Annotated in this window: 57 protein-coding genes and 1 riboswitch (2 of these 58 cut by a window edge); of the genes, 20 read left to right on the plus strand and 37 right to left on the minus strand. The window is 59.6% G+C overall.

Features of this window, described 5'->3' with window-relative positions; translation table 11 throughout:
• Positions 1-1,180 carry the 5' portion of an inorganic phosphate transporter PitA gene (pitA, locus tag LGM20_RS01290; protein ID WP_004204940.1) on the minus strand. It extends 317 nt beyond the left edge of the window, so only the first 1,180 of its 1,497 coding nucleotides appear in the window; the start codon lies at positions 1,178-1,180; the stop codon falls past the left edge of the window.
• 229 nt (positions 1,181-1,409) lie between these two features.
• Here pitA and LGM20_RS01295 point away from each other — a divergent pair, with 229 nt between their 5' ends.
• A complete protein-coding gene (locus tag LGM20_RS01295) occupies positions 1,410-2,603 on the plus strand; it encodes a BaiN/RdsA family NAD(P)/FAD-dependent oxidoreductase (RefSeq protein ID WP_044524997.1) in 1,194 nt (397 codons plus the stop codon).
• A gap of 37 nt (positions 2,604-2,640) precedes the next feature.
• Here the strand turns inward: LGM20_RS01295 and LGM20_RS01300 are convergent, their stop codons facing one another.
• The 8 genes from LGM20_RS01300 to LGM20_RS01335 all read right to left on the minus strand — a co-directional run bounded on the left by LGM20_RS01300 (position 2,641) and on the right by LGM20_RS01335 (position 10,269).
• Positions 2,641-3,654 (minus strand): magnesium transporter, encoded by a 1,014-nt coding sequence (locus LGM20_RS01300; protein WP_023291272.1) that lies wholly within the window; start codon positions 3,652-3,654, stop codon positions 2,641-2,643.
• A gap of 56 nt (positions 3,655-3,710) precedes the next feature.
• A riboswitch (M-box (ykoK) riboswitch) is annotated at positions 3,711-3,892 on the minus strand.
• Between the two features lie 98 nt (positions 3,893-3,990).
• Positions 3,991-4,389, minus strand: a complete 399-nt coding sequence (nikR, locus tag LGM20_RS01305) for a nickel-responsive transcriptional regulator NikR (protein WP_044524996.1) — start codon at positions 4,387-4,389, stop codon at positions 3,991-3,993.
• A complete protein-coding gene (gene nikE / locus LGM20_RS01310; RefSeq protein ID WP_044524995.1) occupies positions 4,377-5,168 on the minus strand; it encodes a nickel import ATP-binding protein NikE in 792 nt (263 codons plus the stop codon). Before nikE ends, nikR begins: the two co-directional genes overlap by 13 nt.
• Entirely contained in the window at positions 5,165-5,929 is a 765-nt protein-coding gene (gene nikD, locus LGM20_RS01315; protein ID WP_044524994.1) for a nickel import ATP-binding protein NikD, read from the minus strand. The genes nikE and nikD overlap by 4 nt, the downstream gene beginning before the upstream one ends.
• Positions 5,929-6,762 carry a nickel ABC transporter permease subunit NikC gene (gene nikC, locus LGM20_RS01320; RefSeq protein WP_044524993.1) on the minus strand — a complete coding sequence of 278 codons (834 nt, stop codon included), beginning with the start codon at positions 6,760-6,762 and terminating at the stop codon, positions 5,929-5,931. Before nikC ends, nikD begins: the two co-directional genes overlap by 1 nt.
• Positions 6,759-7,703 (minus strand): nickel ABC transporter permease subunit NikB, encoded by a 945-nt coding sequence (gene nikB, locus LGM20_RS01325; RefSeq protein ID WP_044524992.1) that lies wholly within the window; start codon positions 7,701-7,703, stop codon positions 6,759-6,761. Before nikB ends, nikC begins: the two co-directional genes overlap by 4 nt.
• Entirely contained in the window at positions 7,703-9,271 is a 1,569-nt protein-coding gene (gene nikA / locus LGM20_RS01330) for a nickel ABC transporter substrate-binding protein (RefSeq protein WP_044524991.1), read from the minus strand. The genes nikB and nikA overlap by 1 nt, the downstream gene beginning before the upstream one ends.
• A gap of 137 nt (positions 9,272-9,408) precedes the next feature.
• Positions 9,409-10,269: a LysR family transcriptional regulator gene (locus LGM20_RS01335; protein WP_044524990.1), complete on the minus strand. Its 861-nt coding sequence runs from the start codon at positions 10,267-10,269 to the stop codon at positions 9,409-9,411.
• A 97-nt stretch (positions 10,270-10,366) separates the two neighbouring features.
• Between LGM20_RS01335 and LGM20_RS01340 the strand changes: the two genes are divergently transcribed.
• The 8 genes from LGM20_RS01340 to arnF all read left to right on the plus strand — a co-directional run bounded on the left by LGM20_RS01340 (position 10,367) and on the right by arnF (position 18,645).
• A complete protein-coding gene (locus LGM20_RS01340; RefSeq protein WP_012540376.1) occupies positions 10,367-10,873 on the plus strand; it encodes a phenolic acid decarboxylase in 507 nt (168 codons plus the stop codon).
• Between the two features lie 396 nt (positions 10,874-11,269).
• Entirely contained in the window at positions 11,270-12,409 is a 1,140-nt protein-coding gene (gene arnB, locus LGM20_RS01345; RefSeq protein ID WP_044524989.1) for a UDP-4-amino-4-deoxy-L-arabinose aminotransferase, read from the plus strand.
• A 1-nt stretch (position 12,410) separates the two neighbouring features.
• On the plus strand, positions 12,411-13,394 hold the full coding sequence (gene arnC / locus LGM20_RS01350) for an undecaprenyl-phosphate 4-deoxy-4-formamido-L-arabinose transferase (RefSeq protein ID WP_044524988.1): 984 nt from the start codon (positions 12,411-12,413) through the stop codon (positions 13,392-13,394).
• A complete protein-coding gene (gene arnA / locus LGM20_RS01355) occupies positions 13,391-15,376 on the plus strand; it encodes a bifunctional UDP-4-amino-4-deoxy-L-arabinose formyltransferase/UDP-glucuronic acid oxidase ArnA (RefSeq protein ID WP_044524987.1) in 1,986 nt (661 codons plus the stop codon). The genes arnC and arnA overlap by 4 nt, the downstream gene beginning before the upstream one ends.
• On the plus strand, positions 15,373-16,275 hold the full coding sequence (gene arnD, locus LGM20_RS01360) for a 4-deoxy-4-formamido-L-arabinose-phosphoundecaprenol deformylase (protein WP_044524986.1): 903 nt from the start codon (positions 15,373-15,375) through the stop codon (positions 16,273-16,275). The genes arnA and arnD overlap by 4 nt, the downstream gene beginning before the upstream one ends.
• Complete coding sequence (gene arnT / locus LGM20_RS01365; protein ID WP_023291260.1) at positions 16,275-17,930, plus strand: lipid IV(A) 4-amino-4-deoxy-L-arabinosyltransferase; 1,656 nt, start codon at positions 16,275-16,277, stop codon at positions 17,928-17,930. The genes arnD and arnT overlap by 1 nt, the downstream gene beginning before the upstream one ends.
• A complete protein-coding gene (gene arnE / locus LGM20_RS01370; RefSeq protein WP_023291259.1) occupies positions 17,927-18,265 on the plus strand; it encodes a 4-amino-4-deoxy-L-arabinose-phosphoundecaprenol flippase subunit ArnE in 339 nt (112 codons plus the stop codon). The genes arnT and arnE overlap by 4 nt, the downstream gene beginning before the upstream one ends.
• On the plus strand, positions 18,265-18,645 hold the full coding sequence (gene arnF / locus LGM20_RS01375) for a 4-amino-4-deoxy-L-arabinose-phosphoundecaprenol flippase subunit ArnF (protein WP_032454284.1): 381 nt from the start codon (positions 18,265-18,267) through the stop codon (positions 18,643-18,645). The genes arnE and arnF overlap by 1 nt, the downstream gene beginning before the upstream one ends.
• Here the strand turns inward: arnF and LGM20_RS01380 are convergent.
• From LGM20_RS01380 to LGM20_RS01475, 20 genes are all read right to left on the minus strand, one after another.
• The gene (locus LGM20_RS01380) at positions 18,642-19,691 is read right to left on the minus strand and encodes an AI-2E family transporter (protein ID WP_004202085.1); all 1,050 of its coding nucleotides are present in this window, start codon (positions 19,689-19,691) and stop codon (positions 18,642-18,644) included. The genes arnF and LGM20_RS01380 overlap by 4 nt on opposite strands.
• A 100-nt stretch (positions 19,692-19,791) precedes the next feature.
• A complete protein-coding gene (gene acpT, locus LGM20_RS01385) occupies positions 19,792-20,379 on the minus strand; it encodes a 4'-phosphopantetheinyl transferase AcpT (protein WP_044524985.1) in 588 nt (195 codons plus the stop codon).
• Between the two features lies 1 nt (position 20,380).
• Positions 20,381-21,610, minus strand: coding sequence for a beta-ketoacyl-ACP synthase (locus LGM20_RS01390; RefSeq protein WP_023291256.1), 1,230 nt, complete (start codon positions 21,608-21,610; stop codon positions 20,381-20,383).
• Positions 21,607-22,338, minus strand: coding sequence for a 3-ketoacyl-ACP reductase FabG2 (locus LGM20_RS01395; RefSeq protein WP_032454950.1), 732 nt, complete (start codon positions 22,336-22,338; stop codon positions 21,607-21,609). Before LGM20_RS01395 ends, LGM20_RS01390 begins: the two co-directional genes overlap by 4 nt.
• Positions 22,335-22,811: a hotdog family protein gene (locus tag LGM20_RS01400; RefSeq protein WP_032454951.1), complete on the minus strand. Its 477-nt coding sequence runs from the start codon at positions 22,809-22,811 to the stop codon at positions 22,335-22,337. The genes LGM20_RS01395 and LGM20_RS01400 overlap by 4 nt, the downstream gene beginning before the upstream one ends.
• Positions 22,808-23,977 carry a beta-ketoacyl-[acyl-carrier-protein] synthase family protein gene (locus LGM20_RS01405; protein WP_044524984.1) on the minus strand — a complete coding sequence of 390 codons (1,170 nt, stop codon included), beginning with the start codon at positions 23,975-23,977 and terminating at the stop codon, positions 22,808-22,810. Before LGM20_RS01405 ends, LGM20_RS01400 begins: the two co-directional genes overlap by 4 nt.
• Position 23,978: 1 nt before the next feature.
• On the minus strand, positions 23,979-24,563 hold the full coding sequence (locus LGM20_RS01410) for a DUF3261 domain-containing protein (protein ID WP_023291252.1): 585 nt from the start codon (positions 24,561-24,563) through the stop codon (positions 23,979-23,981).
• A complete protein-coding gene (locus LGM20_RS01415) occupies positions 24,560-26,878 on the minus strand; it encodes an MMPL family transporter (RefSeq protein WP_044524983.1) in 2,319 nt (772 codons plus the stop codon). The genes LGM20_RS01410 and LGM20_RS01415 overlap by 4 nt, the downstream gene beginning before the upstream one ends.
• Positions 26,847-27,452 carry a LolA family protein gene (locus tag LGM20_RS01420; protein WP_023291250.1) on the minus strand — a complete coding sequence of 202 codons (606 nt, stop codon included), beginning with the start codon at positions 27,450-27,452 and terminating at the stop codon, positions 26,847-26,849. Before LGM20_RS01420 ends, LGM20_RS01415 begins: the two co-directional genes overlap by 32 nt.
• Positions 27,449-27,871, minus strand: coding sequence for an acyl-CoA thioesterase (locus tag LGM20_RS01425; RefSeq protein WP_032454265.1), 423 nt, complete (start codon positions 27,869-27,871; stop codon positions 27,449-27,451). The genes LGM20_RS01420 and LGM20_RS01425 overlap by 4 nt, the downstream gene beginning before the upstream one ends.
• Before the next feature lie 3 nt (positions 27,872-27,874).
• Positions 27,875-29,566 (minus strand): glycosyltransferase family 2 protein, encoded by a 1,692-nt coding sequence (locus tag LGM20_RS01430; RefSeq protein ID WP_044524982.1) that lies wholly within the window; start codon positions 29,564-29,566, stop codon positions 27,875-27,877.
• A complete protein-coding gene (locus LGM20_RS01435) occupies positions 29,557-29,910 on the minus strand; it encodes an ApeI family dehydratase (RefSeq protein WP_023291247.1) in 354 nt (117 codons plus the stop codon). The genes LGM20_RS01430 and LGM20_RS01435 overlap by 10 nt, the downstream gene beginning before the upstream one ends.
• Positions 29,897-31,246 (minus strand): AMP-binding protein, encoded by a 1,350-nt coding sequence (locus LGM20_RS01440; RefSeq protein WP_044524981.1) that lies wholly within the window; start codon positions 31,244-31,246, stop codon positions 29,897-29,899. The genes LGM20_RS01435 and LGM20_RS01440 overlap by 14 nt, the downstream gene beginning before the upstream one ends.
• Positions 31,243-31,824, minus strand: coding sequence for a COG4648 family protein (locus tag LGM20_RS01445; protein WP_032454262.1), 582 nt, complete (start codon positions 31,822-31,824; stop codon positions 31,243-31,245). Before LGM20_RS01445 ends, LGM20_RS01440 begins: the two co-directional genes overlap by 4 nt.
• A gap of 6 nt (positions 31,825-31,830) precedes the next feature.
• The gene (locus tag LGM20_RS01450) at positions 31,831-32,082 is read right to left on the minus strand and encodes an acyl carrier protein (protein ID WP_023291244.1); all 252 of its coding nucleotides are present in this window, start codon (positions 32,080-32,082) and stop codon (positions 31,831-31,833) included.
• Positions 32,083-32,093: 11 nt separating this feature from the next.
• Entirely contained in the window at positions 32,094-32,351 is a 258-nt protein-coding gene (locus LGM20_RS01455) for a phosphopantetheine-binding protein (RefSeq protein ID WP_023291243.1), read from the minus strand.
• Complete coding sequence (locus LGM20_RS01460) at positions 32,332-33,165, minus strand: lysophospholipid acyltransferase family protein (protein WP_171879206.1); 834 nt, start codon at positions 33,163-33,165, stop codon at positions 32,332-32,334. The genes LGM20_RS01455 and LGM20_RS01460 overlap by 20 nt, the downstream gene beginning before the upstream one ends.
• A complete protein-coding gene (locus LGM20_RS01465; protein ID WP_023291241.1) occupies positions 33,144-33,866 on the minus strand; it encodes a beta-ketoacyl synthase chain length factor in 723 nt (240 codons plus the stop codon). Before LGM20_RS01465 ends, LGM20_RS01460 begins: the two co-directional genes overlap by 22 nt.
• A gap of 20 nt (positions 33,867-33,886) precedes the next feature.
• Complete coding sequence (locus LGM20_RS01470; protein WP_032454260.1) at positions 33,887-34,948, minus strand: methyltransferase; 1,062 nt, start codon at positions 34,946-34,948, stop codon at positions 33,887-33,889.
• Positions 34,949-35,010: 62 nt separating this feature from the next.
• Positions 35,011-35,406, minus strand: coding sequence for an LptM family lipoprotein (locus LGM20_RS01475; protein ID WP_023291239.1), 396 nt, complete (start codon positions 35,404-35,406; stop codon positions 35,011-35,013).
• Positions 35,407-35,811: 405 nt separating this feature from the next.
• Between LGM20_RS01475 and LGM20_RS01480 the strand changes: the two genes are divergently transcribed.
• Positions 35,812-37,032 (plus strand): MFS transporter, encoded by a 1,221-nt coding sequence (locus tag LGM20_RS01480; protein ID WP_032454259.1) that lies wholly within the window; start codon positions 35,812-35,814, stop codon positions 37,030-37,032.
• Here the strand turns inward: LGM20_RS01480 and LGM20_RS01485 are convergent, their stop codons facing one another.
• The gene (locus LGM20_RS01485) at positions 37,033-37,590 is read right to left on the minus strand and encodes a DcrB family lipoprotein (protein WP_023291237.1); all 558 of its coding nucleotides are present in this window, start codon (positions 37,588-37,590) and stop codon (positions 37,033-37,035) included.
• A 73-nt stretch (positions 37,591-37,663) separates the two neighbouring features.
• Entirely contained in the window at positions 37,664-38,329 is a 666-nt protein-coding gene (locus LGM20_RS01490; protein ID WP_023291236.1) for a 7-cyano-7-deazaguanine/7-aminomethyl-7-deazaguanine transporter, read from the minus strand.
• Between the two features lie 206 nt (positions 38,330-38,535).
• On the opposite strand from LGM20_RS01490, the gene tusA reads away from it, so the two are divergent.
• Positions 38,536-38,781: a sulfurtransferase TusA gene (gene tusA / locus LGM20_RS01495; RefSeq protein ID WP_044524980.1), complete on the plus strand. Its 246-nt coding sequence runs from the start codon at positions 38,536-38,538 to the stop codon at positions 38,779-38,781.
• 451 nt (positions 38,782-39,232) lie between these two features.
• Here the strand turns inward: tusA and zntA are convergent, their stop codons facing one another.
• Positions 39,233-41,443, minus strand: coding sequence for a Zn(II)/Cd(II)/Pb(II) translocating P-type ATPase ZntA (gene zntA, locus LGM20_RS01500; protein WP_044524979.1), 2,211 nt, complete (start codon positions 41,441-41,443; stop codon positions 39,233-39,235).
• A gap of 78 nt (positions 41,444-41,521) precedes the next feature.
• On the minus strand, positions 41,522-42,148 hold the full coding sequence (locus LGM20_RS01505) for a lysoplasmalogenase (protein ID WP_004173987.1): 627 nt from the start codon (positions 42,146-42,148) through the stop codon (positions 41,522-41,524).
• Between the two features lie 150 nt (positions 42,149-42,298).
• On the opposite strand from LGM20_RS01505, the gene LGM20_RS01510 reads away from it, so the two are divergent.
• Positions 42,299-42,649, plus strand: a complete 351-nt coding sequence (locus LGM20_RS01510; protein ID WP_023291234.1) for a DUF2500 domain-containing protein — start codon at positions 42,299-42,301, stop codon at positions 42,647-42,649.
• 13 nt (positions 42,650-42,662) lie between these two features.
• Here LGM20_RS01510 and LGM20_RS01515 read toward each other — a convergent pair whose 3' ends face one another.
• Together LGM20_RS01515 and rsmD are read right to left on the minus strand one after the other, a co-directional pair.
• Positions 42,663-42,938, minus strand: coding sequence for a DUF1145 family protein (locus LGM20_RS01515; protein WP_004202092.1), 276 nt, complete (start codon positions 42,936-42,938; stop codon positions 42,663-42,665).
• On the minus strand, positions 42,928-43,524 hold the full coding sequence (gene rsmD, locus LGM20_RS01520) for a 16S rRNA (guanine(966)-N(2))-methyltransferase (RefSeq protein ID WP_023291233.1): 597 nt from the start codon (positions 43,522-43,524) through the stop codon (positions 42,928-42,930). Before rsmD ends, LGM20_RS01515 begins: the two co-directional genes overlap by 11 nt.
• A 182-nt stretch (positions 43,525-43,706) precedes the next feature.
• Here rsmD and ftsY point away from each other — a divergent pair, with 182 nt between their 5' ends.
• From ftsY to rpoH, 4 genes are all read left to right on the plus strand, one after another.
• Positions 43,707-45,260, plus strand: a complete 1,554-nt coding sequence (gene ftsY / locus LGM20_RS01525; protein WP_044524978.1) for a signal recognition particle-docking protein FtsY — start codon at positions 43,707-43,709, stop codon at positions 45,258-45,260.
• Positions 45,261-45,262: 2 nt separating this feature from the next.
• Entirely contained in the window at positions 45,263-45,931 is a 669-nt protein-coding gene (ftsE, locus tag LGM20_RS01530) for a cell division ATP-binding protein FtsE (protein WP_004202097.1), read from the plus strand.
• Entirely contained in the window at positions 45,924-46,979 is a 1,056-nt protein-coding gene (ftsX, locus tag LGM20_RS01535) for a permease-like cell division protein FtsX (protein WP_044524977.1), read from the plus strand. Before ftsE ends, ftsX begins: the two co-directional genes overlap by 8 nt.
• 269 nt (positions 46,980-47,248) lie before the next feature.
• A complete protein-coding gene (gene rpoH, locus LGM20_RS01540; protein ID WP_002920815.1) occupies positions 47,249-48,103 on the plus strand; it encodes an RNA polymerase sigma factor RpoH in 855 nt (284 codons plus the stop codon).
• A 45-nt stretch (positions 48,104-48,148) separates the two neighbouring features.
• Here the strand turns inward: rpoH and pdxR are convergent, their stop codons facing one another.
• On the minus strand, positions 48,149-49,672 hold the full coding sequence (gene pdxR / locus LGM20_RS01545; RefSeq protein WP_044524976.1) for a MocR-like pyridoxine biosynthesis transcription factor PdxR: 1,524 nt from the start codon (positions 49,670-49,672) through the stop codon (positions 48,149-48,151).
• 118 nt (positions 49,673-49,790) lie between these two features.
• On the opposite strand from pdxR, the gene LGM20_RS01550 reads away from it, so the two are divergent.
• The 3 genes from LGM20_RS01550 to livJ all read left to right on the plus strand — a co-directional run bounded on the left by LGM20_RS01550 (position 49,791) and on the right by livJ (position 53,808).
• On the plus strand, positions 49,791-51,056 hold the full coding sequence (locus tag LGM20_RS01550) for a 4-aminobutyrate--2-oxoglutarate transaminase (protein WP_044524975.1): 1,266 nt from the start codon (positions 49,791-49,793) through the stop codon (positions 51,054-51,056).
• A 146-nt stretch (positions 51,057-51,202) separates the two neighbouring features.
• A complete protein-coding gene (locus tag LGM20_RS01555; protein ID WP_023291229.1) occupies positions 51,203-52,447 on the plus strand; it encodes an aromatic amino acid transport family protein in 1,245 nt (414 codons plus the stop codon).
• A gap of 257 nt (positions 52,448-52,704) precedes the next feature.
• Positions 52,705-53,808 carry a branched chain amino acid ABC transporter substrate-binding protein LivJ gene (gene livJ / locus LGM20_RS01560; protein ID WP_002920812.1) on the plus strand — a complete coding sequence of 368 codons (1,104 nt, stop codon included), beginning with the start codon at positions 52,705-52,707 and terminating at the stop codon, positions 53,806-53,808.
• Positions 53,809-54,456: 648 nt separating this feature from the next.
• Here livJ and panM read toward each other — a convergent pair.
• On the minus strand, positions 54,457-54,840 hold the full coding sequence (panM, locus tag LGM20_RS01565) for an aspartate 1-decarboxylase autocleavage activator PanM (protein WP_023291228.1): 384 nt from the start codon (positions 54,838-54,840) through the stop codon (positions 54,457-54,459).
• A gap of 423 nt (positions 54,841-55,263) precedes the next feature.
• Between panM and livK the strand changes: the two genes are divergently transcribed.
• Positions 55,264-55,847: the 5' portion of a high-affinity branched-chain amino acid ABC transporter substrate-binding protein LivK gene (gene livK / locus LGM20_RS01570; RefSeq protein ID WP_002920808.1), read on the plus strand. It continues 526 nt past the right edge of the window; only the first 584 of its 1,110 coding nucleotides appear in the window; its start codon is at positions 55,264-55,266; its stop codon lies off the right edge, out of view.

Consider the following 55,847-nt stretch of genomic DNA (forward strand, 5'->3'; position numbering starts at 1 on the left):
CCAGCGCCAGCGCGACCGCCATGATAATCCAGATTGGCGCGTACTCGATGGTGCTCAGCATATCGGTTTTCAGTTTCTTCAGCAGACGCTGGTCGTCAGCGCTCACGTCCGGCAGTTTCGCCACTTTGTCGGTGGTGTCGGAGATGCAGAGCATGATGCGACGCAGCTGGCCGCGCTGTTCCGGTTTTAGCGACTCGTAGTTCTCAACGCCGGTCAGCATGGTCTTCACGCGGTCAAGGGCGTTGATGGTGTTCGCCGGATGACAATGAAACTCGCCGTTGGCCGCGGTATTGGTGTCCGGAGAGGGAACCAGCTGGTCAACGCCGGTGGCTTTCTTCAGCAGGTCAGGGCGCTGCTGGAAGAAGGTTTCCACGTTGTTGACCGCATCGCGGGTACGGGTGATTTCGTAACCGGAGGCGTTCATATTCACCACGAAGCCCGCCGGGGCGACGCCGATCAGGACCAGCATCACCAGACCAATGCCTTTCTGTCCATCGTTAGCGCCGTGAGAGAACGACACGCCGATAGCGGACAGGATCAGGGCGATACGGGTCCAGAACGGCGGCTTTTTCTTGCCGTCTTTCTTTTCACGCTCCGCTGGGGTCAGGTGGATACGCGCCCGTTTCTTGGTGCCGCTCCAGTAGCGACGCAGCAGGAAAATCAGGCCGCCCGCGATCACCAGGCCGACGATAGGCGAGATAATCAGCGATCCAAAAATGCCGATGACTTTCGGGATATTCAGCGCGTCAACGACCGACGTACCGGTCATTAAGGCATTGGTGAGACCGATCCCGATGATAGCGCCGATCAGCGTATGGGAACTGGATGCCGGCAGGCCGAAGTACCAGGTGCCGAGGTTCCAGATGATCGCCGCCAGCAGCATAGAGAACACCATGGCGAGGCCATGTGCGGAACCCATGTTAAGCAGCAGATCGGTCGGCAGCATATGCACGATGGCATAGGCTACGCTGAGACCCCCCAGCAGAACGCCGAAGAAGTTGAAGAGCGCCGCCATCGCCACAGCGAGCTGTGAGCGCATAGCGCGAGTGTAGATAACCGTAGCCACCGCGTTTGCGGTATCATGGAAACCGTTAATCGCTTCGTAAAACAGTACAAAAGCTAAAGCAAGCAATAATAATAGTCCGGTATGTAAATCCAGACCGGCAAATAAATGTAGCATAGGACGTTACGCCATTTTGAGGACATGAACGCGGCGCATTATCAGTGACTTTAGCGGCGCGGGCAAAGTGAAATATAGACTTTTTTTGATTTTCTTCCTGTTTAGGTTTTACCCTGTTGGGAGTAATCCTATATCTTTCAATGATGTATCTAATGCGGGATTTTTCCCGCTGGTGTGACCAGAGTGAAATATTTACAAAACCCGACAATTGGGGAACGAGGAATGCGCTGTGGAAAGGTTTGATGCCATTGTCGTTGGCGCCGGAGCGGCGGGAATGTTTTGCGCAGCGCAGGCGGGGCAGCTCGGCTGTCGCGTTCTGCTGCTCGACAACGGCAAAAAGCCGGGGCGAAAAATTCTGATGTCCGGCGGCGGTCGCTGCAACTTTACCAATATGTATGTTGAGCCGGCGGCCTATTTGAGCCAAAACCCGCATTTTTGCAAATCTGCCCTGGCGCGCTACACCCAGTGGGACTTTATCGAGCTGGTCGGCAAATATGGCATCGCCTGGCATGAGAAAACCCTCGGTCAGCTGTTTTGCGATGATTCGGCGGAACAGATCGTCAATCTGTTGCTGGCGGAATGCGAAAAGGGCGGTGTGCAGATCCGCCTGCGCAGCGAAATCCTCAGCGTCGAGCACGACGAGCAAGGCTACCGGCTCCAGGTGAACGGCGAAACGCTGGCGACCAAAAAGCTGGTGATCGCCTCCGGCGGCTTGTCGATGCCGGGCCTTGGCGCCTCGCCGTTCGGCTATAAAATCGCCGAACAGTTCGGCCTGAAGGTGCTGCCGACCCGTGCGGGTCTGGTGCCGTTTACCCTGCACAAGCCGCTGCTTGAGCAGCTGCAGGTTCTCTCCGGCGTCTCGGTGCCGTCGACCATCACCGCCGAGAACGGCACCCTGTTCCGCGAAAATCTGTTGTTCACCCATCGCGGCCTTTCCGGACCTGCGGTGCTGCAAATTTCCAGCTACTGGCAGCCCGGCGAGTTCGTCACCGTGAATCTGCTGCCGGACTGCAATCTTGAAGACTTCCTTAACGAGCAGCGCGGCGCGCATCCCAACCAGAGCCTGAAAAACACCCTCGCGATGCAGTTGCCGAAGCGGCTGGTGGAGTGCCTGCAGCAGCTGGGGCAAATTCCTGATGTCACGCTGAAGCAGCTGAACGTTCGCGACCAGCAGGCGCTGGTGGAGACGCTGACCGCCTGGCGCGTGCAGCCGAACGGCACCGAAGGCTACCGGACGGCGGAGGTGACCCTCGGCGGCGTGGACACCAATGAGCTCTCGTCGCGTACTATGGAGGCGCGCAAGGCGCCGGGCCTCTACTTTATCGGCGAAGTGATGGACGTCACCGGCTGGCTCGGCGGGTATAACTTCCAGTGGGCGTGGTCAAGCGCCTGGGCCTGCGCGCAGGCGCTGGTGGACGCTTAAACTAAGGGCCCGGGCATTCGGCGCCCGGGCGTGTAGGTTAGTTCAACCCAAGAAAATACTGGGCGATTTTGAAATAGATGATCAGTCCGGTGCCATCGATCAGCGTGGCGATAAACGGCGCGGAAACCACCGCCGGGTCGATGCCGATCCGTTTAAGCACCATCGGGATGACCGACGAGACAATCGCGCTCCACAGGGTAATGCATACCAGCGTCAGGCTGACGATCAGCGTGATTTCCATGCCGATGCCCATCATCCAGGCGCGCAGGCAGCCCGCCAGCCCCAGCGTTAAGGCAATCAGAAACGAGGTCGATACCTCTTTGCGGATCACCCGCCCCATATCTCGCAGCCGTACTTCTCCCAGCGCCATCGAGCGCACCAGCGTCGAGGTGATCTGCGTTCCGCTGTTGCCGCCGGTACCGATGAGCAGCGGAATAAAGAAGGCCAGCGCGATGGCCGATTCCAGCGCCTCTTCAAAATGCTGCAGCACGCTGCTGGTGTAGGCTTCGGCCACGAACAGCAGCAGCAGCCACACCGAGCGTTTCTTCCACAGCGTCCAGGGGCTGATGTCCAGATACGGTTTTTCCAGCGGCAGGGTCGCCCCCTGCAGCTGGGCGTCCTCGGTGACGTCATCCTCCAGCAGATGGGCGATCTCCTTTTCCATCAGGCAGCCGACCAGCTCGCCTTTATCGACGACGGGAACCAGGTCGAGGCCGCGCTCGTTGAGCTCGGCTATCACCTGCGGGCGTTCATCGTCAGGTTTGACGCGGAACAGGCAGCTGTCCATCAGGTAGCGGATAGACTGCCCGACATCCCCTTCCTGCAGTAGCTTTTTGACCGACAGGCTGCCGCGCAGCTTCTTGCCGGCGACCACAAACACCTGGCCGGGAATATCATCGCTGGTGAGCTGTGAGATAAAGTGCTCCCGCGCCTCATGGACGCTGAGATGTTCCTGCAGCGTAATAAAGTCGGTACGCATGTACTGGGCGATGGCATCGCCGTCGAAGCCAGAGGTCGCCTGATGGGCGGCGCAGAGTTGAATGGAAGACATGATTAAAATCCCTATAAAAAATCACTCATAGGGGCGAACAAGACAGGGTTAGCGCAGGCAGATCCCTACGTCCTGGTTTTAGCACTGCATAACGTATCTGTACGGTCATGACCGCCAGAAGTTACCTTGGCAACACCTTGATTCGATGGAAGCCTGTATTTCCCTGAGTGGTCTCTCTCGATACCAACAGGGCGGTAACTTGTATTTATGCAGGAGCCTCGCCATAACGAGATCGTTAAATGAGGCGCCATTATTGGCGAAGAGGGATAATTCACAAAGCGTATAGTTTAGGTGGTTTATCAACTGTTGATAAACCACCCACTCATTTTCAAATAGTTAATCATCCGCTAAACACTGCAAATGCCCATGGCGCACACCGCGCTGGGCAATCACGTCGTCGGCAAAATGCTGCACCTCGGCCATGTCTCCCTTCAGCACCGCAATCTCCAGGCAGTCGTCATGGCTGATATGCACATGCAGCGTGGCGACGGAGAGATCGTGATGATGATGCTGGGTGGCCACCAGCCGGCTCGCCAGTTCGCGTTTTTCATGCTCGTAGACATATGACAGGACGGCATAACCGCGCCGCGGCTCCGACGGCGCGGGATCCTGGTTGAGGGCGTCGCGCAGAATATCGCGTACCGCCTCCGAACGGTTGTGGTAGCCGCGGCGGGTGCTGAGCGCATCGAGAGCGGCCAGCAGGTCATCATCAAGGGTCAGGGTTACGCGCTGCATGGCATGGCCTCGTTGAGCAGAGTGGCAGGAAAAGGTGGCAGCACCGCCTGCTGGAGCGTCTGTCCGGCAGGGGAGCGCAGGCGCAGCGGTAGACTGACCGTTGCGGTTTCGACGATGCGTCCGTGCTCCATCACCAGCACCCGCTGGCAAAAGCGCTCCACCAGCCGCAGGTCGTGGGTAATGAACAGGCAGGCGGTGCCAAACCGGGCCTGCAGGCGCTTCAGCAGGGCGATAATCTCCGCCTGCAGCAGCAGATCGAGATTCGAGACCGCTTCATCCAGGATCAACAGCTGCGGCCGCACCGCCAGGGCGCGAGCCAGGCAGACGCGCTGCAGCTGTCCGCCGCTGAGCTGTGCCGGGCGTTTATCGAGCAGCGTCGTGGAAAGGTCGACCGCGTGCAGCATCTCTTCCACCCGCCATGCGCGTTCCTCGCGCGACAAGCGGAACAGATGGCGCAGCGGCTCGCTGACGATCTCGCGCACCGTTTTGCGCGGATTCACCGCGCTGAAGGCGTCCTGAAACACCAGCTGAATATCACGGCGGAAGGCGCCGACGGCCTCGCCCTTCAGGGCGGTCAGCGGTGTGCCGCGCCAGACAATATCGCCGTGCTGCGGCGTTTCCAGGCCCACCAGCATCCGCGCCAGGGTGCTCTTGCCGCAGCCGCTGCGCCCGAGCAGGGCCACCGTTTCGCCGGGGGCGATGGCGAGTTGGATCTCGTGCAGGACCCTGCCGTGGTGGGGGTAATTGTGGCTCACCCCGTTGACGCTGAGTAAATTCATGCTGTTTTCTCCAGTCCGTACAGCGCCAGATGCGCCGCCAGCAGGCGCTGGCTCAGCGGGTGCTGTGGGGCGCTGAACAGCGTGTTTACATCGCACTGTTCAACGAGGCGACCGTTCTCCATGACCATCACGTCATCCGCCAGCCGCGCCACAACGCCCATGTCATGCGTTACCAGCAGCAGCCCCAGACCGCGGCTGGCGACGATATCCGCCAGCAGATCGAGGATCCGCGCCTGGGCGATGGCATCGAGGTCGGTGGTCGGCTCGTCGGCGATGATAAAGGGCGCGCGGCTGAGCAGGGCGAGGGCGATCATCATCCGCTGCAGCATGCCGCCGCTCATCTCGAAGGGATAGCGGCTGAGCAGCGAGCGCGGATTATCCAGACCCACCTCTTCCATCACCGCCAGCAGGGCGGCGTCATTCGCTTCGCGGCCCGCCGCCCGGCAAGTTTCCCGGGCGTGGGCGGCCATGGTATGCAGCGGATTAAAGGCGCTGCGTGGGTTCTGCATGATGGTGGCGATAGTCGCGCCGCGCAGCTGTTCGCCGTGCACCGGCATGCCGTCAAGCAACACCCGGCCGGCGGTCTGGCTGACGCCGGGCGGCAGCAGGCCCAGCGCGGCGGCGCAGGTAAGCGATTTCCCGCTGCCGCTGCTGCCGAGCAGCGCCAGCACCTTGCCGCGGCGCAGGGTAAGAGAGACGTCGCTGACCAGCGGGCGGTCGGCGGCAAGGGCGATCTGTTGCAGTTGGATCTTTTGCGGCATCAGTGGCTATGCTCCGCGATCAGGTGAGGATCGAGGCGATCGCGCAGCGCGTCGCCCAGCAGGTTAAAGGCCATCACGCTGATGAACAGCGCCAGCCCCGGCCAGACCATCTGCAGCGGCTGGGTCCAGATATACTGCCGGGCGTCGTTGATCATCACCCCCCATTCCGCCGTCGGCGCGCTGACGCCGAGGCCAAGGAACGACATACCGGCCACGTGAAGCATCATATGGCCGATATCCAGTGAGGCGAGCACCAGCAGCGAGGGGATCACCGCCCCTGCCAGATGGTCGCTGAACAGCCGCCACTGGCTGGCGCCGCTCAGGCGGGCGGCGAGGATAAATTCGCGCTGGCGCAGGGAGACCACCAGATTACGCACCATTCTGGCGTACCAGGCCCAGTGCGATAGCGCAATGGCGAGGATCACGTTGGTCAGCCCGGTGCCGAGCACCCCCACCATAAAGAACGACAGGATCGAGGTTGGAAAGGTCATAAACAGTTCGGCGAGGCGCATCAGGCCGCGGTCAGCGCGGCCGCCCAGCAGCCCGGCGCTGCCGCCAACCGCCAGACCGATCAGCAGCACCAGCAGCAGGCAGGCCATTACCGCCCCCAGCGAGACGCGGGTGGCGGCCAGCAGGCGCGAGAAAATATCCCGTCCTAGATGATCGGTCCCCAGCCAGTGCGCTGCCCCTGGCGGCAGCAGCCGCTGCTGCAGGTTAATCGCCGCCGGATCCCAGGGTAGCCACCAGCCGCTGCCGATGGCGATGACCGCCAGCAGCGCAATAACCAGCAGGGCCAGTTTCACCGGCCAGCGGAAGTTTCGCAGCCATCTCATACGCTTACCTCCTCATGGCGGCGCAGGCGCGGGTCGAGCGCCGCGTTGAGCACATCCACCGCCAGGTTAGCCAGCACGAACACCGTGACCATCATCAGCGTAAAGCACTGAATCACCGGGTAATCGCGATTGAAGATCGCGGAAACCGCGTAGCGGCCGACCCCCGGCCAGGCAAAGATATTTTCAATAATCATGGTGCCGCCGATCAACTCGCCAATGTGCATGCCCATGGCGGTCACCACCGGCAGGGTGGCGTTGCGCAGGATATGCCGCCGCTCCACCTGGCGCGCGCTCAAGCCGCGCAGCCGCGCCCACACCACGTGACGCTGGCTGGAGACCTCCAGCATGCTGGTGCGCAGCAGGCGGGCGTTGATCGCCAGCGACATAAAGGCGATGGAGACGGCGGGCAATATCAGGTGCTGCCAGTCGCCGTACCCCATCGCCGGAAGCCACTGCAGATGCACGGAAAAAAGCATCACCAGCAGAAAGGCCAGCCAGAAGTTCGGCATCGACACGCCGAGGAAGGCAATCAGCCGCACAGCAAAGTCAGGCAGGCGATCGCGATGGCGCGCCGCCCAGATCCCCAGCGGCAGCGAGGTGACGAGGATCAGCGCCAGCGCCGCGCCGGTGAGCAGCAGGGTGGCCGGCAGGAAGTGCAGCAGGTCATCCAGCACCGGTCGCCGGGTGGCATAGGAGAGGCCAAAGTCCAGGTGCAGCGCCCGCCACAGCCAGTGCAGATACTGCATCGCCAGCGGCTGGTTGAGCCCCAGCAGTTCGCGGGTCGAGGCGACCATCTCTTCAGTGGGCGGCAGGTTCGACAGGCGTAAATAATTCAGCGCCGGGTCGCCGGTGCCGAGCCGCAGCAGCAGAAAGATGATGGCGGAGGCGGCGAGCAGCAGCGGGATCAGCAGCAGCAGGCGGCGTAAAATATAGCGTAGCATTATGGCGTTACCGGTTTAATCTGGTCGAAAGGGATCTCGGTGCTCACCGGCGCGAACGGGATCTCCCCGACCTCCTGGCGCGCAACCGACATCAGCGAGACATAGCTGATGGGCAGGTACACCGCGTCCTGGTGCAGGCGGCTCAGCACATCGTGGTACAGCCGTTTCCGCTGCGCCTCGTCGCTGGTGGTCAGCACCTCGCTAATCTCTTTATCAATCAGCCCTTTGTCGGGCAGGCCGCGCTGGGCCTGATAATCGGCATGGGAGGGCACGCGCATCGAGCTTAAAAAGGCATGCGGATCGTAGGGGGCGCCCCAGGTGCGATTGAAGATCATGCCGAACCGCCCTTCGCGCTGGCGCGCATAGATGCTGCTCTCCTCCTCGCCCACCAGGGTGACGCGGACGCCGACCTCCCGCAGATTGGCCTGAATAATTTCGGCCATCGATTTAGCCAGCGCGTCGGTGCCGATAAACGCCAGCTCAATCGCCAGCGGTTGCCCGGCCTTTTGTCGCCAGGGCTGGCCTTCCGGCTGCTGCCAGCCGGCCTGCGCCAGCAGGGCGCGGGCTTTTGCCGGGTCGTAACGGCGCGGCGTCAGATCCTGCGGGGCGTAGGGGACCGAGGGCGCAAACAGGGTGTCGGCAACCTGCTGGGTGCCGTAGAGCACGCTATCGACGAGGGTCTGCTTGTCGACGGCGTAGTTGAGCGCCTCGCGCACCGCCTGCTCGCGGGTCGGGCCCTGGCTGGCGTTCAGCGCCAGCATCACCGTCTCCGCCGGGGCGGAGAGACGAGCCGCGTAGCCGGGGTGATGACGAAAGCGTTCGAAGGTATCCAGCGACAGCAGCCCCTCGTCGCCGTAGAGCATGTCGATTTCCCCGGTTTCGAACGCCACCGCGCGGCTGGTGGCGTCGGGGATCACTTTGATGGTGATTTGCTGTAGCGCGGGTTTATTACCCCAGTAGCGTTCGTTGCGTACCAGCACGTCGCGCTGATTGAGCTGCGAGCTCGCCAGTCGCCACGGCCCGGTGCCGATCGGGGCTTTGATGCCGTTGGCGGTGCCGCCATCGATAAACTGCGAGGGGGCGATAAAGCGGAACGGGCGCGGCAGGGCCAGCTCTTGGAGTAAGGGGGCGTAGGCGCTTTTCAGGGTGAGCTGCAGCTCGCTGGCGCTGAGCGCCCGCACGTCGGTTATCTGATTGGCGAGCTCAAGCCAGGCGTGGCGTTGGCGGTTGGCGAGCACCGCCTGGAAATTAGCCGCCGCGGCCTGGGCGTTAAAGGGTTCGCCGTTGGAGAAGGTCACATCCTCGCGCAAGGTAAACCACCAGGTTTTACCATCGGCGGAGTGGCGCCAGCGGGTCGCCAGCCAGGGCTGCACGCTGCCGTCAGCCTGATACTTCACCAGCGGTTCATAGACCATGCTTTGGGCAAACATCTGGTTGGGCGTATAGAGATGCGGATTCAGCGGGCCGACGTTCACCGGCCAGGCGGTAGTAAGCGAGTGCTGCGCGGCCTGAGCCAGCAGAGGGGCGCAGGCGACCAGCGCCAGCAGAGTGAGGCGGAAAATAGACAAGACGGCGTTCTCAGCGACAGGAAAGTATGACGATTTTAGTGATTCATCATACTTTCGGAGTAACCTGGATCAATATTGCGCCGGAAAGTATAAGTAATCCGTATGATTATGCGCAGGGGCAGGCGCCGCCTTACCCCTCAGGGCGTCCGGAACAACCCCAGCAGCGTGGCCACCTGTTCGTCGATCGGCGCCAGATCCCGCTTGACGATCAGATGCAGCGGCGTCGCGCGGCGCGCGCCGTGGCTGAGGGGCAGCCGCTTCAGCACGCCCTGATCGAGATGGGAACGAATGCGCTCTTCCGGCAGCCAGCCGAAGCCGACCTGATACATCACCGCATCAATGGCCGCGTCAATGGTGGAGAAGGTCCAGGCGTCACGCGTCGCCTGGCCATCGCCGGTCTGGTCGGCAATGCGCACCAGCGGCCATGGCGCCAGCGCGCTATCCTCCAGCGGACCGTCGAGGGCGGCGAGAGGATGGTCGCGGTGGGCGACGGCGATAAAATCAATATTCATCAGCCACTCTCCGCGGCCGGTAATATCCTGGCGGCGGGTCAGAACCATGACATCGGCTTCCGTTCGCGCCGCGCCCTCGTCATCAATATTTTCCAGCACTTCGGTGAGTCTGACCTGAGTCTGCGGATAACGCTGCTGAAACTGGCGCAAAATGGCGAACAGCCGCTGGCGCGGGAAAATGCTGTCGACCACCAGGTCCAGACGGGTGCGCGCCCCGTTGCGCAGAGTGGCAGCATGCGTCTCAACGTAGGCGAAGGCCTGCAGCAACGGTTTGACCTGATTCAGCAGCAGTTCGCCGGCCGGGGTCAGCACCGCCCGCCGACCGGACGGCGCCAGCAGCGCCACCCCTAAGCGCTCCTGCAGCAGCGCGAGGTTATAGCTCACCGAAGACTGACTGCGGTTGGTCTCCTCCGCCGCTCTGGCAAAGCTCCCGAGTTCCACTACCTTTTCCAGTAATGCCCACTGCTCCAGGGTTGTCTTGTGCATAATCAATCTAAAATTTGGATGTATTTAATCCAAACATAGCGTTATTCATTCAATTTTTAAAGACGTATGCTGTCCTCAACAACACAGAGGAGAATAAATGATGAGCACTTTCGACAAACATGACCTCAGCGGCTTTATCGGTAAACATCTGGTCTACACCTACGACAACGGCTGGAACTACGAAATTTACGTCAAAAACGGCCACACCCTCGACTACCGTATTCACAGCGGCATCGTCGGCAATCGCTGGGTGAAAGATCAGGAAGCGTACATCGTGCGGGTAGGGGAAAGTATCTACAAAATCTCCTGGACCGAACCGACCGGTACCGACGTGAGCCTGATCGTCAACCTGGGCGATAAACTGTTCCACGGCACCATCTTCTTCCCGCGCTGGATCATGAATAACCCGGAAAAAACCGTCTGCTTCCAGAACGATCACATTCCGCTGATGAATTCTTACCGCGATGCCGGCCCGGCCTACCCGACAGAAGTGATTGACGAGTTCGCCACCATCACCTTCATTCGCGACTGTGGCGCAGATAATGATGAGGTAATTAATTGCCCGGCGAGTGAATTGCCTGCGGATTTTCCTGCAAATTTGTAATTATGCAGAAATAACTTTGTGATCTGCGCTAACTTTTTGTCATCAAGCGTGACAAAGACAGCGTCATTAATTGTTATCTGGTTTAACCCCCGTTTACTTTCCGCGATAGCGTTCCTGTTTGCTTTTCCAGACAGGAACGTTTTTTTGTCAAAATTCTGCCATAAATAAAACCTATCATTCTGTTTATTAATGATTTATTTGGCTATGCTGAGAAAAGATTAATTTCTTAATATTATCCTAAGCAAGGTCAACTACATTAATAGTGGTCGAAATACCCTGAAATGGAATGCCGCGCTGAACTCACTTCATTTTAATTTCGTTTAAGTCCACAGGCGCAGGATATTTTATTCTAACGACCCTGATTTGTGCGTGGGTCATCTACAGAACAGGATGATGATGAGCGATTTTTTGCCTTTTTCGCGCCCGTCGATGGGCGACGCAGAGCTGGCAGCGCTGCGTGAAGTTTTAGCGTCGGGCTGGATCACCACCGGGCCGAAGAATCAGGCACTTGAAGCGGCATTCTGCCAGTTGACCGGCAACCGCCACGCGATTGCCGTCAGTTCAGCGACCGGCGGGATGCACGTGACCCTGATGGCGCTGGGTATTGGCCCCGGCGATGAAGTCATTACGCCGTCCCAGACCTGGGTCTCCACCCTCAATATGATCTGCCTGCTGGGCGCCACGCCGGTGATGATCGATGTCGATAACGACAATCTGATGATCACCCCTGAGGCGGTGGCAGCGGCGATCACCTCGCGGACCAAAGCGATTATTCCTGTGCACTACGCGGGGGCGCCAGCCGATATCGACGCCATTCGCGCGGTGGGCGAGCGCCATGGCATCCCGGTGATCGAAGACGCCGCCCATGCGGCGGGGACCCACTATAAAGGCCGCCACGTAGGCTGGCAGGGGACCGCGATTTTCTCGTTCCACGCGATCAAAAATATGACCTGCGCTGAAGGCGGGCTGGTTGTCACCGACGACGACGAGCTGGCCTCCCGCATCCGTAGCCTGAAATTCCATGGCCTCGGCGTGGACGCCTATGACCGCCAGACCCACGGCCGCGCGCCGCAGGCGGAGGTGATCGCTCCGGGCTTTAAATACAACCTTGCCGACATCAACGCCGCGCTGGCGCTGGTCCAGCTGGAAAAACTGCCTCACGCCAACCAGCGCCGGGCGGAAATTGCCCAGCGCTATCTGTGCGAACTGGCGGACACGCCGTTTACGCCCCTGACCGTCCCGGCCTGGGATCACCAGCACGCCTGGCATCTGTTTATCATCCGCGTCGATGAGGCTGCGTGCGGCATCAGCCGCGACGCGTTGATGGAAAAGCTGAAGGCGATGGGTATCGGCACCGGTCTGCACTTCCGTGCGGCCCATACGCAAAAATATTACCGCGAGCGCTTCCCTGAGGTTTCCCTGCCGAATACCGAATGGAACAGCGCCCGCATCTGTTCTCTCCCGTTGTTCCCGGACATGACCGATGACGATGTCACTCGCGTCATTTTCGCACTGCGCCAGCTGTCAGGACGTTGATATGCTTACTTACCCTCCCGTGAAGAAGGTCTCGGTGGTTATCCCGGTTTATAACGAACAGGATAGCCTGCCGGAGCTGCTTCGTCGTACGGAAACCGCCTGCGCCGCGCTGGGGCGGCAATATGAAATTCTGCTGATCGACGATGGCAGCAGCGATGACTCGGCGCGCATGCTCACCGAAGCCGCCGAGGCGGAAGGCAGTCACGTTGTCGCCGTGCTGTTAAACCGTAACTACGGCCAGCACTCGGCGATCATGGCCGGCTTCAGCCATGTGACGGGCGATTTGATTATTACCCTTGATGCCGACCTGCAAAACCCGCCGGAAGAGATCCCGCGGCTGGTGGCGAAGGCGGATGAAGGTTACGACGTGGTGGGCACCGTCCGTCAGAACCGTCAGGACAGCATCTTCCGCAAAACCGCCTCGAAGATGATCAACCGCCTGATCCAGCGCACCACCGGCAAAGCGATGGGCGACTACGGCTGCATGCTGCGCGCCTACCGTCGCCACATTATCGACGCGATGCTCAACTGCCACGAGCGCAGCACCTTTATCCCGATTCTGGCGAATACCTTCGCCCGTCGCGCGGTGGAGATCCCGGTGATGCACGCCGAGCGTGAATTCGGCGACTCCAAATACAGCTTTATGCGCCTGATCAACCTGATGTACGACCTGGTGACCTGTCTGACCACCACGCCGCTGCGTCTGCTCAGCATTTTCGGCAGCGTGATAGCCCTGCTGGGCTTCGCCTTCGGCCTGCTGCTGGTGGTGCTGCGTCTGGCCTTCGGCCCGCAGTGGGCGGCGGAAGGGGTGTTTATGCTCTTCGCCGTGCTGTTTATGTTCATCGGCGCCCAGTTTATCGGTATGGGCCTGCTCGGGGAGTATATCGGACGCATCTATAACGACGTGCGCGCGCGTCCCCGCTACTTTATTCAACGTGTTGTTCGCCAGCCGGAAACGGCATCTAAAGAGGAAGATCGTTCATGAAAGCCGTAGTCTTCGCTTATCACGATATGGGCTGCACCGGTATCCAGGCTCTGCTGGACGCCGGGTATGATATCGCTGCTATTTTCACCCACCCGGATAACCCTGGCGAAAACCATTTCTTTGGCTCCGTGGCACGCCTTGCTGCCGAGCAGGGCATTCCGGTTTGGGCGCCGGAAGACGTGAACCATCCGCTGTGGATTGAGCGTATCCGCGAGATGAAGCCGGACGTGCTGTTCTCCTTCTACTACCGCAATCTGCTGGGCGATGAGATCCTCCGTCTCGCGCCGAAAGGGGCGTTTAACCTGCACGGTTCGCTGCTGCCGAAATATCGCGGCCGCGCGCCGCTGAACTGGGTGCTGGTCAATGGCGAAAGCGAAACCGGCGTCACCCTGCACCGGATGATGAACCGCGCCGACGCGGGGGATATCGTCGCCCAGCAGGCCGTGGCGATTGGCCCGGATGACGCCGCCCTGACGCTGCACCGCAAGCTGTGCGCCGCCGCCACCGGGCTGCTGGGCCAGGCGCTGCCGGCGATCTTCGCCGGAACCACCGATGAACGTCCGCAGGATCACAGCCAGGCGACCTATGTGGGGCGTCGTACCCCGGAAGATGGCCGCCTCGACTGGGAGCAGTCGGCGCAGACCCTGCACAATCTGGTGCGCGCGGTCTCCGATCCGTGGCCGGGCGCCTTCGGCTACGCCGGCGCGAACAAGTTTATCGTCTGGAAATCCCGCGTCCGTCATGATCTGCCGGCAGCTAAGCCGGGTACCGTTATCTCCGTTGCGCCGCTGATCGTGGCGTGCCAGGAGGGGGCGCTGGAGATTGTCACCGGCCAGACCGAACGCGGGGTGTACATGCAGGGCGCCCAGCTGGCGCAGGGGCTGGGCCTGGTGTCCGGGGCGGTGATCAGCAGCAAACCGGTGGTGGCGGTTAAGCGTCGCACCCGGGTGCTGATCCTCGGCGTCAATGGCTTTATCGGTAACCATCTGACCGAACGCCTGCTGCAGGACGACAACTATGAGATTTACGGCCTGGATATCGGCTCCGACGCCATCAGCCGTTTCCTCGACTGCCCGCGCTTCCACTTTGTGGAAGGCGATATCAGCATTCACTCCGAGTGGATCGAATATCACATTAAGAAATGCGACGTGGTGCTGCCGCTGGTGGCCATCGCCACCCCTATCGAGTACACCCGCAACCCGCTGCGCGTCTTCGAGCTGGATTTCGAAGAGAACCTGAAGATCATCCGCGACTGCGTGAAATATAATAAGCGCATCATCTTCCCGTCGACCTCGGAAGTGTACGGCATGTGCACAGATAAAAACTTCGACGAAGACACTTCCAATCTGGTGGTCGGGCCGATCAACAAACAGCGCTGGATCTACTCGGTCTCCAAGCAGCTGCTGGACCGCGTGATCTGGGCCTACGGCGATAAGAATGGCCTGAAGTTCACTCTGTTCCGTCCGTTCAACTGGATGGGGCCGCGTCTGGATAACCTCAACGCCGCGCGTATCGGCAGCTCCCGCGCCATCACCCAGCTGATCCTCAACCTGGTGGAAGGGTCGCCGATCAAGCTCATCGAAGGCGGTAAGCAGAAGCGCTGCTTCACCGACATCAGCGATGGTATCGAAGCGCTGTTCCGCATCATCGAGAACAAAGACGGCCGCTGCGACGGGCAGATCATCAACATCGGTAACCCGGATAACGAAGCGAGCATCAAAGAGCTGGCGGAGATGCTGCTGGCCTGCTTCGAACGCCATCCGCTGCGCGATCGCTTCCCGCCGTTTGCCGGCTTCCGCGAAGTGGAAAGCAGCGACTACTACGGCAAGGGCTATCAGGACGTTGAGCATCGCAAACCGAGCATCCGCAACGCCAAACGCTGCCTGAACTGGGAGCCGAAGGTGGAGATGGAAGAGACCGTTGAGCATACGCTGGACTTCTTCCTGCGCACGGTTGAACTGGTGGACGCTAAAAATCCATGAAACAGGTCGGCTTACGCATAGATGTCGATACCTTTCGCGGCACGCGGGACGGCGTTCCGCGGCTGCTGGACCTGCTGGGTCAGCACGGGATCCGGGCAAGCTTCTTCTTCAGCGTCGGGCCGGACAATATGGGGCGCCACCTGTGGCGCCTGGTAAAACCGAAGTTTCTGTGGAAGATGCTGCGCTCCAGAGCGGCCTCGCTGTACGGCTGGGATATTCTGCTGGCCGGCACCGCGTGGCCGGGACGCCGCATCGGCGCGGGGAACGAGGCGGTGATCCGCGCCGCCGCCGAGTCTCATGAAGTGGGCCTGCACGCCTGGGACCACTACAGCTGGCAGGCGTGGAGCGGCGTCTGGCCGCAGGAACGGCTGACGCTGGAGGTTGAGCGCGGCCTGCTGGAGCTCGAACGCATCATCGGCCGGCCGGTCACCTGCTCGGCTGTCGCCGGCTGGCGCGCCGATCAGCGAGTGGTGAAAGCCAAAGAATCCTTCGATTTCCTCTACAACAGCGACTGTCGCGGCACGCGGCCGTTTCTGCCCCAGCTCGGCAGCGGTATCTCCGGTACGGTGCAGATCCCGGTCACGCTGCCGACCTGGGACGAGGCGGTGGGCACGGCGGTGGATATCGCCGGCTTTAACCGCTATCTCCTCGACTGCATCCATCGCGACCCGGGCGTGCCGGTCTATACCATTCACGCCGAAGTGGAAGGCATTGCCTACGCGGATCAGTTCAATGAACTGCTGACCATGGCGGCGGAAGAAGAAATTCAGTTTTGCCCACTGAGCCAGCTGTTGCCCGCTGACTTTAGCGAGCTGCCGTCTGGCAAAGTGGTTCGGGGTGAACTGGCTGGCCGGGAAGGCTGGCTCGGACGTGAACAATTACTGACTTCGGGTGTTTGATGAAAAGCATTCGCTATGGCGTCTCTCTGATTGCGCTGTTTGCGCTGTATTACCTGCTGCCGCTTAATTTCCGTTTGCTCTGGCAACCCGATGAAACCCGCTACGCGGAGATCAGCCGTGAAATGCTGGCCACCGGCGACTGGGTGGTGCCGCATTTTCTCGGATTGCGCTATTTCGAAAAGCCGATTGCCGGTTACTGGATCAACAGTATCGGTCAATGGCTGTTTGGCCATAATAACTTCGGCGTACGCTTTGGGTCGGTCTTCGCCATCACCATGACCGCCGTGCTGGTGGCCTGGCTGGCGTGGCGCGTCTTTCGCGACAAAAAGGTAGCTGTCCTGTCGCCGGTGATTTTTCTCACCGCGATGCTGGTGTATGCGATTGGCACCTATGCGGTGCTGGACCCGATGATCACCCTGTGGCTGGCGCTGGCGATGTGCAGTTTCTGGGGCGCGACGCAGGCGCAGAGCCGCAGCGGCAAAATACTGGGTTACGCGCTGCTGGGCGTCGCCTGCGGTATGGGGGTGATGACCAAAGGCTTCCTTGCGCTGGCGGTGCCGGTAGTGGGCGTTCTGCCGTGGGTGATCGCCCGTCGACGCTGGCGTGAAGTGCTGACCTACGGTTGGCTGGCGGTGGTCGTCTGTACGCTGGTGGTGCTGCCCTGGGGGCTGGCTATTGCCCAGCGCGAGCCGGACTTCTGGCGCTACTTCTTCTGGGTCGAGCATATTCAGCGTTTCGCCGAAAAAGACGCCCAGCACAAAGCGCCGTTCTGGTACTACATCCCGTTCCTGATCGCCGGCAGCCTGCCGTGGCTGGCCCTGCTGCCGGGGGCGCTGAAGCGCGGTTGGCTTGAGCGCGATGAGGCCCGCGGCGCGCTGTATCTGTTAGGCTGGGTGGCGATGCCGCTCCTGTTCTTCAGTATCGCCAAAGGCAAACTGCCGACCTATATCCTGCCGTGCTTTGCGCCGCTGTCGATCCTGATGGCGCGCTACGCGCTGGAGGCGGCGAAGACCGGCGCGAAAGCGTTACGGGTCAATGGGATGATCAACCTGGGCGTCGGCCTGCTGGGGCTGATCGCCGTGCTGGTGGTCTCGCCCTGGGGCGTGATGCATAAGCCGGTGTGGACCAAGATTGAGCTGTATAAATGTCTGCTGGCGGCGATCGCCTTCGCCGTCTGGGCGCTGATGGGCTGGCTGGCGATGAAAGACGCTGGCCGCCGCTGGAGCCTGGCGGCGCTTTGCCCGCTCGGCCTGGCGCTGCTGGTGGGCTTCGCCATCCCGGACCGGGTTATCGACAGCAAACAGCCGCAGTTCCTCGTGGATATCGTCAGCGAATCCCTGCAGCCCAGCCGCTACGTCCTGACCAACAACGTCGGGATCGCCGGCGGCCTGGCCTGGGAGCTGAAGCGAAGCGATATTATTATGTTCGACAAACAGGGTGAGCTGAAGTACGGTCTCGACTGGCCGGACGCTCAGGGAAGCTTTGTCAGCCAGGCCGGGTTTGCCGACTGGCTGGCCGCGCATCGTCAGCAGGGGCCGGTCTCGCTGGTGCTGTTGATGGATAAAGGAGAGAGTATGCTCGACTTACCGTTACCGAAACCCGATAACGCTTACGAGCTGGGGCGGGTCGTTTTCCTTCAGTATCTGCCGCAATGAGCGTCTGGATCTGTCTGGTGTTCGCCAGCCTGCTGAGCTGCGCCGGACAGCTGTGCCAGAAACAGGCGACCCGCCCGTCCCGTCGCGGACGGCGGAGTCGTCATATACTTTTCTGGCTGGGGATGGCGCTGTTATGCCTCGGCTGCGGCATGCTGCTGTGGCTGAGCGTCCTGCAGTCAATTCCGGTGAGCATCGCCTATCCGATGCTGAGTCTGAACTTCGTCTGGGTCACCCTCGCGGGCTGGGGCATCTGGCATGAGCCGGTCGCTCCCCGCCACTGGTTTGGCGTCGGGTTGATCGTCGTGGGCATTGTCATTCTGGGGACCAGCGTCTGATGGGCTTTCTCTGGGCATTATTCAGCGTCGGCCTCGTCAGCGGCGCGCAGCTGCTGCTGCGCAGCGCCATGGTGGTGTTGCCGCCGCTGACCGATATTCTGGCGTTTCTCCAGCATCTGTTGCATCTCCAGCCCGGCACCTTCGGCCTGTTTTTCGGCCTGCTGGGCTACCTGCTGTCGATGGTCTGCTGGTACTTTGCCCTCCACCGTCTGCCGCTGTCGAAAGCGTATGCGCTGCTGAGCCTGAGCTATATCCTCGTTTGGGCCGCCGCCATCTGGCTGCCCGGCTGGCATGAGCCGTTCCACTGGCAATCGCTGCTGGGCGTGGCGATTATCGTCGCCGGCGTATTGACCATCTTCTGGCCGGTGAAACGCCGCTAGCCGGGGAGCCGGCTTTTGGGGCGCCCCGGGCCGAGCAGGATCGCCAGCTTGCTGCCCCCGACGGTGGTCTCCATCCAGATTTTACAGACGCTGGTTAACGGCACCGAGAGCAGCATTCCCACCGGCCCCAGCAGCCAGCCCCAGACCAGCAGCGACAGGAACACCACCAGGGTCGACATCCCCAGCCGGTGGCCCATCATGCGCGGCTCCACCATGTTGCCCAACACCATATGCACCACCAGAAACAGCGCCCCGACCAGCAGGCACTCATAGATGCCGCTGAACAGCAGCGCCTGCAGCATAGGCGGGATGGCGGAGATGGCGGATCCGATATTCGGCACATAGTTCAGCAGGAACGCCAGCACTCCCCACATCAGCGCGAACTGCACCCCCATCGCCAGCAGCCCCAGCCAGACAATCAGGCCGGTCCACAAGCTGATCAGCGTTTTCAGCGCCAGATAGTGGGTGACGCCTTTCAGCGCCCGGTGCAGCCCGGCGATATGCAGGCGAGGGTTATTGAGGGCAAAACGCAGTTTGTAGGGCAGGTGGCGAACCTCAAACAGCATAAAGATCACCGTCATCACCAGCAGCACAATGCTGGCCATCGCCCCGGAAAGCTGGGTCATCAGCGTCGTGGCCCAGGTCATCAGCCGTTCTGAATCCATACGTCGCAGCATGCGCTCCGGATTGATATGCAGGTTGAGAAAGGGGAGATACTCCTGGAGCTGGACGATCTTACGCGTCAGGGCGCGGTTGAAATCGGGCAGCATGGCGACAAAGTCATTGAGCGACGCCGCCAGCACGCCAAGCAGCGCGGTCAGCATGACCAGCATTGCCGTCACCACCAGCGTAATGGCGAACGGGCGCCGCACCCCGCGGCGAATGAACCAGGTGACCAGCGGGTTGAGGACGATAGCGAAAAACAGCGCCAGCAGGAGCTGCACCAGAATATCGGCGGCGGCGTGGATCCCGGCGAGGATAATCACCAGCGCCGCCAGCTTAAGTAAAATATGGAGCCCGGCTTTATCAGCCTGCGGAGGGGACATAGGTATTCCTTTTGTGAGTCGCGCCTGATAAGTGTAGCGGTTCGCTGGCTGCCAATATTCCGAAAGGCGAGCGGCTTTTCCGCCATCATCTTTTGATCGCTTAAACCACGCCGCTGAAATGTTGAATGCGCGCGTCCGTCAGCGTGAACGGCGTCGGCGTACAGACCGCAATACTTAACCCATCGTGCAGAATCTGGCTGAGCGACAGCGGGCCGTGACAGGCGCTGTCAACGGAGGCCATTTGCCAGGCGCTGCCGCCGCGCTGTTTCACCAGCGCCTCTTTGCGCGTCCAGATACGCCAGAAGACCGTGAGCTGCTGCGCCGGCGAAGCCTGCGCCAGTTCCTGGTGCTCGCTTTCGCTGAACAGGGCGTTAGCCAGGCGGCGCCAGCCTTCGCGCGGGCGAATCACTTCGATGTCGCAACCCACCTCGCCTTTATCGCTGAGCAGCAGGGCAATATCGTCGCCGCTGTGGCTAAGGTTAAACCACAGCCTGCGCGCGACGGGGAAGGCAGGCTTGCCCTGTTCGCCAAGCTGAATGTCCGTCAGCGGGGCAGCCGCCTGCGCCAGCAGCGCGCGGCCGGCAAGCCAGCTGGCTCGTCGCGGTCCGTCCGGCGCCTGTGCCATCAACGCAGGCGGTAACGGCAGGGCGCTAAGGGCGGAGATCTTACCCAGAAAAAGCTGATACATTTCAAGGCCAGCGTCGAATAATGATTGAGGTGTTAATGCCGCCGAAGGCGAAGTTGTTGCTCTGCAGGAATTCACACTCCAGTTTGCGCTTTTCCCCCATGATGTAATCCAGTTCGCCACAGTTGGCGTCCGGTTTATGGAGATTCAGCGTTGGCGCAAACCAGCCTTCGCGCATCATCTGCAGGCTCATCCACGCTTCTAACGCCCCGCAAGCGCCAAGCGTATGGCCGAAATAGCTTTTCAGCGAAGAGATCGGCACGCTGTCGCCGTAAACGGCCGCCGTTGCCTGGCTTTCCGCGATATCGCCGCGATCGGTGGCGGTGCCGTGGGCCGAAATATAGCCGATATCCCGGGGGCTTAAGCCCGCCATGTTTAGCGATTGTTCCATGCAGATCTGCATGGTTTCGCGCTGCGGCTGGGTAATATGGGCCGCATCGCAGTTAGTGGCGAACCCGACGATTTCACCGTAGATGGTTGCGCCGCGCGCTTTGGCATGCTCGAGATCTTCAAGGATCAGCGTGCCGGCGCCTTCGCCAATCACCAGACCATCTCGCTGTTCATCGAACGGAGAGGGGGTGAGGGCCGGTTCGTCATTGCGTTGGCTGGTGGCGAAGAGGGTATCGAATACCGCGGCTTCCGAAGGGCAGAGCTCCTCGGCCCCGCCGGCCACCATCACCGTTTGGTAACCATGGCGAATGGCTTCCCAGGCGTAGCCAATCGCCTGGCTGCCGGAGGTGCAGGCGCTGGAGGTGGGGATCACGCGCCCCCGCAGACCGAAGAATAATCCGGTATTCACCGCGGTGGTATGCGGCATCATCTGCACATAGGTAGTGCCGGTGATATTGTTGGTATGTTTCTCCGTCAACATGGTGGCGAACTCGCTCACCGGACCGGTACTACCGGTTGACGAGCCGTAAGCGATGCCGGTTTGGCCGTTGGTCAGCACGGTGTCGCCGATAAGCCCGGCCTGCTCCAGCGCGAGCTCAGTGGCGCGGGTGGAGAGCCGCGATACCCGCCCCATCGCGCGGATACGCTTGCGGGTATAATGCTCCGGCAGGGTGAAATCGTCGATTGGCGCCCCCAGCAGCGTATGCAGTCCGTCATACGCCAGCCATTCAGGCATCTTACGCACCGCATTTTTATATTCCCGCAGCCTGGTGGCGACATCCTGCCAGTTTTCGCCAAACGCGGTCACCCCGCCCATCCCTGTAATGACCACCCGGCGTATCATAGCATCCCCCCGTTGATGGAAATGACCTGGCGGGTGACGTAGCCCGCGATATCCGACATTAAATAGCTGGCAAGCCCGGCCACCTCGTCGGCCTGACCCATGCGTTTCATCGGGATCATGGTCATCGCCTCTTGCAGCGCGCGCTCTTCCATGTCAATCATCCCGGTGTCGATAAGACCCGGCGCAATACAGTTAACGGTGATTTTGCGTTTTGCCAGTTCTATCGCCAGCGCTTTGGTGGCGCCGATAATGCCCGCCTTGGCGGCGCTATAGTTGACCTGGCCGCGGTTGCCCATGACGCCGGAAACCGAGGAGAGGGTGATGATACGTCCGCCCTGGCGCGCGCTAATCATCGGCATGATGCAGGGATGAATGACGTTATAAAAACTGTCGAGGTTGGTGTGGATCACGGCGTCCCAGTCGTCATCGCCAAGCGCCGGGAAGGCGCCGTCGCGGGCGATGCCGGCGTTGCTGACAATGCCATACCACGCGCCATGGTCGGCCATATCCTGCTCCAGTACCTCGCGGCATTGCTGACGATCGGCGACGTCAAAACTCAGCAGCCGGCCGTCGCCGCCGGCGGCGGTTATCGCCTCCAGCGTCTGTTGCGCCCCCGCGCGGTCGCGATGATAGTGGACGCCCACCACAAAACCGTCCGCTGCCAGCTGGCAGGCGATAGCGCGACCGATGCCTTTGCTGGCGCCGGTAACCAAAACTGAACGACTCATTCTGACGCTCCTTGTTGAAATAAAGTGCTAAGTTCTTCTGTTGTGGGCTGGAAGGTGTTGACCCGCCCGCTGGCCAGGACGTCATCGTCCACCATAATGGTGCCTTCGAAGCTGCCGAAACGTTCATCCTGCATCAAGAGCTTCACGCTGATGGACAGCGTCTTTCCGCCCGGCAGGCTCCCGGCCGCGCAAACCAGTTCGCGCGCGCCCAGCACCATGCCTAAAGCGAGCGATGTTTGTCCTTGCTGCTGGCGGTGCCAGCCGGACCAGACGCCGACGGTCTGCGCCATTAATTCAAGGGCGAACCAGCCGGGAAGATCGCCGTTGGTATCGAGAAATGGCGCCAGAACGCTGCCGGGTGAGACCGCGACGCGGCAGGTGGCGGTGTCGGCAGTCACCGCCTCGACCTCTTCCAGCAGCAGCATCGGCGCGTCGTGCGGCAGGTAACTGCCGGGTGATAAAAAGTGGCTCATGACATTCTCCCGAGCAGGATGCTGGTGTTATTGCCGCCAAAGGCAAAAGAGTTCGACAGGATAACTGGCCGCAACAGCGGCTGCGGATGTTCAATGAGCCCGCACGGCGGTAGCGTGTCATCCTGCGGAGACTGACTGAAATCCTGTGCCGGTAACAACAGATTGCGCTGCAGGATCAGCATGCCGATGGCGGCCTCGGTGATCCCCGCCGCACCCAGCGTATGTCCGGTCAGATGTTTGGTGGAACTACAGGGCACCCTTTCGCCAAACAGCGCGTTGATCACCCGGGCTTCTATCTGGTCGTTAAGCCGCGTAGCGGTACCGTGCAGGTTAATGTAACCCACCTGCTCCGGCATGATGCCCGCGTCGTCCAGCGCCTGCTGAATGGCGCGCATCGCCCCTTCTCCTTGGGGATGCGGGGCGGAAATATGCCAGGCGTCGCTGGATTCGCCGATACCCAGCAGCGCGATGGGCTGCGGCTCGCGGGTCAGCAGCATCAGCGCCGCCCCTTCGCCGATGGTGATCCCGCTGCGGTCGCGGCTAAACGGCTGGCACTGCGTCGTGGAGAGCGACTCCAGGCTGTGAAAGCCGTTGATGGGCATCCGGCTAAGGGTATCCGCGCCGCCGACGATCGCCACATCCGCCAGCCCCGCCTCAATGAGCCGCCGTCCGCTGATTATTGCCCGCGCGCTGGAGGAGCAGGCGGTTGACAGGGTATATGCCGGACCATCCAGCGCCAGCCAGCGGCTGAGAAAACGCGATGGGTCGCCCAGCTCCTGCTGTGGATAGCGCCAGGCCTCGCTCGCCTTGCCGTTAAGCGTCAAATTAACGTGTACGTCGCCTTCATCCAGCCCTGACGTACTGGTGCCCAACACCACGGCGACCCGAGCCCGGCCATAGCGGGCGATGGCGCGATCCACCTGCGGCTGGATCTGCGCCAGCGCCGCCAGCAGCAGCTGATTATTGCGCGAACGATGGTCGCGAAAGGTATCGGGAATGGCGGGTAGTTCGCCGTCCACCCCCGCGAAAATCGCCTGCGGATGCCCCTGTAACCACCCTTCACGCGGGCGCATGCCGGGCGCTATACCGCGGGCCAGATTGGCGGCGATTTCATCATTATCGCGTCCCAGGGCGTTAATCATGCCGACAGCAGAAATGAAGATCATCTCAGTCACCCAGGTATTGAATGGTGATGTGGTATTTAAAGACGTGCTGCTCGATGCTAATCGGCACGCGCTTGCCTTTGCGGTTGATATAGGTGATGTCGGTGACCAGTTTTCCGCGCGCGTTACGCAGTTCGCGTTTGTCGCCGCGGTCGGTTAGCGTCCAGCCTTTCGGCAGCTGCGGCAGCCATGCGCTAAGCGGCCAGTGGCTGAGCATCACATCGGCCAGCACCTGGCTGGCGGGCGGCAGTTGCGGGATCACCATCGACTGTTCCGCGCGCAGCCCTTGTTGATCATAGGTCACCAGGAACAGGCGGATACCGACGGACGACAGGCCCGCCAGCGTGAGCTTTTTATCATCGGCATTGAGCAGCACCAGCAGCGACTGGGTTTGGCCGTTGAAGCGGCCGGTCAATAACTGCTGGGAACTGATGGCCGGCGAGATGCCCGGCGGCGGTAACGTGACGCGCGTACCCGGCTCCAGCCACGCCTGCGGACGGCCTTGCGGCTCCGGCGGCGAATGACTGCAGCCGGCCAGCAATAAGGCGGCGAAGAGCGCGAAGGCGCGCCAGAATGATGGTCTTCTCATCGTCTTTTTTTCTCTTTTTTGCTCGGCATCGCCAGCGGCGACAGCAGGAAAGCGGTGAAAATACCGCTGACCAGGACAGTGCCAAAGCTGCTGATGGCCTGGGTGGCGCTAAACACCAGCATGCCAAGCGTTAATAAGGTGGTCATCATCGCCAGGGTAACCGCCAGCAGCGATGTCAGCGGTGTGCCGCGCGGGTTGCTGAAAAACAGGGTGTAGTTGATGCCAATCCCAAGTACCAGCACCAGCGCCAGTAAGGAGAACAGGTTAACGGCGTGGCCGGTGAGCGCCAACGCCCCCAGGCCGCATCCCAGCGACAATACCGACGGCACCAGGCTTATTAAGCCCTTGCGCCAGCCAAGGCGGATAGCGGCACCGCAGGCAATCACCGCCAGCGCAACGCCGAGCAGCCCGGTTAAAATATGACGGTAGAGCGCGAAAAGCTGGTCGAAATCGCTTTTACGATCGACCCACGCCACGCCAGTCTGGGTTGTGCTGAGCGCCTTCAGCGCCGCGCTATCTTTCACCCCGCTCACTGGCACCAGTACGCCGCTTTCGCCATCCGGCAGCGTCAGCCATAGCAGCCGCCAGCCTTCGCTGGCCGGACTGGCAAGCCAGTCGCCGACTGTCACCGGCATCGGCCTCAGGTCGGGGTGAACAGCGGTGAGTCCGGCGTTATTCAGCGCCTGGCCGATGGCCGGCGCCGCCTGCTTCAGCAGGGCCAGATCCTGCTGCTGGCGGGCCAGTGAATTGAGCGGAATGGCGCGATACCCGCCAAGCATACCGTCGGTTTGCGCTTTAGCCAGTGCGGGCATAAAGGCTTCTAGCCGCTGCAGCGTTTGTTGCGCCGTGTCGCCGTAAACCACGAACCACTTTTGATCGACGCTTTGGCCAGTGAGCGCGGTGATGGCATGCTCCTGTGAGAGGATATTCTGCGGCAGCGCCTGCAGCTGTGAGATATCGTCATCCACCCGCAGGAGAGCGAGCCCCGTCAGGGAGAAAATGGCCAGAACCACCGGCAGACCGATGGCGAGTTTTTTGTTACGCCGCCATGCCGCGAGCCAGCGCGACATCAGCACCATCGCTGGAACGGGACGCACCGGGAGCCCATGGCACAGCCATGGCTGCCAGAAAATCACCGTCAGGCATGAGGCGCTTAGCCCCACGGCCGCAAATAGCGCCATCTGGCGAATGGCCGGGAAGGGGGCCAGCATCATGATTAAATAAGCCGCCACGGTGGTAAGCAGCGCCAGCAGCAGCGCTTTCCGTACTTTAACAAGGCTTTGCCACGGTGAAGCCGCTGCGCCATGGACCATCCGTTCTGTCAGGTAATAGAGCGTGTAATCTGCGGAAATGCCAATAATGCTCATGCTCATCACCAGGGTCATCAGATGCAGCTCGCCAAACAGCAGCAGCGTGGCAACGGTGCCGGCCAGTGCGCCGATAGCGATAGAGATCGCGCATAACAGCAGCGGACGCAGCGAGCGGAACACGGCCACGATCAACAGGATGACGCCGAACAGGGTGGCCGCGCCGAGAGTGGAGATATCGCGCTTCGCCTGCTGGCTGGCGTAATCACTGTAAAATACGGTGCCGCGCGACAGCAGCTGCGCCTGCGGGTGGCGCGCTTTTAATTCCTTTTCAAGCTGCGCGAGGGTGGTCACCAGGCGGTGCGTCTGTCGCATATCGAACGACGAACCCGCCAGCTCGCCGTGCAGCAGATACCAGACGTTACCTTGCGCGTCTTTGCTGGTCAGCCACCCGTCCTGCAGCTGCATCCGCTGGCCGCTATTCGCCATCGCCAGCTGTGAGCCGCGCATCAGCATCAGCGGGTCGTTTTGTAACTCTTTACCGCTGACCCCGGAAAACGCCGAATAGAGCTGCGAAAGGATCCACTGGGCCTGCGCTTCGCCGCCCTCCTGCAGACGTGCGCGGGTGGCGGGGTCGATTAACGCATTGCGATGTTGCCAGAAAAACGTTCCCCAGGCCTGCTGACTGGCGGCATCCATTGGGCCTTTGACCTCGGCCAGCGCGTCTGAGGTTTGCAGCAACCGCAGCCAGTCGCGAGCCACCTGCGGGTCGGCCTGTTTACCGGGGCTGACCAGCCAGACCAGCTGACGATCCAGACGCTGCATAAAGCCGTCGTTCAGCGCGGGGGGGATCGCGCCGAGCGTCTGTTTGGGCAGCATCGCCAGCACGCTGCTGTTGAGCCGGGCCTGCGGCAACAGCGCCAGCAGCGCGCCCGCCAGTATCAGGCAGACGACGCCCCAGATCAGCGCAGGACGTTTACTGGGCGGCAAAGCGTTGGCGTTCGTCATCGGTCAGTTGCGCTGGCGTCAGTTGATGTTGGGAAAGGGCGATATCGGTGCGATCGCCTTGTTTATCGTTGAGTTGAATATGCTCCAGGTAGGTTTTTCCGGCGAGATCGATGCTGGCGAAAATCTTATCCAGCGGCGTGGTGACAGGCGTCAGGCGCAGCGTCCATCGCCCGTCGCCTTTATCGGCGAATTCCACGCGGAAGTTCTCCTCCAGCACGTTACGATCGGCCTGGAACAGCGCGCGCAGCAGATGGTTGAACTGGAACATCTGCGGGTTGTTTTCGGCGGTGACGGTCTGCGGCGGCTGGCCGTTAATCGCCTGCACCATCCGTTTGTCATCCAGCAGCAGTTGCATCGGGAACGGTGAGGTTTGATCCCACAGCAAGCCCTGGTCGCGGGCGATCAACATCCGCCCCTGGGATCGCAGCGGCTGCGGAAGATCCTTTATGGTGCGGGTTTGATCGAAGTGGGCGCGCACCACCGGCTGTTCGCTAAATTGTTTTTGCAGGTCATCGAGCGTCAGCGCGCTGACCAACGGACTGATGAACAGTCCCACCAACAGCAGCAATCTCATGGCGTGACCCCCATGCGTTCAAACAGAACTTGCGGGCTGACAAAACACATCTCGCCGCTTTTTTCGTCCACCGCGACCTGGATGGTGTAGCCGGTGGTGGTGCGTTTGCCGCTCTCGGCGGCAAAAATTTCATAGCCAATGCGCAGGCGGTTTTCGAACTCTTCCAGACGCGCGCGGACGCGAATACGCTGCTCGAAGGTGATAACGTCCCGGTACTTCACGCGGGTATCCACCACCGGCCACAGATAGCCGGAGGCTTTCATCTGCCGGTAGCCGTAGTTGAACTGGTTAAGCAGCGCCTCGCGGGCAATTTCGAAGTAGCGGAAATAGTTGCCATGCCAGACGACGCCCATCATATCGACGTCGTGAAAGGGAATGGTTAGCTCTACTTCAGCAGTAAAACGGGGATCGTTAAGCACCCTTTACTCCTTATCTTTGGGCTCCGGCAAACGCCAGAAATCGAAAAAGTTAAACCAGTCGAGCGGCGACTGCAGCGCGTAATATTCCAGCCGTTCGGCGTAGCGATCGATGATATGTTGCAGTGCCTGCTGGCGATTGGCGCGCGGCAGCGGCAGCGGGTCAGCGAACGGCTCACAGTAAATGCGCAGCTTGCCCTGCTGACGCAGAGCGAACATCAAATTGACCGGGCAGCGCAAAATAGCCGCGAGGATAAAGGGCCCCTGCGGGAAGGGGGCCGGTTGCCCCATAAAACGGCTCCAGCAGACGCGCCACTCGCCGCCGCGCTGCGGATTGACCGCAATACGATCGCCGACAATGGCGATCCATTCTCCGCGATCCAGTTTTTCCTGCAGCAGCATGGCGGTCTCCGGGCCGATATCGGTGACCGGCAGCAGGTTGAGTCCGGCCTGCGGGGCCATCTCCGCCATAATCTGCTTAAAGCGTTGGGCATTGTCGCTGAACACCAGCGCGTTGATGGTCTTGCTGCCCTGCAGCTGCGCCAGCGCACGGCAGGCTTCAACATCGCCGAGATGTGAGGCCAGCAGTAGTTTGCCGCGCGGATCGTCGATATTGAGCGTCTCTTCGGCACCTGCGGCAAACACCACATCGCGACCAAACTGCAGTTCGCCGCGCCAGCTGGCGATTTTATCCAGCATCGCGTTGCCAAAGCGCAGGAAGTGACGATAGCTACTGAGTTCGCCCGGCTCCGGCAGCTGACGAGCGGCTAACTGGTCGCGCACGCGGGTAAGCCAGTTTTGTGAAGCGCGGCGCGCGGTGCTGGCCGTTAGCCAGTAGACGCCGACCACCGGGTAGAGCAGCAGCGAAAACGCGTGTCGTCCCAACAGCCGCCACACCAACAGCATCAGGCGCATGCCCCATAAGCCTTTGACCTCCTTCTGACGCGCCCAGTGCGGCGAAGCGCGGCGAAACAGCAGCGAGGGGATCCGCGGCAACATGCCGAGGAACAGTCGGGTATGCATCAGCGAGATGCGGCAATTATCTCTGAGGGCATCGAAATGCGACAAACCGTCCGGCGGATAGGTCACGCGGGTCGGGACAAAGTAGCTGGTGTTCCCCTGCCAGTAGAGGCGCACCATCACTTCGGTATCAAAATCCATCCGCTTGCCGAGGGGCACGCGCTTAGCCAGCTGCAGCGTCGGCGCCAGCGGATAGACGCGAAAGCCGCACATGCTGTCTTTTAGCTGCAGCGATAGCGTTTCAATCCATACCCAGACGTGGGTGATCCAGCGTCCGTACAGGCGCGAGCGCGGGATTGAGTCGTCGTAAACCGGCTGGCCGGAGATCAGCGCCTCGGGATGCTTCTGCGCCAGCGCCAGCAGCTGCGGAATATCTTCGATGGCGTGCTGCCCATCGGCATCGACCTGCACCGCGTGGCTGAACCCGGCTTGCGCTGCGGCCTGTAATCCGCAGATGACCGCGGCGCCTTTTCCGGCGTTCTGCGGTAAGCGGATCAACGTCAGATCCGGGGTTTCCAGCGCCAGTCGCTCCAGCTCCAGCTGTGTGCGACTGTCGCTCCCGTCGTCCACCACGATACAGGGAAGATCAAACGGCTGCAGGCGCGCCAGCACCCGCGACATCATCGCGCCGTGGTTATAGCACGGGATCACCACGCAGGGGGAGAAGGTTAGCGACATAAGCGAATCTTCCCGCTGCTGGCGGTATGTCGTGTTTCGCCATCGTGGCGCTGATAGCTGAAGGTGATGAGCTGACGCGCCTCCTGCCAGCTAAGAGTGAGCGTCACGATCGCCCCCGGCAGGAGCGGCGACTGGAATTTCACATTGTGAATATCGTGAAAGCGCCAGCCGGGCGCCAGCAAGGTGGTAGCGTAATGCATCGCCCAGTCAATCTGCGCGACGCCTGGCAACAAGGGCTGAACGGCAAAGTGGCCGCGAAACCAGAATAACGCCGGATCCACCGATAAAATGATTTCAACCCGATCGGCTTGTGGCTGACGGCGCTCAATTTCATGGGGCTGCATGAAATAACTCCTGTAACTGCGCGTAGACACGCTTGTTCATACTATTGACGGGGATCTCGTCGATAACCCGCCAGTAGCGGGGAATGGCGACTGGTTCCAGCAGAGGGCGCAGTGCTTTTCGCCAATGAGTCTCCTGGCTTTTTCCCCAGCGCTGGCGGGCATGGTTATCCAGCACCAGCAATACGCCAATACTCTGACGGCTGCCGCGGGTGATGGGTAACACGGCGGCATCAATGATGCCTTCAAGTTCCAGCAGGCGCTGCTCCACTTCGCTCAGCGATATGCGCTTCTCTTCAATTTTGACCACGCGATCCCGACGGCCTGCCAAATGGAAGTGGCCACTCTCGCGAAAATGCAAAATATCCTCGAGCAGCTGGCCGCGGTTATCGGTAATAAGCGGAGAAAAGAGGCGGAACGCATCGCCTTCTGGCTGAAAGCGGATGCCAGGAAACGGTTGCCATGGCGCCTCATCCTGCACGCGCTGGCGGCAGGCGATGACGCCGCTTTCCGTACTGCCGTATATTTCATCCGGCCAGGTATTGCACCAGCGGGCGGTTTGCACGGCATCCTGCCAAAGCAGCTTGCCGCCTGCGGACACGATCATTTCGATCGGCGGAGGGGTAAGCCGGTGGTCGAGACGTTTAAGGAAGGCCGGACTACTAATAAACAGATAGCGATGCTTCCGGCTTAACGCCGTTAACTGCTCGGTGTACTCCAGCATGTCCGCGTGAAGCGGTAAACCCAACGCCATTGGCAAGAACAGTCGAAACGTCAGGCCATACATATGCTGCGGCGCTACGGATGCCACCACCCGACAGCCTGCCAGACGCCCGGCATAGCAGGCGGATAACAGCGCCGCCTCGCGGTCGAGCGAGCCGATCGGTTTGCAAATTCGCTTCGGTTGACCGGTGGAACCGGAGGTGAATAACTCAATGCAAGCCTCTTTGCCTGGCGCGGGAAAATGCATCTGGCCGCTCGTTACCGCCATCGTGGACTCGACAATCACCAGCGCGCCATCCCATGCCAGCGCTTTATCGCTGAGAATGCCGTCAAACAGCGCCTTCTGCTCATTTAACAGCGAAATACGGCCGTGGCCGGGAAGGACCGGCGTTTTGCCGGCATGCAGGGTTGCCAGCAGAGCGACGATAAACAAGTAGCTATTTTCAATGCACAACGCCCAGCGCATGGCTGGCTGCTGACGCAAGTGCGTGAGCAGGTGGGCGACATCATGGCGCAGATGTGCAAGCGTCCAGAGGTGCGTGTCCTGCCAGGCGATCGGCGTTTCCGGCGAACGCGCGGCGCTGAGCCACTGGTCCAACGGGAGAGGCTGCTTCATGGTTTATCTCGTTTTATCACCCGCTGGCGCACCAGCCACTCGCCGGCCATGAGCGTGCCCATCAGCAGATAGGAAATCATGCCGTTCCACGCCGTCCACAGGGACAGATCGCCATACAGCGCGGTAAAAAGCGCAATGCCACCGTTAATGATGAAAAAGGCGCACCAGATTTGGGTGACGCGCCGGGTATAGCGTACAGCCCGCTCCGGAAGATCCGGTTCACGCAGTCGCGCCAGACGCTCGATTATCGGCATCCTGGACCATAGCGAACCGCCAAACACCGCCAGCATCACGCTGTTCACTACCACCGGGTAAAATAGCAGTAACTGATGGGTTTTCAGCAGGTAGCTGGCAATACATAGCGTCATGCCGGCCACCGCCACAATCTGAGTGACCACGCTCAGCGCTCCCGCCCGTCGCCGGGTCTGACGAAAGCGTAAAAACAACATCAGCGCCATGAGCGGTAACAACCCTTGCAGGCTGTTATGCGCGAGGCCGAACCAGATTATAAACGGCCAGGCCAGCAGCAATATGCCCGTCAGCAATGGCACAACTGGCAGTGAGCGAATGCCCGACACGGTGAATTATTCTTCTTTGAACAGGCGTTCTACCGCATCGACCACATCCTGCACGGTGCGGACAGTTTTGAACTCTTCTGGCTTGATTTTCTTACCAATTTTCTTTTGCAGATGGACGATCATGTCGATGGCGTCAATACTGTCCAGTTCGAGATCTTCGTACAGGCGGGCCTCAGGCGTAATATCCTGCGGATCGATTTCAAACACGTTCACCAGCAGCGCGGAGATTTCTTCGTAAATGGCTTGTTGTTCATTCATAACCACTCTCCTCAGGCGCGCTGTGCTTGAATAAATGCCGCCAGCGTGGCGACAGAGTAGAAATGCTGACGCATCTCTTCACTTTCAGCCGACAGCACCACGCCGTACTGATTTTTTACCGCCAGACCCAGCTCCAGCGCATCAATTGAGTCCAGACCCAGACCATCGCCAAACAGCGCGGCGTCGGTGTCGATATCATCAGCGGACAGCTCGTCCAGGTTCAATGTACTGATGATCAGATTTTTAATTTCAAGATAGAGCGCTTGCATCATTCATTCCTGTTTCAGGGAGAGTGCCTGTTTCTAATTTAAGCAAAATATGACGGTTCAACTGTCTTGCGGCCAGCGCCGGTTCTTGTTTATTGGCATCATAAAACTGATGTATTGGCAGCCGTTCTCCAACCTCGACGGTAAACCGCGGCTTAGTTGGCGGCGCGTCGTACCATTTGCTTTGTTTACCCAGCATATGCTCGGTACAGCGGATGACGACAATGCGTAAATCGCTGCCACAGCGTACCGCGATATTAGCCGCCCCCCGCTGTAGCTGCATTTTTTTCCCCGGCACGGTGCGCGTGCCTTCAGGGAAAATCAAAATCGTATCGCCTTGCTGTAAACGCTGCCGGCTTGCCGGCAGCAGGGCATCGGCCTGATCGTTAATCAGATAATCGGCGGCGCGGATCACGCCGCTGACGAATGGATTTTTCAGCAGCGCGCTTTTTACCATGCAGTCGGTCTCCGGCATCACCGAGGCCAGCATTACGTAGTCAATAAGGCTGGGGTGATTGGCGACCACCAGGCAACCGCGCTCCGCGCGCAAAATATCGCGGCCATCGATACGGTAATCGAGAACGCCGACGCTTTTCACCACGCTGAGGAATACGCGAAAGCTAACGGAAATGCTGCGCCGCGCGATACGGCGTCGGCGGGTTTTATTACGTACCAAAACCAGCAGCAGATTAAACCAGATGAGCGAGAGCAGCAGGCCGCCAATGCCAAACAGTGCGAAGCAGAAACCGGTCATCGCTGCGCGCCAGAGCCGATTAAGCCGGTGGAAAAACGGCTTCATGCGCGGCTCCATTGCCATTGCACGCGATCGCCGGGAAGCGTGAACGTGCGGGCATTCTGCAAATAGTACTGCAAGAACAGTAAACTTTGCGGTAATGGACTTTCAGCAACGGCTGCATGAGGCTGGGCGTGGCATTGCCACTGGCGACCGGGCTCAATCACCCAGGCTGCCGCATAGGGCCAGGTGGTGATACCTGGCGGCAACTGAGCGTGGTAAAACTCAGGGAGAAAACCGTCGAAATCAACCATCAACACGCGCTGATAACCCGCCTGTAGCAGGCCCATCACTTCGTATAATCCCTGCTGAAACGTATCGCGTCCGGCAGAAAGGGATGACGACATAATCGCTTTTTTTGCAGCAATCGTCAGATTACCCACGGCGGAATTATGCACCGATAAGGCGAAATCGGTCGGCGAGATCGCTTGCTCCATAGCCAGCGCATGGAGGATCCGATAGTTGCGCTCCAGTTCGCCGTGACGGCTGGTATAAAGAACGGCATCGATTTCATGGCGACGGAGCATAGCCAGACCGCATTCCACAGCCAGCTTACTTCCCGAGCTGAGTCGGCGTGCGGTCATCATCGGCAATTCGCTGAGTTTGGGTGGCGCCGCGGCGGGATCGATGGCGTGCAAATGCTGTGACCACCGTTGCCATTGCTCGGGGCCACTGACGCCAGGCGCGAAGGCCTGCCAATCAACAATGTTAAATGAAAATGTCATCCACTCGCATCCGCGATCAATCAATTATTCTTGTGGCATATCAACAAGGTATGCCCAACGCCTAAATTATCGTGACGCTGTTCTACTTCGAACCCCGCCATTTCAAGATAGCGGTAAAACTTCTCTACGCTGTAGAAACGGCTGTTGCCGTTGGCCATACAGGTAAAATAGAGTGAAGACGCATTCAGACTAAATGATGCTGCTTCAAATTTCTGCGCATCCCAGAACAATTCCAGAATGTACAGGCGGGCGCCAGGTTTCATGACCTGTGCCACGTTACTGAGTATGGTGATGATTTGTTCTGGCGAGAAACAGTCCAGGAACTGACTCATCCACCAGATATCCGCTTCTCCGGGTAGGGGGGCGTCACTCAGCATATCCACAGCATGAAAATCGATGCGATGGGCAAGGCCAGCATTTTCTATATTTTCCCGTGCCAGTGCAATTTGTTGCGGTAAATCTAATAACGTGACCGCGATATTTTCATCGTACTGGCAACAGCGTAGCGCCCATTTCCCGGTATTACCGCCTACATCGTACAGCCTTGCGGGCTGGCTGGCGAATACATAGGGCAGCGCTGCAGTGAAGGCGCCATCGGAATAGTAATGGTCGAAGGCAAACCAGCTTTTGCGCGCCGCGGGTGGTAGCTGTGACAAGGCAGGGTAAATCGTTGGCCACTCACCAAAAACTTTTAATCCTGAAGGCTTTCCCTCCTGGAGCGCATTTTCCAGAAAGAATAATCCTTGATAACAAACGTCTTGAGTAAAATCCATATTTACTCGCGTCATCGGATCATGAAGTAAGAAATGTCCTATTTTAGAGAGGTGGTAGCGTTCCTCTTTATAGGTCAGGATACGACCGCTTAATCCCATATCGAGCAAAACGCTAACGGCATATTCTTTTCCGTCGAAAATTTCACTGATGGCTGCAAACGTTGCACCGCGTTTACCTTGTTGGTCCAGATAACCCAGAATACCTGAGTTGCGTAGACATAATGCGGTTTGAAAGAGCATGGGGGCAAAAGCAATACGCTGCGCTTCAGTAATGGCATCAAGTGCGCTGAGAGAATCCTTTTGGTACACGTTCGGTACAACCTTATTACAAATAATCGGCGAAACGGGTCAGTAGTGACCCGTATGTATATTTATTGTTGCAGAGCGGTGTTTGCTGCCAGCGTAACCTGAATATCTTTATCGAGGTTGTGTACCCAGCGGTTATAGTTTCTATGAATTTTTCCGTTGGCGGCCATGAGATTAATGCTACTCACATAGACAATAGAATAACTTGTTGCGGAGTAGTTAATTTTAATATCCGCGACATGGTCGCGATTTTGCAATTTACCTTTTATGACGCCAGGGCCCGCGTCAGACATAATCCATTGGCGCTGAGCACCTGCTTTGATAATGGCATCCTTGACCTGCGCTTCCGTATGGCCGGCGCTCACTATCGCATTGACCTGTTCAATAGGGGCTGTCCGTGCGCAACCGGCGAGCGCACCGACAACCGTAGCGGCAATCATCCAGTGAATAATTTTTTTCATGAATACTCCATGTCAATATATTGGCTACTGGCATTAACTTATGCCACGTAAGAAACTTTTATATAGGCTGATATGCTGTGGTTGTTCTGTCAGGCAATATGTTCATCTGTATTAAAACAGGCCGGAGAGGGAAATATGATGTTATAGAAATATTAACATCATGATAAACAATGAGGCGCTATCAGAGCCGTGAGGAAGTATAAGTAATTTAACCCTGCTCAGGCAATAGCGATAATTATTAATATGTATTTATCCTTCCATTAAGGAAAGTCGAATAATCGTCGCGGCAATTTATGCTGATGAGCGCGGCGATGGCGCCGCTGAGGTTATTGCCATCGGAAGGCTGCTTTTCAACAGAAGTCGTGGTAATAGTGGCTCTGTATAGTACAAATCTGGTGGAACCTGATGCCCGAATCCGTCGCCGAACCGGCGCTCAATGGACTGCGCCTCAATCTGCGGATTGTCTCCGTGGTTATTTTTAACTTTGCCAGCTACCTCACCATCGGCTTGCCGCTGGCGGTACTTCCTGGCTATGTGCATGATGTAATGGGCTTTAGCGCTTTCTGGGCCGGCCTGGTGATTAGTCTGCAATATTTCGCCACGCTGCTCAGCCGCCCGCACGCCGGGCGCTACGCTGACCTGCTGGGGCCCAAAAAGATTGTCGTCTTCGGCCTCTGCGGCTGCTTTTTAAGCGGTCTGAGCTATCTGCTGGCCGCCTGGAGCAGCGGCTGGCCGCTGGTTAGCCTGCTGCTGCTATGCCTCGGACGAGTCATTCTCGGCATCGGCCAGAGCTTTGCCGGCACCGGCTCGACGCTGTGGGGCGTCGGCGTTGTTGGGTCGCTGCATATCGGGCGGGTGATCTCATGGAACGGCATTGTGACCTACGGGGCGATGGCGATGGGCGCCCCGCTCGGCGTGCTGTGCTATTCGCAAATTGGCCTCAGCGGCCTGGCCGGGGTCATTATGGCGGTTGCGCTGGTGGCTATCCTCTGCGCGCTGCCCCGCGCAGCGGTGAAGGCGGCGAAAGGCAAAGCAATGTCGTTTCGCGCGGTGCTCGGGCGGGTGTGGCCCTACGGCATGGCGCTGGCCCTGGCCTCCGCCGGTTTCGGGGTTATCGCCACCTTTATCACGCTGTTTTATGACGCCAAAGGCTGGGACGGGGCGGCCTTCGCCCTGACGTTGTTCAGCTGCGCGTTCGTTGGCGCGCGGCTGCTGTTTCCCAACGCCATTAACCGGCTGGGGGGGCTGAACGTGGCGATGCTCTGCTTTAGCGTGGAGATCATCGGCCTGCTGCTGGTCGGCTTTGCCGATACGCCGCTGCTGGCGAAAATCGGCACCTTTCTTACCGGGGCCGGGTTCTCACTGGTCTTTCCGGCGCTGGGCGTGGTGGCGGTGAAAGCGGTGCCGCAGCATAACCAGGGGTCGGCGCTGGCCACCTATACCGTGTTTATGGATTTGTCGTTAGGCGTCACCGGGCCGCTGGCCGGCTTGCTGATGGCGTGGACCGGGATCCCGGTGATATATCTGGCGGCGGCAGGTCTGGTGATGGCGGCGCTGCTGCTGGGCTGGCGGTTAAAAAAACGGCCCCCGGTCAGCGAACCGGAGGCCGTCGCACCAGGCCAGTAATTACTGGATGGTGAGGGTGCTGATGATGCTTTCCGCTTCGGTCTGCGCCTGCTGCTGGTTGTCCGCCGGCAGGGTGACCTGCAGGGTCAGCAGTTTGTCATCCACTTTGCCGAGGAGCACGGAAGACCAGGCGGTCTGCCCCTTGGCGGAGATGATGCTGTCCAGCTGCTGCAGGGTGTGACCTTTGATCTCCAGCGATTTATTGCTCACCACCTGCAGCTGCGGGTCGCGGCTACGCTGCTGATCTTCCAGGCGCTTCGCCAGCACCGCCAGGTCTTCATTGGTGCTGTCGCCGACGATGACGATGACTGCTTTCTGGCCGGTGGCGTCAGAATAGACGTGCATGTTGTTCGCCTGAGTACCCAGTTTGCCGCTCTGGTCGGCCATGCCCGCAGGCAGGGTGAAGCTCAGTTTGCCATCCAGCAGGCTGATCGCCTGGCCGCTGGTGTTGCTCTCCGCTGCTGCCCCAACGGTTGGCGCTTTTGAATCGCTGTTATCGCAGGCGGCAAGCCCCATCACCAGCAGGCCAATACCGACATATTTAACCAAATTGCGCATTGACATCTTCCTTTCGATAAACGGCCACTAATGGCTCATCCGGCTATCTTAACACATCAGCCCGCGAGTACCTTTAACTCGGCTGCAATGCCGACAAATCAGATTTATCCGCCAGCCTTTTCAACAGCATATTTAACAGTACGCCGTACATCGGCAGGAAGAAAATGATGCTGATAAGCACTTTAAAGCTGTAGTCGACGAGGGCGATTTCCCCCCAGTGGGCGGCCATAAATGGATCCGGGCTGCGCCAGAAGGCGATGAAGAAGAACGCCACGGTATCGCTGATGTTGCCGAACAGCGTCGAGGCGGTGGGGGCCAGCCACCAGCGGCGGCTCTGCCGCAGGCGGTTGAAGACGTGGACGTCGAGGATCTGCCCCAGCGCATAGGCCATAAAGCTGGCGATGGCGATACGCGCGACGAAGAGATTAAAGGTGCCCAGCGCCGCGAAACCCTGCCACTCGCCCATGTAAAACAGGGCGGAGATGGCGTAGGAGATGACCAGCGCCGGGACCATCACCGCAAAAATAATGCGTCGCGCCAGCGGTGCGCCAAAAATTCGCACCGTCAGATCGGTGGCGAGGAAGATAAACGGAAAACTGAACGCCCCCCAGGTGGTATGGAAACCAAAGATGGAGATCGGTAGCTGAACCAGATAGTTGCTGGAGGTGATCACCAGCAGATGAAATAGCGAAAGCCAGACGAGCGCTTTTTTGCGCTGTACGGTAGTAAACGGATTCATATTGTGACCTTTTTATGCCCGTCATGCTTCAGGTAAATGAGCAATCGGCAGCGGAACGTTGGGGTGAGGGAACCCAATGAAAAACGGCTGCATGATACTGCGTTGCCGGCGTAATGCAATGGTTGTTTTTCGCGCAAACGTTAACCTGGCTTGCGTACTGGCGAACTGGGGGTAAACTAGGGCCGTTTTGTTGATGTGAGACTAAAATGAGCGAACTTTTCTCCACTCCAGACCACACTCTGGATGCCCTGGGACTGCGCTGCCCGGAGCCGGTCATGATGGTGCGTAAAACCGTGCGGACAATGCCCGTCGGCGAGACGCTGCTGATTATTGCTGACGATCCGGCCACCACCCGCGATATCCCGGGATTCTGCCGCTTTATGGAGCATGAGCTGGTGGCCCAGCAAACCGAAGCTCTGCCGTACCGCTACCTGATCCGCAAAAGCCACTGAGTCTCTCCCGGATGGCGACGCGTAGCGCCTTATCCGGGCTACCCGACGGTCTGTAACCGTAGCCCTGCTAAGCGTAGCGCGAGCAGGGAATATCCCGGATGGCGGCGCGTAGCGCCTTATCCGGGCTACCCGACGGTCTGGAACCGTAGCCCTGCTAAGCGTAGCGCGAGCAGGGAATACCCCGGATAGCGGCGCGTAGCGCCTTATCCGGGCTACCCGACGGTCCGGAATCGTAGCCCTGCTAAGCGCAGCGCGAGCAGGGAATACCCCGGATAGCGGCGCGTAGCGCCTTATCCGGGCTACCCGACGGTCCGGAACCGTAGCCCTGCTAAGCGCAGCGCGAGCAGGGAATATCCCGGATGGCGGCGCGTAGCGCCTTATCCGGGCTACCCGACGGTCTGGAACCGTAGCCCTGCTAAGCGTAGCGCGAGCAGGGAAGCCGGTATCTATGCTACAACTTCTTACGCAATAACCGCAGCGCGTTAGCCGTTACCAGTACGGTGGCGCCGGTATCCGCCAGCACCGCCAGCCACAGGCCGGTCAGGCCGAGCAGGGTGGTGACAAGGAAAATCCCCTTCAGCCCTAAGGCAATCGCGATGTTCTGGCGAATATTCGCGTGGGTCGCCCGCGCCAGGGAGATCATCTGCGCCAGGCCGGTCAGACGGTTGTGGGTCAGCGCGGCGTCGGCGGTCTCCAGCGCCACGTCGGTGCCGCTGCCCATGGCGATGCCGATGGTCGCCGCCTTCATCGCCGGGGCGTCGTTGATGCCGTCCCCGACCATCGCCAGCGGCGCATCGGCATTCAGCGCCATCACCGCTTCGACTTTGTCCGCCGGCAGCAGGCCGGCGCGGAATTCCAGCCCCAGTTCGCTGGCGATGGCCGCCGCGGCGCGCGGGTTATCCCCGGTAAGGATCACCCCCTGCACCCCCAGCTGGTGTAAGGCATCCACTGCCTGACGCGCGTCGTCGCGCAGGGTGTCGCGCAGCGCCAGGATGCCGAGAAGCGTCTCGCCGCGCATGACCAGCACCACCGTTTGACCGGCGCTCTCCAGCTGCTGGATCTGCGCCTCATGATCTGACGGGGCGGCTTTGCTGGCCGCGCAGATCACGATACGGCTGCCGTTGACCTCGGCTTCGATACCGGAGCCGGCCAGCGCCCGCTGGCCGCTGGCCTGCGGAATACTCAACTGACGCCGCTGCGCTTCGCGGACGATAGCCTGCGCCAGCGGATGGCTGGAGCCTTGCTCAACCGCCGCCGCCAGCGCCAGCAGCGTGTTATCGTCATTCTCAGCCGTGGCGATGACCGAGGTCACCTGCGGCTGGCCGACGGTCAGGGTGCCGGTTTTGTCGAACGCCACCTGGCGCACCTGGCCCAGCTGTTCCAGGGCCGCGCCGCCTTTAATTAACGCTCCGCGTCGGGCGGCGACCGCCAGGCCGGAAGTGATGGCTGCCGGGGTGGAGATGACCAGCGCGCACGGGCAGCCGATCAGCAGCAGCGTCAGCCCTTTATAAATCCACGGCAGCCAGGCGCTGGCGAAGAGCAGGGGCGGGACAATGGCGACCAACAGGGCCACCACCATAATGGCCGGAGTGTAGATCCGGCTGAAGCGATCGATAAAACGCTCGATCGGCGCCCGACGCTCCTCCGCCTCTTCAATCAGCTTCAGGATGCGGTCGATGGCGCTGTCGCCCGGTTCGGAGATTACGGTCAGCTGCACCAGGCGGTCGACGCTGGTGGCGCCTGCCGCTACGCGTTCTCCGGCCTGGCGCTCCACCGGCACCGACTCGCCGGTCAGAGCGCTTTCATCAAAGCTGGCAAATGGCGACAGCAGCTGACCATCCGCCGGCAGACGCCCACCGGCGGCCACTTCGATCACATCCCCGGGGCGCAGATCGCGCTGGGCGACGGTTTCCCGCACGCCGTTGCGCAGGCGAATGGCGGTGTCGGGCTTCAGCGCCATCAGCGCGCTCACCCCCTGCCGCGCGCGGCTGGCGGCCCAGCCTTCGAGACGCTCGCCGATCAGGAACAGCAGCAGGACCATCGCCGCCTCTGCGGTGGCGCCGATAAACAGCGCCCCGATGGCGGCGACGCTCATCAGCGTTTCAATGGCGAACCAGCTCCCGCTCTTGATCAGGCGCAGCGCCTGGCGGGCAACCGGCCAGAGGCCGACCAGGGTGGTGGCAATAAAGGCTAACTGACCGGCAGGGTGGTTGGCCTGCTCCAGCCCCCAGCTCAGGGCCATCATCATGACCAGCGTCAGCAACGGTAAATTGTCGCGCAGCCGCGAGCCCTGAGTTTTCTCTGACGCGGGGGCATCGGCATCGCGCAGCGTATAGCCTGCCTGACGTACCGCCTGCTCAACCTGAGCCCGAACGTCGCCCTCGGCGTTAACCAATAATTTTTCAGTGGCGAACAGCACCTGAACCTGACTGACGCCGGGCACCTGACGAACCGCCGTTTCCACCTTGCGGGCGCAGGCGGCGCAGTCCATGCCTGCAACCTGCCAGCTGTAGCGGGCGTCGCTGAGCGCTTCGGCGGCAGGCGCGCTCTCTGCGGCGCAGGCGTGGTCTGTGCAGCAGCTTTCCGCCGGGGCGGGCGCTGGCCGCATGGTGAATGACGAGAATTGTGGGACTTTTTTATCCTGCGCGTCTGGAGTCGACATGGCACCCTCCGGTAAATGATAATTTTCTCATTAGACGTAGGATACACTCTGGAGTCGACTCCAGAGTCAAGGACTAAATTACAGGTACAGCGCGCGCACGATGAGGAAGTGGCCGGCAAAGTAAAACGCGGCGGCAATGGCGTTATCGGCGCGGAAACGGCGGCGATAGTGGCTCACCAGCCACACGGCATTGCTCAGCAGCAGCAGAGCGGCGCCGGCGAATCCGGACAGCGCGGTGTTGGTAGGGCGGGCAAACCACAGCTCACCGGCCAGCCAGACCATCACCAGCGTCATGCCGATAAAGGTCAGCACCGGCATTTTCATCTCTTCCAGCCGGCTCCAGATCACCGCCATCAGCAGGGCGCCGAATACCAGCAGCACCAGCGGCAGCGGCCAGAAGAATGACAGCGTCAGCTGGCTGGCGAACCAGATGGTATACAGCAGATGCGACAGGAAGAAGGCGCCCACTGCGTACATCACCCGCTGGCGCGGCAGCAGGGTCAGGGCGTCGCCGAGCAGGGAGGCGCACAGGCCGGCCAGCACCAGGTAGCTGATGGCATTGAACATCGGCGCCTGCCAGGCCAGCAACAGCAACAGAATCAGGGTGACAGGTTTAAATACCCAGCGTCGCCAGGCCGGCCCGCGATAGGATGCATCGACATAAAGCCATGCGGAGAAACAGACAGCAATAAATGACCAAAGCATAGTAAGTCCCTGTATCTGTTATCATAAGGAAAGTTACGGATGCGTGAAGCTACCACTCAGTGTAGTGGTTTGGCGCAGCAGATGACAATGTTATTCCAGTCGCAGTATGCTGATTCCTGATATTTTTTATGGGTAACCTTAATGAGTAAAATGCCGCTCTTTTTTGTTCTGGTCGTCGCGGTGATTGTGGTGGCGGCTTCGTTTCGCTATGTGCAGCAGCGCCGCGAAAAACTGGCGAACGACGCCGCGCCGGTGTTGCAAAAGCGGGTGATCGTCAGCAATAAGCGGGAAAAAGTGATTAACGATCGGCGTTCGCGGCAGCAGACGGTGACGCCTGCGGGCAGCGAGATGCGCTATGAAGCGAGCTTTCGCCCTGAGAACGGCGGGCTGGAGGTGGTGTTTCGCCTTGACGCGCCGCAGTATCATGCGCTGAGCGTCGGCGATCGCGGGATGTTGAGTTATAAGGGCACAGCGTTCGTGGCGTTCACGCCCGATCCCTGAGCCCTTGTCAGGACTATTTCTTCAGTGTCGCCTTCAGTTTTTTCTGCCAGGCGACGAGCTCAAACACGCCGAAGATAAAAATGCGGATTTGCTCAAAGCGGCCCAGCGGCGGGGCATCCTTCGGCTGCGTCGCCTTGAGCAGCGTCAGCTGCAGACCGTGCATCAGGATCATAAAAATCAGCGCGACGTTGACGAAGATATTCAGCGGCTTCGGAAAGGGCTGAAACAGATTCAATAACAGAAAGGCCCAGACGCACAGCATCAGCAGGCGGCCTAAATTAATCAGCATGGTTCTCTCCTTGGGCCTCACGTTGGTAAAGACGGTACGCGACTTGTCCGGCCACTTTTTCACGATACAGATGCCAGTTCGCCGGTACCGGCGGTAAACCGTTTTCGACTTCGCTTTCGACGTACACCAGGGCCTCGTCGGCCAGCCAGCCCTGCGTTTCCAGCAGGCGCAGCGTCTCCTCCAGCAGCCCCTGACGGAACGGTGGGTCGACAAACACAATCTGATGCGGCGTGCCTGGTTGGCTCAGGAAGCTGAGGGTGTTAGTCGCGATCACCTTGCCGCGATCCGCTTTCAGGGTGGCCAGGTTTTTTTGTAACTGCTGAGCGACGCCGCGCTCCATCTCCAGTAGCGTGGTGCTGGCCGCATAGCGGGACAGCGCCTCAAGCCCCAGCGCGCCGCTGCCGGCAAAGCAGTCGAGGCAGTGCGCGTCAACGATGGACGGCGCCAGCCAGTTAAAAAGGGTTTCGCGAACCCGGTCGGTGGTCGGCCGCAGGCCCGGGCTCTCCGGCACCGGTAATTTACGGCCGCGCCATTGCCCGCCGATGATGCGGATCTGGCCGCTGCCCGCGTGGTTTGGTTTTTTCATCTCTCTGCTCAAGTCTCAACTTCCGGCCTGCTATTCTAGCGATCGACGGCGGTTGACGAAACCTTAATCCGGGGGCGGTGCTGCGAGTTAAGTTAAGTGATAGACTATCCAACTAATTTCATCATTTTTTCAGCTTCTGATGAAGCTGCGCCATGAATAAACAGCGAGGAGTGTGGTCGCAAATGGCAAAAGAGAAAAAACGTGGCTTCTTTTCCTGGCTGGGCTTTGGACAGAAAGAGCAGGCACAGGAAACCGAGACTGAACAAAAAGTAGAAGAACAACAAGCGGTTGCCCAGGAGACGCCGGCGGCGGAAACCCCTGCTGAGCCGAGCGCGCCGAAAGCGGACCCGGAGGCGTTTGCCGAAGAGGTCGTCGAAGTCACCGAGACGGTGGTCGAAAGCGAAAAGGCCCACCTCGCGGAGCCTGCCAGCGCGCCGGAAGAAGAGGCGGCGCCAGCGCCTGCTTTGGTTGAAGAGGCGCCGGTCGTCGCGCCGGAGCCTGCGGTCGTCGCGCCGGAGCCTGCGGTCAGCGAACCGCTGAAGGCGGAGGAACAGCCGGCAGCGGTTGAGTCGCTGGTGGAGGACGTTATCGCCGAACCGGTGGCGGCGGAGGCCGTGGCTGAGCAGCCTGTAGAGGATGTCGTCGCCCAACCTCAGGAGACGGAAGCGCCGGAAGAGGACGCGCCGTTAAGCGATGAAGAGCTGGAAGCGCAGGCGCTGGCGGCCGAGGCGGCGGAAGAGGCGGCGGTGGTGGTGCCGGCGCCAGAGGAAGAGGCGCCGGTGGAAGCGCTGGTCCAGGAGCAGGAGAAACCGACGAAAGAAGGCTTTTTCGCCCGCCTTAAGCGTAGCCTGCTGAAAACCAAACAAAATCTCGGTTCCGGATTTATCAGTCTGTTCCGCGGTAAGAAGATCGACGACGATCTGTTTGAAGAGCTGGAAGAGCAACTGCTGATCGCCGACGTCGGGGTGGAAACCACCCGCAAGATCATTACTCATCTCACCGAGGGCGCCAGCCGTAAGCAGCTGCGCGATGCGGAAGCGCTGTACGGCCTGCTGAAAGAAGAGATGGGCGATATCCTCGCCAAAGTGGATGAGCCGCTGAATGTTGAAGGCAAAACGCCATTTGTTATTCTGATGGTCGGCGTGAACGGGGTGGGGAAAACCACCACCATCGGCAAGCTGGCGCGTCAGTTTGAGCAGCAGGGCAAATCGGTGATGCTGGCGGCGGGGGATACCTTCCGTGCGGCGGCGGTGGAACAGCTGCAGGTCTGGGGCCAGCGTAACAATATCCCGGTGATCGCCCAGCACACCGGCGCCGATTCCGCCTCGGTGATTTTCGACGCCATTCAGGCGGCGAAGGCGCGCCATGTTGATGTGCTGATTGCCGATACCGCCGGGCGTCTGCAGAATAAATCGCACCTGATGGAAGAGCTGAAGAAGATCGTCCGGGTGATGAAAAAGCTGGACGTCGACGCGCCGCATGAGGTGATGTTAACCATCGACGCCAGCACCGGGCAGAATGCCATTAGCCAGGCCAAACTGTTCCATGAAGCGGTAGGTTTGACCGGGATCACCCTGACCAAGCTGGATGGCACCGCCAAAGGCGGCGTGATCTTCTCGGTGGCCGACCAGTTCGGCATTCCGATTCGCTATATTGGCGTCGGCGAGCGTATTGAGGATCTGCGTCCGTTTAATGCGGGCGACTTTATTGAGGCACTTTTTGCCCGAGAGGATTAAGAATGATTCGCTTTGAACAAGTCAGCAAAGCCTATCTCGGTGGGAGACAAGCGCTGCAGGGGGTGAACTTCCACCTGCAGCCGGGCGAGATGGCGTTTCTGACCGGCCACTCCGGCGCAGGGAAAAGTACCCTGCTGAAGCTTATCTGTGGTATCGAACGGCCCAGCGCCGGGAAAATCTTCTTCAGCGGTCATGAAATCAGCCGCCTGAAGAGCCGTGAGGTGCCGTTCCTGCGCCGCCAGATCGGCATGATTTTCCAGGACCACCATTTGCTGATGGATCGTACCGTGTATGACAACGTGGCGATCCCGCTGATTATCGCCGGCGCCAGCGGCGATGACATTCGTCGCCGGGTCTCGGCGGCGCTGGATAAGGTCGGGCTGCTGGACAAAGCGAAGAACTTTCCGATTCAGCTCTCCGGCGGCGAGCAGCAGCGCGTGGGGATCGCTCGCGCGGTGGTCAACAAGCCGGCGGTGCTGCTGGCGGATGAACCGACCGGTAACCTCGACGAGGCGCTCTCGGAGGGGATTTTACGTCTGTTTGAAGAGTTTAACCGCGTCGGGGTGACGGTACTGATGGCCACGCACGATCTGGGGCTTATCTCCAGCCGTCCGTACCGCGTGCTGACGCTCAGCGACGGCCATCTGCATGGAGGCATTCGGGGTGAATAAGCGCGACGCAATGAACCAAATCCGCCAGTTCGGCAGCAAGTTCGATCGCCTGCGCAACGCGGCGGGCGGCGGCGGCGGCGGGCGCAATGCGCCAAAACGGCCGAAAGCGGCGCCTAACCCGGCCTCGCGTAAGAGCAACGTGTTCAACGAGCAGGTGCGCTACGCCTGGCACAGCGCGCTCCAGGATTTAAAAAGCACGCCGCTGGCGACCTTCCTGACGGTGATGGTTATCGCCATCTCGTTGACCCTGCCAAGCGTCTGCTACATGGTCTACAAAAACGTCAGCAGCGCGGCGTCACAGTACTATCCCTCGCCGCAGATCACCGTGTATCTGGAAAAAACGCTGGATGACGATGCCGCGGCGCGGGTGGTTGGCCAGCTGCAGGCGGAGCAGGGCGTCGACAAGGTGAACTATTTGTCACGTGACGAGGCATTGGGTGAATTCCGTAACTGGTCCGGCTTTGGCGGCGCCCTGGATATGCTGGAAGAGAACCCGCTGCCGGCGGTCGCCATCGTGGTGCCGAAGCTGGATTTCCAGAGCACGGAAGCGCTGAACACCCTGCGCGATCGGGTATCGCGGATCCAGGGGGTCGATGAAGTACGGATGGACGACAGCTGGTTTGCCCGCCTCTCCTCGCTCACCGGGCTGGTGGGCCGCGTGTCGGCGATGATCGGCGTGCTGATGGTGGCGGCGGTGTTCCTGGTGATCGGCAACAGTGTGCGCCTGAGCATCTTCGCCCGCCGCGATACCATTAACGTGCAGAAACTGATCGGCGCCACTGACGGCTTTATCCTGCGTCCGTTCCTCTACGGCGGGGCGATGCTGGGCTTCTCCGGCGCGTTTTTATCGCTGATCCTGTCGGAGATTCTGGTGATGCGCCTCTCGTCGGCAGTGACCGAGGTGGCGAAGGTGTTCGGCACCCAGTTTGAGCTGAGCGGCTTAGGCTTTGACGAGTGTCTGCTGATGCTGATCGTCTGCTCGATGATCGGGTGGGTGGCCGCCTGGCTGGCGACAGTGCAACATTTACGTCACTTTACTCCCGATTAAAAAAAGCGTGATATAATCTTTCCCTGCTGCAATGAGTTCCTGTTCGCAGGGAAAGATACCGCAAGCTTGTTCTCCTTTTCCTGCCCTCACTTTTTCATCGTGGTGTCACATTTTGTGCGTAATTTATTCACACCGTTGCAGGGAACTTGTGGATAAAATCACTGTCTGATACTAATGTGAGTGATATTCTCGTTGCTCATGAATGCTGGCATGCTTGTTGCCTGATGGGGACAAGACCACGTCAGAAGATATCAATTGAGAGGATTTGAATGACCAAAGAAATGCAAACTTTAGCTTTAGCCCCCGTTGGTAACCTGGAATCGTACATCCGGGCCGCTAACACTTGGCCGATGCTGTCGGCTGATGAAGAGCGGGAGCTTGCTGAAAAGCTGCATTACCAGGGCGATCTGGAAGCAGCGAAAAAGCTGATTCTGTCTCACCTGCGCTTTGTTGTTCACATTGCTCGTAACTACTCGGGCTATGGCCTGCCGCAGGCGGATCTGATCCAGGAAGGCAATATCGGCCTGATGAAAGCCGTGCGTCGCTTCAACCCGGAAGTGGGTGTGCGCCTGGTCTCCTTCGCCGTGCACTGGATTAAAGCCGAAATTCACGAATACGTGCTGCGCAACTGGCGTATCGTGAAGGTCGCTACCACCAAAGCACAGCGTAAGCTGTTCTTTAACCTGCGTAAAACCAAACAGCGTCTGGGTTGGTTCAACCAGGATGAAGTGGAAATGGTGGCCCGTGAGCTGGGCGTGTCGAGCAAAGACGTCCGCGAGATGGAATCCCGTATGGCGGCCCAGGACATGACGTTCGACATGTCGTCGGACGATGAATCCGACAGCCAGCCGATGGCGCCGGTTCTTTATCTGCAGGACAAAACGTCAAACTTTGCCGACGGCATCGAAGACGACAACTGGGAAGAGCAGGCGGCGAATAAGCTGACTGACGCGATGCAGGGCCTGGACGAGCGTAGCCAGGATATCATCCGCGCCCGCTGGCTGGACGAAGACAACAAGTCCACGCTGCAGGAGCTGGCTGACCGCTACGGCGTCTCCGCAGAGCGCGTGCGTCAGCTGGAAAAGAACGCCATGAAAAAACTGCGTGCCGCGATCGAAGCCTGATACGCCACCCCTGCCTGACGCCAGGCACCCCGATAACGCCCCGCCTCAGGTTGGGGCGTTTTGTTTTTCTGCGCCATCTATGGGCAGCAGCACCTCTGGACAGTGCGTCCGCAGGCAGCCTATCAGCACGCTGAACGCCGGCGCCATCTGCTCCTCGGGCTGGCTGGCAAATCCCATCAATAATCCTTTCTTACGCGCCGCCGTCAGGTAGTAGCGCGAGAGCGGCCGCACCAGAATGTGGCGCGCATTGGCCTCGCGGGCGATCGCCACATCGTCCGCCTCCTCCGGTAAATTGAGGATCAAATGCAGTCCGGCATTATCGCTGAAGTCCGACAGGGCGTCGGGCATACAGTGCCGCTGAATCAGCTCGGTTAAAAAGGCGCGACGACGGCTGTAGAGCAGCCGCATGCGGCGGATATGCGCCGAGTAGTGACCAGCGGTAATAAACTCCGCCAGCGCCATCTGGATCAGCGAATGGCCGCCGCGATAAAGCTCGGCGTGGGCGTGCTTCAGATCGCTGACCAGCGGGCGGGGGATCACCACATAGCCCAGGCGCAGGCCGGGATAGAGCGTCTTGCTGAAGGTGCCGATATAGACCACCGGCGCATCGGCCACCAGCCCCTGCAGGGCGGGGATGGGCTGGCCGGAAAAGCGAAACTCGCTGTCATAATCATCTTCGACGATCCAGCTGCCCTGCTGGCGGGCGAGCGCCAGCAGCCGCTGACGGCGTTCAAGACTCATCACTGCGCCCAGCGGATACTGGTGAGAAGGGGTGACAAAGATGAGTCGCGGCGCATCGTCAACCGTTTCCGGCGGGCACAGCCCATTGGCATCGACGGTGATGGGGGCCGCCCGGACGTCGTTCATCGCCAGCACATGGCGAATGCCCCAGTAGGAAGGCTCCTCCACCCACGCCAGATCGCCGTTGTCGCACAGCATGCGAGTGACCAGGTCAATCGCCTGGTGGATCCCCTCGGTGATAAGAATTTGATCTGCCTGACAGTGGACGCCGCGCGATACCCGCAGATAATCCACCAGCGCCTGCTGCAGTTCCGGGGTACCGCCGTTGCAGCTGTAGCTGAGCCGCTCCGGCTTTGGCCGACGGCTGATGCGGGCCTGGATCTTGCTGAACAGCGGATGGGGAAAGGCGTTAACGTCCGGTACGCCGGGAATAAACGCTCCCCACTGGCGTGGGCTGGCGCTGACCTGGCCGAGCAGGTGCTGGCCGCGGCGTGAAAGGTGCGCCGTCGAAGTCGCGATACTGCTGTTTTCCCGCTTCCCCTTAGCGGTCAATGAACTTTCAGGCGCGGTTTGGGCAACGAATGTTCCGCTTCCCCGACGGGAAACCACATATCCTTCCGCCAGTAATTGTTCATAAGTTGTTAATATGGTGTTTCTTGATACGCCGAGTTCTCCCGCCAGGTCCCGCGACGGCGGCAGGCGGCTTTGCGGCGCCAGCGAACCGTCAAGGATCGCGCGGCGAAGCGCGTTGTATAAGCGTTTGTGCAGAAGAGGGTCGCGCTCTTCCTGCAGACGGACCAGCACCAGGTCACCCACCAGCGAACGCAATTGGATCCCTCAGATATTCAAAATTGGTACTCGATTATAGGGCCAACTCCTGTGTAAATAAACGACATCGTTTCTAATTTGTTGCGATAACGTGACATACACGACAGGAGATTCGCAGGTGAAAAGCTCAGAACTGAATCAACGTCGCCAGCAGGCGACGCCGCGCGGCGTAGGCGTAATGTGTAACTACTTTGTCGAGAAGGCGGAGAACGCCACGCTGTGGGATATCGAAGGCAATGAGGTGATCGATTTCGCCGCCGGTATCGCCGTGTTAAATACCGGTCACCGTCATCCGAAGGTGGTTGCCGCGGTCGCTGACCAGCTGCAGGCGTTCACCCACACCGCCTATCAGATTGTGCCGTACGAAAGCTATGTCACGCTGGCGGAACGTATTAACGATCTGGCGCCGATTGACGGGCCGGCAAAAACGGCATTCTTCACCACCGGCGCGGAAGCGGTCGAGAACGCGGTGAAAATTGCCCGCGCTTACACCGGCCGTCCGGGGCTGATTACTTTCGGCGGCGGCTTCCACGGCCGTACCTTTATGACCATGGCGCTCACCGGTAAGGTCGCGCCCTACAAAATCGGCTTCGGCCCCTTCCCGGGCTCGGTGTATCACGGTGTCTACCCGAATGCGGCGCACGGTATCTCCACTGCGGATGCGCTGAAAAGCCTGGAGCGCATTTTCAAAGCGGATATTGCGCCGGATCAGGTCGCGGCCATCATCCTCGAGCCGATCCAGGGAGAAGGCGGCTTTAACGTCGCGCCAGCCGATTTCATGCAGGCGTTGCGCGATCTGTGCGATACCCACGGCATTCTGCTGATCGCCGATGAAGTGCAGACCGGTTTCGCCCGTACCGGCAAGCTGTTCGCCATGCAGCACTATGATGTGAAACCGGATCTGATGACGATGGCGAAAAGCCTCGCCGGCGGTTTCCCGCTGTCGGGCGTCGTTGGTCGCGCCGAGGTGATGGATGCCCCTGCGCCAGGCGGCCTGGGCGGAACCTATGCCGGTAACCCGCTGGCGGTAGCCGCGGCGCACGCGGTGCTGGATGTGATTGCTGAAGAGCAGCTGTGCCAGCGCGCTGAACAGCTGGGTAGCCATCTGCAGGAAGTGCTCAACCAGGCGCGCGCCACCTGTCCGGCGATTGTCGATGTCCGCGGTCGGGGGTCGATGGTGGCGGTGGAGTTTAACGATCCGCAAACTGGCGAGCCGTCGCCGGAGTTTACCCGCCAGGTGCAACAGAAAGCGCAGGAGAACGGCCTGCTGCTGCTGAGCTGCGGCGTCTACGGCAACGTGATCCGCTTCCTCTATCCGTTGACGATTCCGGACGCCCAGTTCTCGAAAGCGCTGGATATTCTGGCGCGCGTACTGAAGAGCTAACGTCTCCCGGTGGGCTGCGGCGGCAGGGAAGCCGAACAGAAACAGGAAGCCGCAGCCGGCTGTTCATGCTCAGCGTGAGTGGTTTATCACCCTGATATCACCTTTTTTCCGGCGGAGAAAACCGCCGGAGTAAAACGGAAAGTATTATGTCTGAAAACTCCACCTTTTCTCCCGTCCTCACCGGCCGGGAACGTACGGCTGTCCCTGCAAAATCTCTGAGCTTCGTCGAAGGGGTATCGATGATTGTCGGTACCAATATCGGCGCGGGTGTCCTCTCCATCGCCTATGCGTCAAGCAAAGCGGGCTTCTTACCGTTGCTGTTCTGGCTGGTGCTGGTGGGCAGCCTGACCACGGTGACCATGCTCTATGTCGCGGAATCTACGCTCCGCACGCGTAAACATCTGCAGCTCAGCGGATTATCAAAGCGCTACGTCGGCGGCTTTGGCGCGCTGATGATGTTCCTCTCCGTCTGCGTCAACAGCGTTGGCGCATTGACGGCTTATATGACCGGCAGCGGCAAGCTGCTCTACTCCCTGTTTGGCATTTCGCCGGCGCTGGGCAGTGTGCTGTTTTTCGTCCCGGCGGCAGGGGTGCTTTATCTGGGGCTGAAGGCGATCGGCCGCGGCGAGAAATTTATCAGCATCGGTATGGTGGTGATGATCTCGGTGCTGGTGATTGCCACGCTGTTGAAAGAGACCACCCGCGTGGGCTATCTGCTCGACGGCAACTGGCTGTATATGGTTCCGGTCTTCAACGTCGTGGCGTTCTGCTTCTCGGCACAGTATATCGTCCCGGAAATGGCGCGAGGCTTCGCCGACAAACCGGAAAAATTGCCTAAAGCCATTATGGTCGGTATGGCGCTGACCTTTACCCTGCTGGCGCTGGTGCCGCTGTCGGTGATCTCGCTTAATGGCCTGGACAATATTTCGGATGTGGCCACCATCTCCTGGGGCAGGGCGCTTGGCGAATGGGCCTTCTTCTCCGCCAACCTGTTTGCGCTGTGCGCGATGTTGACCTCCTACTGGGGACTGGGTGGCAGCTTCCTGACCAATATCTTCGATCAGTTCCGCCTGGGGAATGATGAACAGCCCGCCCGCCGCTTGATGGTGCTGCTGGTGGTGGCGATCCCGCCGTTCGTGCTGGCCTACAGCGGTATGGTCTCTTTCGTCAACGCGCTCTATTTTGCCGGGGTGTTCAGCGGCGTTATTTTATCGATTATGCCGATCCTGATGCTCAAGGGCGCCCGCCAGCGTGGCGACCTGACGCCGGGCTGGACCTGTCCGGCCTGGATGACCCATCCGCTTATCCAATGCTTCATTGTGTTGTTGTATCTTTGCAGCGCCGTCTACGCGGTAGCGTCCGCGGTAGGCTACCTGCCCGCTGGCTGGTAATCAGGGCCTGTTTTGCACCGCGTCCGGTTCATGCTGGCGCGGTTTTTTTATTTGTCACTTATCTGTTACATAGCCCGCAATTTAGTCGTTTCAAATTCCTCAGAATGACGGTATGTTTAGCATAGTGTGCTGCAAAAGCGCGAGCAGCCCCCGGTTGGTTAGCTATCATATGCTTTTCCTATCGATATAAACAAAATAATGCGCTAACAAACAACATCACAACAAATGCAAAAACCATAATAATGGGGAGCCTCAGGATGAATATGAAGGGTAAAGCGTTACTGGCAGGATGTATTGCCTTAGTTATGAGCAGCGCGGCGCTAGCGGAAGATATCAAAATCGCGGTAGTCGGGGCGATGTCCGGCCCGGTGGCCCAGTACGGCGATCAGGAGTTTACCGGCGCCGAGCAGGCGGTAGCGGATATCAACGCGAAGGGCGGCATTAAGGGCAATAAGCTGCAGATCGTAAAATATGATGACGCTTGCGACCCGAAACAGGCGGTAGCGGTCGCCAACAAAGTGGTCAACGACGGGATCAAATACGTTATCGGCCACCTGTGCTCCTCTTCCACTCAGCCGGCGTCTGACATCTATGAAGACGAAGGCATTCTGATGATCACCCCCGCTGCGACCGCGCCTGAGCTGACCGCGCGCGGCTATAAGCTGATCCTGCGCACCACCGGTCTGGACTCCGACCAGGGACCAACCGCGGCGAAATACATTCTCGACAAAGTGAAGCCGCAGCGTATCGCAGTCGTGCATGACAAACAGCAGTACGGCGAAGGTTTGGCCCGTGCGGTGCAGGATGGCCTGAAAAAAGGCGGGGCGAACGTGGTCTTCTTCGACGGGATCACCGCCGGTGAGAAAGATTTCTCCACTCTGGTGGCGCGCCTGAAGAAAGAGAATATCGACTTCGTCTACTACGGCGGTTACCACCCGGAAATGGGCCAGATCCTGCGTCAGGCCCGCGCTGCCGGTCTGAAAACCCAGTTTATGGGCCCGGAAGGCGTAGCGAACGTCTCCCTGTCTAACATCGCCGGCGAGTCGGCGGAAGGCCTGCTGGTGACCAAGCCGAAGAACTACGACCAGGTGCCGGCGAACAAACCGATCGTGGATGCGATCAAGGCGAAGAAACAGGATCCGAGCGGCGCCTTCGTCTGGACCACCTACGCGGCGCTGCAGTCGCTGCAGGCTGGCCTGAATCAGTCTGACGATCCGGCGGAAATCGCTAAATACCTGAAAGGCGCGACGGTAGACACCGTGATGGGCCCGCTGTCGTGGGATCAGAAAGGCGACCTGAAAGGCTTCGAGTTCGGTGTCTTTACCTGGCATGCTAACGGTACGGCGACCGACGCCAAATAATTTAACCGGCGCCTTTCACGCTGCAAATGCGTTGTCTGCGCCCCTCAACCCCGGTCACTTACTGATGTAAGCTCCCGGGGATTTCAGGTCTTGACGCCTTTTTGCAACGCGAAATGCTGGGTTAAATGGGTGGGGGCGCCTTTCACGCTGCAAATGCGTTGTCTGCGCCCCTCAACCCCGGTCACTTACTGATGTAAGCTCCCGGGGATTTCAGGTCTTGACGCCTTTTTGCAACGCGAAATGCTGGGTTAAATGGGTGGGGGCGCCTTTCACGCTGCAAATGCGTTGTCTGCATCCCTCAACCCCGGTCACTTACTGATGTAAGCTCCCGGGGATTTCGGGTCTTGACGCCTTTTTGCAACGCGAAATGCTGGGTTAAATGGGTGGGGCGCCTTTCACGCTGCAAATGCGTTGTCTGCCCCCCTCAACCCCGGTCACTTACTGATGTAAGTTCCCGGGGATTTCGGGTCTTGACGCCTTTTTGCAACGCGAAAAGCTGGGTTAAATGGGTGGGGCGCCTTTCACGCTGCAAATGCGTTGTCTGCGCCCCTCAACCCCGGTCATTTACTGATGTAAGCCAGGTAGCCCGGCTAAGCGAAGCGCCGCCGGGTTCTTCCTTGGCCATGCTCCGCTTATTGGGGCTACGGCTTAATGCTTTTCCCAACCGGTCTGCTGGGCGCTAAAGCCGAGCGCCTGCATAAAGGCCGCCATCACGCCGCGGTCTTCCACCCCGCGGTCGGCGACGCGCCAGCTATTGATCGCCGGGTTATCACGCAATGTCTCTTCCACTAAATATTGCCCGACGCCGCGGCGGCGGGTCACTTCACGCACGCACAGATCGCTGAGCTCACCTTCGACGCCGCGCAGGGTAACGCGCACAGCGCCCAACAGGCGCTCGTTAAAACGGGCGGCATAGAGACGATGGTTTTCATCCAGGGTCAGCGTCGACAGATCCTGCGACGGCCAGATTTTCCCCAGATCAATGCGATCCTGATCGCTGAAGTGCTGTAAACGGATAATAGTCAGTTTCATGGGCGGCAAGTCCAGTGCAAAACAGAGGCGCCAGTGTACCCAAAATTGCTGTCTGGCGGAGCGCTGTTTTTTGCGCATACATCAGGGGATTCGTTTTCCTGGCGTTGTTGGGGTAGCGCAATCCGTCATGGATCGAAAAATAAGCAGGATTTTAACCTAATGTGCAGCGTTTTATTCCGCCTTATGTATCGTTATTTTATGCTGCCGCATGGACTTTTTTTTGTTTATCTTCAGCAAAATACAGAATATTATCTTTGCTTAATCGACTGAAAAATAGAGATTTTAATCTGTTTTTTAGTGAAAAGCTGCGCTAAACCATTAAACTCAATGGTAAAAATGGCGTTGTTTAATAAAAGCACAGAATGCTTTTTAACCATAAAAATACAAAACATTTACACCACATCACGAACGGGGTTCTGCAGCATGAAAAGGAACGCGAAAACCATCGTCGCGGGCATTGTCGCATTAGCGATGTCGCACGCGGCGATGGCCAAGGATATTAAGGTCGCCGTGGTCGGCGCGATGTCGGGTCCGGTGGCCCAGTGGGGCGACATGGAGTTCAACGGCGCGCGTCAGGCGATTAAAGACATCAACGCCAGCGGCGGTATTAAGGGCGACAAGCTGGTGGCCGTCGAATATGACGACGCCTGCGATCCGAAGCAAGCGGTCGCGGTGGCCAACAAAATCGTCAACGACGGTATTCAGTACGTTATCGGCCACCTGTGCTCCTCTTCCACCCAGCCGGCTTCCGATATCTATGAGGATGAAGGCATCCTGATGATCTCCCCGGGAGCGACCAACCCGGAGCTGACCCAGCGCGGCTATCAGTACATCATGCGTACCGCCGGCCTCGACTCCTCGCAGGGGCCGACCGCGGCGAAATATATCGTCGAGAAAGTCAAACCGCAGCGTATCGCCATCATTCATGACAAGCAGCAGTACGGCGAAGGGCTGGCGCGTTCGGTGCAGGACAACCTGAAAAAAGCCGGGGCCAACATCGTCTTCTT

The sequence above is a fragment of the Klebsiella quasipneumoniae subsp. quasipneumoniae genome (assembly GCF_020525925.1).
In the GTDB taxonomy this organism is placed as follows: Bacteria; Pseudomonadota; Gammaproteobacteria; order Enterobacterales; family Enterobacteriaceae; genus Klebsiella; species Klebsiella quasipneumoniae.

Bases quoted from the DNA above. Each gene is read 5' to 3' on its own strand.
- LGM20_RS01300 (WP_023291272.1), bottom strand. From the start codon at position 3,654: ATGTCTTCCATTCAACTCTGCGCCGCCCATCAGGCGACCTCTGGCTTC.
- nikR (WP_044524996.1), bottom strand. From the start codon at position 4,389: ATGCAGCGCGTAACCCTGACCCTTGATGATGACCTGCTGGCCGCTCTC.
- nikE (WP_044524995.1), bottom strand. From the start codon at position 5,168: ATGAATTTACTCAGCGTCAACGGGGTGAGCCACAATTACCCCCACCAC.
- nikD (WP_044524994.1), bottom strand. From the start codon at position 5,929: ATGCCGCAAAAGATCCAACTGCAACAGATCGCCCTTGCCGCCGACCGC.
- nikC (WP_044524993.1), bottom strand. From the start codon at position 6,762: ATGAGATGGCTGCGAAACTTCCGCTGGCCGGTGAAACTGGCCCTGCTG.
- nikB (WP_044524992.1), bottom strand. From the start codon at position 7,703: ATGCTACGCTATATTTTACGCCGCCTGCTGCTGCTGATCCCGCTGCTG.
- LGM20_RS01335 (WP_044524990.1), bottom strand. From the start codon at position 10,269: ATGCACAAGACAACCCTGGAGCAGTGGGCATTACTGGAAAAGGTAGTG.
- LGM20_RS01340 (WP_012540376.1), top strand. From the start codon at position 10,367: ATGATGAGCACTTTCGACAAACATGACCTCAGCGGCTTTATCGGTAAA.
- arnB (WP_044524989.1), top strand. From the start codon at position 11,270: ATGAGCGATTTTTTGCCTTTTTCGCGCCCGTCGATGGGCGACGCAGAG.
- arnC (WP_044524988.1), top strand. From the start codon at position 12,411: ATGCTTACTTACCCTCCCGTGAAGAAGGTCTCGGTGGTTATCCCGGTT.
- arnA (WP_044524987.1), top strand. From the start codon at position 13,391: ATGAAAGCCGTAGTCTTCGCTTATCACGATATGGGCTGCACCGGTATC.
- arnD (WP_044524986.1), top strand. From the start codon at position 15,373: ATGAAACAGGTCGGCTTACGCATAGATGTCGATACCTTTCGCGGCACG.
- arnT (WP_023291260.1), top strand. From the start codon at position 16,275: ATGAAAAGCATTCGCTATGGCGTCTCTCTGATTGCGCTGTTTGCGCTG.
- arnE (WP_023291259.1), top strand. From the start codon at position 17,927: ATGAGCGTCTGGATCTGTCTGGTGTTCGCCAGCCTGCTGAGCTGCGCC.
- arnF (WP_032454284.1), top strand. From the start codon at position 18,265: ATGGGCTTTCTCTGGGCATTATTCAGCGTCGGCCTCGTCAGCGGCGCG.
- LGM20_RS01380 (WP_004202085.1), bottom strand. From the start codon at position 19,691: ATGTCCCCTCCGCAGGCTGATAAAGCCGGGCTCCATATTTTACTTAAG.
- acpT (WP_044524985.1), bottom strand. From the start codon at position 20,379: ATGTATCAGCTTTTTCTGGGTAAGATCTCCGCCCTTAGCGCCCTGCCG.
- LGM20_RS01390 (WP_023291256.1), bottom strand. From the start codon at position 21,610: ATGATACGCCGGGTGGTCATTACAGGGATGGGCGGGGTGACCGCGTTT.
- LGM20_RS01395 (WP_032454950.1), bottom strand. From the start codon at position 22,338: ATGAGTCGTTCAGTTTTGGTTACCGGCGCCAGCAAAGGCATCGGTCGC.
- LGM20_RS01400 (WP_032454951.1), bottom strand. From the start codon at position 22,811: ATGAGCCACTTTTTATCACCCGGCAGTTACCTGCCGCACGACGCGCCG.
- LGM20_RS01405 (WP_044524984.1), bottom strand. From the start codon at position 23,977: ATGATCTTCATTTCTGCTGTCGGCATGATTAACGCCCTGGGACGCGAT.
- LGM20_RS01410 (WP_023291252.1), bottom strand. From the start codon at position 24,563: ATGAGAAGACCATCATTCTGGCGCGCCTTCGCGCTCTTCGCCGCCTTA.
- LGM20_RS01415 (WP_044524983.1), bottom strand. From the start codon at position 26,878: ATGACGAACGCCAACGCTTTGCCGCCCAGTAAACGTCCTGCGCTGATC.
- LGM20_RS01420 (WP_023291250.1), bottom strand. From the start codon at position 27,452: ATGAGATTGCTGCTGTTGGTGGGACTGTTCATCAGTCCGTTGGTCAGC.
- LGM20_RS01430 (WP_044524982.1), bottom strand. From the start codon at position 29,566: ATGTCGCTAACCTTCTCCCCCTGCGTGGTGATCCCGTGCTATAACCAC.
- LGM20_RS01435 (WP_023291247.1), bottom strand. From the start codon at position 29,910: ATGCAGCCCCATGAAATTGAGCGCCGTCAGCCACAAGCCGATCGGGTT.
- LGM20_RS01440 (WP_044524981.1), bottom strand. From the start codon at position 31,246: ATGAAGCAGCCTCTCCCGTTGGACCAGTGGCTCAGCGCCGCGCGTTCG.
- LGM20_RS01450 (WP_023291244.1), bottom strand. From the start codon at position 32,082: ATGAATGAACAACAAGCCATTTACGAAGAAATCTCCGCGCTGCTGGTG.
- LGM20_RS01455 (WP_023291243.1), bottom strand. From the start codon at position 32,351: ATGCAAGCGCTCTATCTTGAAATTAAAAATCTGATCATCAGTACATTG.
- LGM20_RS01460 (WP_171879206.1), bottom strand. From the start codon at position 33,165: ATGGCAATGGAGCCGCGCATGAAGCCGTTTTTCCACCGGCTTAATCGG.
- LGM20_RS01465 (WP_023291241.1), bottom strand. From the start codon at position 33,866: ATGACATTTTCATTTAACATTGTTGATTGGCAGGCCTTCGCGCCTGGC.
- LGM20_RS01475 (WP_023291239.1), bottom strand. From the start codon at position 35,406: ATGAAAAAAATTATTCACTGGATGATTGCCGCTACGGTTGTCGGTGCG.
- LGM20_RS01480 (WP_032454259.1), top strand. From the start codon at position 35,812: ATGCCCGAATCCGTCGCCGAACCGGCGCTCAATGGACTGCGCCTCAAT.
- LGM20_RS01485 (WP_023291237.1), bottom strand. From the start codon at position 37,590: ATGCGCAATTTGGTTAAATATGTCGGTATTGGCCTGCTGGTGATGGGG.
- LGM20_RS01490 (WP_023291236.1), bottom strand. From the start codon at position 38,329: ATGAATCCGTTTACTACCGTACAGCGCAAAAAAGCGCTCGTCTGGCTT.
- tusA (WP_044524980.1), top strand. From the start codon at position 38,536: ATGAGCGAACTTTTCTCCACTCCAGACCACACTCTGGATGCCCTGGGA.
- zntA (WP_044524979.1), bottom strand. From the start codon at position 41,443: ATGTCGACTCCAGACGCGCAGGATAAAAAAGTCCCACAATTCTCGTCA.
- LGM20_RS01505 (WP_004173987.1), bottom strand. From the start codon at position 42,148: ATGCTTTGGTCATTTATTGCTGTCTGTTTCTCCGCATGGCTTTATGTC.
- LGM20_RS01510 (WP_023291234.1), top strand. From the start codon at position 42,299: ATGCCGCTCTTTTTTGTTCTGGTCGTCGCGGTGATTGTGGTGGCGGCT.
- LGM20_RS01515 (WP_004202092.1), bottom strand. From the start codon at position 42,938: ATGCTGATTAATTTAGGCCGCCTGCTGATGCTGTGCGTCTGGGCCTTT.
- rsmD (WP_023291233.1), bottom strand. From the start codon at position 43,524: ATGAAAAAACCAAACCACGCGGGCAGCGGCCAGATCCGCATCATCGGC.
- ftsY (WP_044524978.1), top strand. From the start codon at position 43,707: ATGGCAAAAGAGAAAAAACGTGGCTTCTTTTCCTGGCTGGGCTTTGGA.
- ftsE (WP_004202097.1), top strand. From the start codon at position 45,263: ATGATTCGCTTTGAACAAGTCAGCAAAGCCTATCTCGGTGGGAGACAA.
- rpoH (WP_002920815.1), top strand. From the start codon at position 47,249: ATGACCAAAGAAATGCAAACTTTAGCTTTAGCCCCCGTTGGTAACCTG.
- LGM20_RS01555 (WP_023291229.1), top strand. From the start codon at position 51,203: ATGTCTGAAAACTCCACCTTTTCTCCCGTCCTCACCGGCCGGGAACGT.
- livJ (WP_002920812.1), top strand. From the start codon at position 52,705: ATGAATATGAAGGGTAAAGCGTTACTGGCAGGATGTATTGCCTTAGTT.
- panM (WP_023291228.1), bottom strand. From the start codon at position 54,840: ATGAAACTGACTATTATCCGTTTACAGCACTTCAGCGATCAGGATCGC.